Raw genomic sequence first — 57,671 nt, 5'->3', positions numbered from 1 at the left:
CATGAGGTGGCGAAATTTTTTAAATCAAACGGGTTTGATAAAGTTAGGAATTATGCTGGTGGGATGCTCGAATGGAAAAGTGAGATCAAAACTGGCGAAGAAAACATTGTTAAAGACTTAAGAGAACTTTATAAAAAGGGAGCGGATTGAAATGGGTATGACTCAAGAAGAACTTGAAGTATTGGAGCCGGATCATGTTATAGATGCGATCGGTGAAGTTTGTCCGCATACGTTAAATATGGCGCTTGCTGGTTTGAAAAAGGCAAAGATAGGTGAAGTCGTTATGGAGGTAACAGATCATTCGATTGCGACGAAAACAATCCCAGCTGCAATGAAAATGAACAAATACGGAGAAGTACTCGGTATTATCTCCAAAAAAGGTGAATATAAAATTTATTTGAAAAAAAATTAACTGAATTGAAGGTGACGAGATGGGCTTTACACCTGAATTCTTTCTTTATGCTGCCATCTTTGGCTTGACTTATGGAATATTACTGCAAAAAGCGGACTTTTGCTTTGTAGCATCAGTCCGTGACTTTATCAGTGTAAAGGATTCGCGTGTCGGTAAGGGTGTATTAATTCTTGTTGCAACCGTGCTATTAGGTTGGGGTACCGTTTTAACATTAGGGCTTGCTTCTATAGAGCAAGTGTGGACAACACCAATTGGCTGGTCCAATCTTATTGGTGGGATCCTATTCGGAGTTGGTATGACTATTGCAGGGAGCTGTGCATCGGGAACGTTATATAGAAGTGGAATGGGTTATATCCATTTTTGGATCGTGCTGGCAAGTATGATTGTTGGTAACCTTCTGTTTTCATTTATTTACAATCCTTGGGCGGAAGATTACTATTTCAAACCGCTATTAGTTACGGATCAAGGATATAGTCTGTTTCAATTGAATTTACCATATTTATTTTTACCGCTTTTAATTGTAGGACTCATGATATTTATCGCCATCCGTCAATTTGGCATAAAAGGGTTTTTTCAAGGTTTTAAGGAATCATTTGCTGATTTTAAAGGTAACCCATTTAAGAAGGAGCACTGGGATATCCGCCTTGTTGCTGCCTTGTTTGGCATAACGGCTACCGTACAATTTGTGATGATGTCATCGATTAGCTTGACAGGTCCAGAGACTCGGATCGGTGGTGTTGCGCTTTCATTAATTTTTGGTGATCAATTTGTTTACAACAATGTTTATTTAAATCAAATGTTTGCTGGATTTCCTGTAATTGGCTTGGGGCCTGAGGAAACACTTGTGATCTTCATTATCGTCGGGGCCTTTTTGTCCGCAATTTTAAGCGGGCAATTCAGAATCCGTAAACCAAAGGCAGCACGTATGCCTTATGCAATAGGTGGCGGTTTGATCATGGGTGTTTCATCCAGAATGGCACCTGGCTGCAACATTGCTAATATTGTTGGAGCTAGTGGACTTTCAGTAAGTAGCATTATTGTTATTATCGGGATGGTCATAGGTGTAGTTATTGTTACTGCTTTTGTCTTTAAAATGCCGCTTCTTCTGTTCCAAAAAATGGATATGGATATGGAATTCGAAATGGAAAGTTAAAGAGAACACCTGCGTGTTCTCTTTTTTAATGTTCAAAACTGTCTGTGATGAAACTTGTTATTATCTCTAGTATTAACCCAGTGGCACTTTAGTGCGTTTAAAAGCAATTTATGCTATCGTAGTAATAGTACATATAGCGTAAAAGGTCGTACAGGAGGGATTTAGTCGTGTTAAACGATTATCAAAATCAAAATGCAAAGCTAAAACTATTTACTCTAAATTCAAACCCTGCACTTGCAGAGGAAATTGCGTCTAATATGGGATTGGAACTTGGAGAGTGTACTGTTCAAACGTTTAGTGATGGAGAGATACAAATCAACATCGAAGAAAGCGTCAGAGGTTGTGAGGTTTTTGTTATTCAATCGACCAGCGAACCAGTTAATCAAAATATCATGGAGCTATTAATCATGATTGATGCACTTAAACGAGCGTCTGCAGGGACAATTAACGTCGTCATTCCTTATTATGGCTATGCTCGTCAAGATCGAAAAGCCCGTTCAAGAGAACCGATTACAGCTAAACTGATCGCTGGTTTGATTCAATCAGCTGGAGCATCTAGAGTGATTTCATTGGATTTACACGCAACTCAGATTCAAGGATTTTTCAATATACCAGTTGACCAGTTAGTTGGCATTCCAATTCTGTCCGATTACCTTAGTCAAAAGAATTTAGATGATGTCGTTGTTGTAGCTCCAGATCACGGTAGTGTTAAATGGGCTCGTCAATTGGCAGATCGACTAAAAGCACCTATTGCGATCATTGATAAACGCAATCCAACCAAGAATTTTGCTAGAGAAATAAATGTTGTTGGTCATATCAAAGGAAAGACTGCTATTCTAATCGATGATATTATCGATACTGGAACAAGGGTGACCACTGGAACACACGCATTAATTGAAAATGGCGCAAAAGAAGTGTATGCATGCTGTACACATCCTGTATTATCTGGAATGGCAATCGAAAAACTCCAAAGCTCACAGCTAAAAGAATTAATTGTTACAAATAGTATTCCTCTCACAGAGGAGAAAAGAATAGATAAGATCACCCAACTAACGGTTGCACCACTATTAAGTGATGCGATTAATCGCGTGTTCGAACAGAAATCTGTTAGTGTATTGTTTGATTAACTTGAACACCTCCTTCATCCTGGGAGGTGTTCTTTTTAAATAAAAATCATCCACAAACCTGTTAGCGCGTTAAGTAGTCACTAGTTCACGTTGTTTTTCTTATAAAAGCAACCTTAAGATAATCTCCTTGTTTAAACTGCTTCATGGTTTTGAAATCTTCAGGAAGTGTGAACTCCTCGATAATCTTGTAGTTCCCTTTTGATTCTTTAAAGGCTTTGTCGATGAATCCTTTAAACTTGTCCATACCAAACCCTCCGAAATTAGTAGAAGCGACTATTAAGCCTTCGTCGTCTGTAATAGCAATTGTATCTTTAAGCAAGCTTACATAATCCTTGGCAGCACTAAATGTATGCTTCTTCGATCTAGCGAAGCTTGGGGGGTCTAGGACAACTATATCAAAGGTAATCTTCTTTTTAACTGCATATTTGAAATAATGAAAGACATCCATTACTCGAATTTCCTGCTCTTTCTCATCTATACCGTTTACATGAAATTGCTCTACCGTTTTGGGAAAACTACGATTGGCGAGATCTACGCTTGTTGTTTTCTTTGCTCCTCCTAACGCGGCAAACACGGAAAAAGCGCCCGTATAAGAGAATGTGTTTAGCACTGTTTTTCCTTGTGCATACTTGTCTCTAATTGTTTTTCTTACCTCTCTTTGATCCAAAAATATACCAGTCATCGGACCCTCATTCAAATATACGGCAAAGTTCACACCATTTTCTTTAACAATAATCGGAAATTCTCCTCGTTCTCCTGCTACAAAATCATCTTCTTCCATATATTTACCACCAACATCAAACCGTTTTTTCTGATAAACACCTTTAAAATCAACTAGATTCTTTAACGATTGGATAATCAAGTCCTTAAATTTATAAATACCCTGACTATACCAGTTTAGCAAGTAAAAACCGTCATAATAATCAATTGTCAAACCACCGATGCCGTCTCCCTCACCATTAAAAACGCGAAAAGCAGTAGTATTGTAATCCTGGTAAAATGAACGCCGTTGATTAAGCGCAAAGCTCATTTTGCTATCAAAAAACTGTTGATCAATTGGTTGACTTTTTTTTTGCGTTAGCACCCAACCATAGCCTTTATTTTGTTTACCATAATAACCCCTACCAAGAAAGTTATCCTTTTCGTCAACTAAGTTAATTATCGTTCCTTCACTTTTTAAAACTTCGATATTTAAAATTGCTTCTTCAAATAAATGAGGGAAACCAGCTTTGAATTTGTTAGCAAACTTATCTTTTATTTTTAAACGAATCTCGTTCTTCATTTTTTTCATCCTATCTATCTTCTGCTATTTGACTAACTTTAACTTTGCTCCCTAATTTGTTTAATTATGCAGTTTGATTCTCTTATGTTTCCACATGATGTATCGATAACGAATCGTACAACCAATACAATAACCCATTAGTGCAACACCCGCTGCTACAATGACCATCATGCTAAACAAATATCCTAGAACAGAGAAATTGAAATAGAACAAGATGAGAGAGAGCCCCAAGCAAATCGTGGCGATCCATTGGTTAAACATTTGCTGGTCTTTATCCTCTTGGACATATTGATCCAATGGCTTGGATAAAAGCTTTTTTCCTAACTGGATAATCGGATTTATTCTTGTCATTAGCGTATAAGTTCCAATGAGAAATGGGAGCAAAAGAATGGACTTATCAATAAAAAGTGCTAATACTACTGTTATAACGATAAATGATTGATTCACCTGTACAAGTGGTTTTGGAATTGTCATGTTTATTCCCCTTCCTATATCCCTATTATACAGAGTAATTTACTCGGAATAAACAATTTTGTTTTGTAACTTTATCCTAATTTCAGTTTGTTTTTAAGATTCCTAGGGCTTGAGATGAAGAAACACAAGTTAAAAAAGGCTCTCTTCTAAGAACTCCATGTCTAACGATTAACATAATATTGCTTTTTCATTTAACAGTTTCAACTCTCTTTGGTTTCATGACCTTATGTTCAGTTCACTCGGCCAGTTTCCGTTTGAAATGTTCGCTTATTTGTTGACTTTAACATAAGAAGGATCATCCTTGAACAGGATAATCCTTCTTATTCTCATTCTATTCTAACTCTGGCGTTCGATGTATAACTTGTTCGGTACATGCAGGACAAACATCTAAAATATCGTAAGGATGCACTGCTTCTTCTACTTCTTCCACACGGCCACATACCTCACAAATTCTGGCCACTGTTTTGCCCTCCTTCTACTACTTCAGCTTCATATCCCATGTCAATGATGGCTTGCTGAAAGTCTTGTAAGGATCCAGCTTTTTCATCGTAAGAAATGATAGCCTCTTTTGTTTGTGCGTTCATTTTAACGTTACGCACACCCCAAACATCGAGTAAAGCTTCACTGATCTTTTGTTCGTCTTGCTTAGGCAGGTTTGGAATAGCAAGCTTGTGTATAATCATTGTTTCACCTTCCTCATTAGTGGGTTTTTTTATTATTTAAACCTTCCCCCATACCATTTAAAAAATGGGCCATCGTGTTTAAAGACGTTTTTACGTTGGGATCCCTCATTGACTTCAACATACCCCAAGCGCCCATCTGCTCATTTGTTTCTATGCTTTCCGAGGCTTTCTGTAATCCTTGGGTTAATCCGCCAAACACTGTTTTTAATTGATCTGGATCTAACGACGCAAGTAACTCGATACTGTTCATTCCATTTCTCATAATGTTATGCATCCCAGGCTGGTTTATTTGTTCCATTGCAAGAACACCAACCTTTTCCCTTGTTCTTAATAAGCCTTTTACCATATCAAGGACTCCTGATTGATGAAGCTCTTGAAGGATGATCAAACTATCTTGAATTGCTTCACGATTGTCTGCAATCTGTTTCATAATTGCAGCAATATCTTCAGCGCGTTCCTCTTCCACATTGCTTTCTTTTTTCTCAATTTGCGTAGTCGCTTTTGCCATTTATGAGCCCCTCACTTTCAAGTGTTTCAGGAACGGGAATGAAATCTGGTCTATTCCATTTCTTTTCAATTTCCACTCCAATATGTGGCTGCGGATTACCAAAGCGGAAATTATTGGACGGTAAAGGAGATTCACCAAATTGTTCGAGTAGCTCCATTTTTACTTGAGCCTCTTTATAATTAGGTGTATGTGTGTCTTTATCATAATAGCTGCTTGTCAATTTATTTACCGCTTTTTCATTATCCACAGTATTCATCGGCAAGTACAATTCCTTCCCTGTTACCCTTTCTGTTACGAGTACCCGAATCTTCACTTTTCCATAGGGAGAAGTTAACCGAACAAGCGCACCTGTTTCAATATTCCGCTCTTCAGCTAACTCTTTCGATACTTCTAACCATGGACCAGGAACGATACGATGAATCCCTTCTGATCGATCTGTCATGTTCCCTTCATGGAATTGTTCCAATAATCTCCCGTTGTTTAAGTGCAGATCAAACTCTTCACCGAACTCCTGTGGTGGTGTCCAATCAACTGGGAATAGTCGAGCTTTTCCATCCAAAAACTTAAACTTATCTGTATATAATAAAGGGGTACTCTCCCCGCTCGGTTTCACTGGCCAAATTTGACTGTCCCATCCTTCCAAGTGTTCATAGCTAACACCAGCAAAGATTGGCGCCAGTTTGGATACCTCTTCCATAATGTCAGATGGATGTGTGTAGTTCCAATTCGCACCCAGCTTATTTGCAAAGTCACGGAAAATTTCCCAGTCAGGCTTACAGTCTCCTAATGGCTCAAATACTTGATGGAATCGTTGAATTCTTCTTTCTGTGTTGGTAAACGTTCCTTCTTTTTCAAGACTTGGTGCTGCTGGTAAGACAACATCTGCATATTGTGCTGTTTTAGAAAAGAAAATGTCCTGAACGACAAAAAATTCTAGTTTTTCAAATGCTTCATGAACGTAATTAATATTCGAATCGACTAACCCCATTTCTTCACCGAATAAATACATGCCTTTCACACGTTCATCTGTAATTGCTTCGACTATTTGATGATTGTTTAGTCCTGGATGTTTGGGAATTTTCGTACCCCATGCTTGTTCATAACGAGAACGAACTTCATCGTTTTCTACTGGCTCGTATCCTGGCAACCAATTCGGCATTGTACCAAAGTCACTTGCCCCTTGGACATTGTTATGTCCCCGAAGTGGAAATCCTCCAGCACCAGGTTTTCCAAAGTTACCTGTGACTAAAAGGAGATTGCAAATTGCGGTACTCGTATCCGTACCTCCAAGGTGTTGGGTCACTCCCATTGCCCATAAAATGCAAGTTCCTTTTGACTCATGTATCATTTCGGCCACTTTGATTAATGTATCTTTAGACAACCCTGACATTTCCTCTGCATAATCAAGTGTGAATTTTTCTAGTGATTCTTTGAATTTCTCTACATTATTGACACGCTCCATTAAGAACGTTTTGTCCTCCCATCCTTTGTCGAGAATATATTTAGTGACGGCAGATAGCCAGACAAGATCGGAACCTGGCTTTGGATGGATGTGCAGATCCGCTCGATCAGCCAGTTCATTTTTTCTTAAATCGGCAACAAGTAGTTTTTGATCACGTAATTTTTGCGCGCGTTTTACTCTAGTAGCTAACACTGGATGCGATTCAGAAGGGTTTGCCCCAACCACAACTACTAGATCAGCACTTGCGATATCTTCAATCGTTCCAGAATCCCCGCCAATACCTACTGTCCGCATTAATCCAGCAGATGCTGGTGTTTGACAATATCGTGAGCAGTTGTCAATGTTATTCGTTTCAAAAATAGACCGAGCAAGCTTTTGAAACAAATAATTTTCCTCGTTTGAACATTTTGAAGAAGAAATAAACCCAAGAGCGTCTGCTCCTTCCTTTTCTTTAATAGCTTGAAATTTTTCAGCCATTAAGCTTAATGCTTCATCCCAGGTAGCTTCGTAAAATGTATCTCCTTTTCGGATAAGTGGTTTTGTCAAACGTTCTTCGCTATTCACAAAATCCCATCCGAATTTCCCTTTTATACAGGTGGAGATCCCATTAACAGGGGCGTTTTCTTGTGGTTGGACCTTAAGAATTTCTCTTCCCTTCGTCCACACTTCAAAGCTACATCCTACACCACAGTATGTACAAACGGTTTTCGTTTTTTGGATGCGATCTTCTCGCATCGTTGCTTCAACATTGGAAATGGTAAATATTTCGTTATAGCCTGGTTCCACCTCTTTTGTTAGGTCGATCATAGGTTCTAGAATATTTTTAGGCATACCTGTCATATAACCTGCTTCACCGAGCATTGATTTTTCCATTAATGCATTACAAGGACAGACCGACACACAGTGGCCACACGATACACAAGACGATTGATCAATCGGTACATCGTTATCCCAAATGACTCGTGGTTCCTCTCTGTCCCAATCAATGCTTAGTACTTCACTTACTTGGAGATCTTGACATGCCTCCACACAAAGTCCACACAAAATACATTGGTCTGGTTCATAACGATAAAAAGGGTGTGTATTATCTGGTGGATAGGGCTTTGGTTTAAATTCATATTTTTGATGGTCTAGTTCTAAGTATTCAGCTGTATTATGTACGACACAATTCCCATTGTTATTATCACATACAGTACAATAAAGCTCATGATTTTTTAAAATACGTGACATGCCTTCTAATTGAGCTTCTTTGGCTATGTCAGAAACAGAATTAACTACCATATTGGGCTCGACTTCAGTCGCACATGCTCGCTTTAATTGTCCATTTACTTCGACATAACACGTATCACACGTTTGTATGACACCAATACCCAAATCTGGTTGTGATGAACAAATGCCAGGGATATACACGTTACTCTCTAGCGCAGCTTCTAGGATGGATTGCCCTTTCCTTGCTTGAATCTCACTCTCATTCACTTTGAGGGTAAAACCATTTTCCTCCATATGCTAACACTCAACTCCTCTTTTTCTGCTTTTGTCTTAATATGGACCATTAGGAGTAGTTGTATTACAATTTTTGTCCAAAAAATTCAAAATCAGGAGAAAGAAGGTTGAAGTGGAGAAGTTATAACTTTAGTTCAGGAAACTTATTATCATTTAAAAAGCAAAAAGTACCTTCATCGGCTTTATGAACCACTTTTTTCGCTCAAATGCGGGGGATTTGTCCTTCATCGGCTCTATGAACCTCTTTTCTTTGCTCAAATGCGGGGGATTTGCCCTTCATCAGCTCTATGAACCTCTTTTTTCGCTCGAATGCGGGGGATTTGTCCTTCATCAGCTCTATGAACCACTTTTTTCGCTCAAATGCGCGGGATTTGTCCTTCATCGGCTCTATGAACCTCTTTTCTTTGCTCAAATGCGCGGGATTTGTCCTTCATCGGCTTTTAATCAATCTGACAAGTTTATGCAAGCCTTGTAGAGAGGAGTTCTTTACACGATAAAGACTGGCTAATACCTTGAGAAGATGAAGCTAGATAGCGAAACGCCAAAGCTGTATACTTTCTTATCTGTTAAAAAAGCGTATCCACTTGCATGGATACGCTTTTTTAAGTTCAATATGTTTGAGTTGGCTTAGGTCGCTTTTTTAATCTGTTTGCTCCTTAGTTGTCCACATGCTGCATCGATATCTGTGCCGTGTTCTGTACGGACACCACACTTTATCCCGTTTGTTAACAATACTTCATAGAAACCAAGGATTGCTTCTTTTTCACTTCGATCGTATTGATTGTGTTCATCAACAGGATTATAAGGAATTAAGTTCACGTAGGATAGATGACGTTTATCACTTAAAAGTTTGACTAATTGTCTTGCCTCTTCTTTATGGTCGTTTACGTCTTTTAATAAAATATATTCAAATGTGATTCTACGGTTCGTTTTTTCTAAATAGTAATCGATTGCTGGCATTAATTTTTCTAGCGGGAATGCTTTGTTAATTTTCATAATACGGGTACGAAGCTCGTTATTTGGTGCATGCAAAGATACCGCTAAATTCACCTGCAAATCAATGTCTGCAAACTCATATATTTTGTGTGCTAGGCCACTTGTCGATACAGTGATGTGTCTTGCACCAATGGAAAGCCCTTTTTGATCATTGACGACACGTAAGAAATCTACCATGTTATTGAAATTGTCAAATGGCTCACCAATTCCCATTACAACAATATGGCTCACTCGTTCACCCTGCCCCACTTCATCTAAATGGTGTTGGACGTTCATAATTTGTTCGACAATTTCACCACTGGACAAATCTCGGCTTTTCGTTAATAAACCACTAGCACAAAACGTACATCCAATGTTGCAGCCTACCTGTGTTGTCACACAAACAGATAATCCGTAATTAAACCGCATTAAGACAGTTTCAATTAAATTTCCATCCTGTAACTTGAACAAAAATTTAATCGTACCATCCTTAGACTCCTGCTTTATATCCTCTGTCAATGTTTGGATATAAAAGTTTTCCTCTAGCAAGTTCAAACATTCCTGATTAAGGTTTGTCATACTAGAGAATGCTGTTACCCGTTTCTTATACAACCAATCCCAAATCTGCTTTGCCCTAAATTTCTGTTGCCCGCGCTCGATAAGCCAGGCAGTTAGTTGTTCTAATGTAAATCCGTAAATGGATGTTTTATTCATGATAACCCTCTTTTCAAAGCAATACCTACTTGTTCACTTTTCTATACTACTGAAAGTATCCGAAAGTAGCAACCCATTAAATGATGGGAATGATTTTTAGTGTAACATATAGAATAATAATGAAGGATAACTTCCTTCGTGTTTAGAGGGTGTTTCATTTAAAGTGCGTGTTCAAAAAGTCGGCAAATTAGAAGCAAGCAGGTCGAGGCGGCGTAGTTTTGAGTAGCGCAGCGTATGCTTTTAATACGTGAGCAACGGAAAAACAAGCCAACGAAGAAATGCGCCGCTTATCATTTGGTGACTTTTTGAACAACCTCTTAAAATAAAAAAATGCATACTTAGCAATAAGGAGCTATAACATGTTAAATAAAAGGACGTTCACACTAGCTACAAATAGGTTTCTTTTCTTTTCCCTCATTTTTTTGTCCATATTTACGTACACTTTTGCAAAGTTCGCAGATGAACTACTAGAAAAAGAACTATTTAAGTTCGACGTTATGGTGATGGATTGGGTACAAGCATGGATCAATCCTCAATTAACATGGATCATGAAATTTTTCACTTTCATTGGGTCGGTCAACACAATTATTTTTTTGGTGATCCTTTCTAGTATTTTGATGGTATGGCAAAAGAAAAAGTGGGAAGCTTTGTTTTTATTTTTTGCTAGTGCAGGTGGAGGGCTTTTTAACCAATTACTCAAGTGGATTTTTCAGCGACAAAGACCTAACGTTTTAAGATTAATTGATGTATCAGGGTACAGCTTTCCGAGTGGCCATGCAATGGGATCTATTATCTTTTTCGGTATGATTGGCTATTTTCTAATCCTTTTTGTTGAAAAGAAAAATATAAAGATTGGAATTGGCATACTGGCAGCTTTGGTAATTTTTATGATCGGTCTAAGCAGAGTTTATCTCGGGGTACATTATCCGAGTGATGTATTAGCTGGATTTGCTGCTGGTGGGGCATGGCTACTCGTTAGTTTGATTGGGTTACGGATTATTGTGGATCTTCGGAATGAAAAAAACAAATAGCTTGGGGAGACAAAAAATAGGCTGGATCACTTGATGTACTGCAAACACCTCCTCATCAAGGGGATGAGAGCGCGAACGAGGCCGGTAATTGATAGAGCTCGTCCTTAATGGTTCATTACTTTTATCCATTACAGTCACATATTTCCCTTTTATTTGATATAACTCTTTAAGTTCTCCATCAGTGTATAATTCTTTGGGTGAACATGTGGCTGTTTTTTGACCTTTTATAATTTGCTGAATTAATTTTTCTCCAATACTCTAACAAACTTGTCTATTCGTTTACTCTCTATATCCAAAATGCCACTTAAAATGTCTGGTATAAAGCAGGCTATTGTTACTCCAGTCTTTCTAAGTTAAACTTTAAACCATGTCGATTGAGTGCTAGACCTGCTGTTAAACCCATTCCTCTCAGAACTGACGCATGAAATTTTCGAGTCATGAGTGGTAAGGGTTAGAGAAATAATTAAATAAATTTTTTCGCAAAACAAGTCTGGACTTCTTTTTCAAGATATGGGACAATTGAGTGGGATACTCTAAGGAGGGGAACATGATGTCCATAGATTCTGAAAAAGATACTAGATTGTTATGCGGACGTATATTTACTCAAGCCGAACTTGATGACGTTAAAGAAACAATTGAATTGTTTCCGCAGCTTAGTTTTAATGAATTGGCCTTGACTATATGTGAAGGACTCGATTGGTTTACACCAAAAGGTAAATACAAAATTGCTTCAAGTAAAAGTCTTTTGAAGAAACTAGAAGCTGAAGGACAAATTGACCTTCCTGAGATACAATTCCGCACGAAACGTCGTAAGGAAGTAGTTCAACTAGGGTGGCAGACGGAGCCTGGGAATGTCATACAGGGAAGTGTATCCGATGTTACCCCTGTTCACTTGGAAATCGCAGCAACAAAAGAAAGTAGAAAGTTATGGAATGAGTATGTTGAGCGGTATCACAAATTGGGCTACAGACGGCCATTTGGGGCTTATCAACGTTATTTTATCACTGGATCAACTTCAGAAGGCTCTCGCTATCTAGGTGCACTGTTATTTTCCGCATCTGCTTGGGCATTAGCTGATCGAGATCAGTGGATTGGGTGGAATGAGACTGATCGGGCTCAGCGTCTCCACTTGATCGTCAATAATACACGATTTCTTATTTTCCCATGGGTTCGAATCAAGAATTTAGCGAGTCATGCTTTGGCATTGGTAGCCAAACAGATTCCTACAGATTGGTGGGAGCGATATGGCTATGCCCCAGTGCTTCTTGAAACCTTTGTAGATATGGAACATTATAAAGGCACATGTTACCAAGCTGCCAATTGGACGGAAGTCGGACAAACGGCTGGGCGGGGAAGAATGGATCGAAATAAACAATATCCCTCTACCCCAAAGCGCATTTATATGTACCCACTACGCTCAGACTTCCGAGACATTCTGTCCGCAAAAGGCGGTGTCGACTAATGAGCATCAATAACTCAGACATCGCCCTTAACCGTGCGGCACGAAAAAGAAAACAGCAGGAACTACGTGAGCGGAAGAAGCAGCAAGGAAAGAACTATCCACCAACCCAGACACTACCCAACCGCAAGTGCTCCTCAAAAACACCAGAAGAAGAACAACAAATGATTCAGTTGACAATAGAAGAAAAAATCAAAGTATACGGGCGGCTACTGCCAGGCCTACTAAAAAAATTGGGGAAAATACCTGATCCAAGGAGTCCAAAGAAAGTCAGGCATAAAATAACGGTGCTGATGATTTATGGTATTTTTATGTTTGTGTTCCAAATGACATCACGCCGAAAAACAAACCAAGGCATGACGGGACCGCAGCTACTGGAAAACTTGCGGGGCATTTACCCAGAACTAGAAGACATGCCACACCAAGATACGTTATGTCGTCTCCTAGAAAAAATAGAAGTTGAACAAATAAAAAAGACCTACGTTGGGTTGCTTAAGAAGTTGATACGTAATAAGATGTTCCAAGATTTGTTATACAACAAGCGTTATCTTGTTGCGGTTGATGGAACGCAAAAGTATACGATGAAGGAACAATGGGATGAGAAATACCTTCGCCGAAAAATCAAAGGAAGTGGCGGGGAGTATCAGTATTATGCATATGTATTGGAGGCTGTTCTCGTATTTTCTAATGGAATGGTATTACCCCTTGCGAGTGAGTTTTTAGAAAACAGCAAGGAACTGGAAGCCATTGAGAAGTACGAGGATTGGAAACAGGATTGTGAAATAAAGGCGTTTCACCGACTGACGAAGCAACTAAAAAAGCACTTCCCAAAACTGCCAATGACACTTTTATTGGATGGGCTGTACGCTAACGGTCCTGTCTTAGAGGCGTGCCGCAGAAACAAATGGCAATTTATGATTGTGTTCAAAGATAAATCTCTCCCATCGGTATGGAAGGACGTGAACGGTCTATTATCTTTGGATGCGAGTCGGGACTTCACCCATGTACAAATATGGAAAGGTCGGGATCAACACTTCCGCTGGGTCAATGATATCGAATATAACTACGGATTAAATGATTCAAAAGTCCAGACCGTGCATGTTGTCATTTGTGAAGAACGTTGGGAGGAGGTCAATAAAGAAGGGCAAATCGAGATGCAAGCCTCACGCTATGCCTGGATTTCGAGTACGCCTATAAATCAGAAAAATGTCCACGAGCGTTGCAATTTGTATGCTCGAAATCGTTGGTTACATGAGAATAATATTTTAAAAGAAAAACATCAAGGATATCAGTATGAACACATTTTTTCTTATGATTGGGATGCCATGAAGGGATATCATTATTTAATGCATATTGCCCGCCTGGTAAACGAAATGGCACTTCATATGGAATCACTACATGATCATGTAAAAGAAGTTGGTATTCAAGGCTTCATTACTAAGATTTATCGTGTCATGAGCGAAAGATCATTGGACACAGATAGGATTCGCAATCTGATTAAATCGAAATATCAGTTGCGGTTGGTTTGTGGATGAAAAAAACACCCGCCGATATTACAAATAAGCATGGCTGTCCTTTCCGTGGTTTATTGAATCACGATAGGCTGGCTACTTGTGTGTAAAAAAGGGTAAAAAATATGGGAGGAATGTGATGGATAAACTAAACTCCTAGCAATTTTTTCTTAAAAATTTAATTTCGTGGTCACGAAATTTTTTAAAAGTAATATGAGCACTTCGCGAGATTTTTAATATTTTTTATGCGTCAGCTCTGCATTCCTCTGTGATGTCTTGCATTCACTATCTGTTACGTTTATAATGATTTTAGAAGAAGTTAGTTTCACTTCAGAGTATATTGTGAACTAAAATTGCATAAAACTAAAGAGAAGGAATCTTTGAGGACGGAACAGGCAGCCGTCACCCAAAGTTAGGAGATGCAGGATTGCCACCCTGCCTTAGATTCCTTCGAAGACGAAAGGTCATGGATAAATTCCATGGCCTTTTTTGCTGTTATAGTTTTATAGACTCCTATCTTCTATCATTGTGAAAAGTAGGATTCTGATGATAATTCTGACTCGACCTTGATTATCTCTTGCACCCAACCATCTTGAAATATTCCTAGATGTTTATCAGAAATGGAATAGATTTACTCACTTGCGAAATATCCTACTGGCTCACCATTAAACAGATAAATATGAGTTCCATCTTGAGAATATGCCACAGGGGTTCCCATACGACTATAAAAATGGCCATTGGTCCATTATTTTTCCTCCTCTATTCTATGAGTTTTATTTAAAGATTCATCCTCAACATCTCCACCATCTAAATCGTAATTGAATATTGTCTCCACTACATTTTGAAACGTTTTAACAATATTTCATCTCATGTAAAGGGACATTACTTACTGCCCACCCAAGTAGAATGGCAATTAACACCTCGATCACAGGTTTGACCACCTTTTTCCACTTCTCAATTGTTTCTATATCTATATTAGCTTTTTCTATTCTAGCATCAACGACATTAACGACAACCACTAATTTCGTTGCAGTGTGGAAGTATTGAGGACGGGTGATATGAACTTCATCGTCTTTCTCTTCAACTTCTTCCTCTTTAGTCTGTTTAGTTTGGGATGTACTGGCTTAAGGGTTCAAAATCAATACCTTCGATGATAGAGGCCATAAACTTCATGTTGTTGCAATTGTGGTAAGGCACGTGAGGATAAAGTCTCTTGTATTTGATTGATGCTTTTAATAGGTTCAAACGGATCATGCAATCATATCTCCTTCTTTTTTTGAAAATGATTAAAAGTTTAATATTCTTTTAGAGCACCTCTTTCTTTATATCGTTGAACTTTGTTTTCTGACATAACAAATAGTGTCCTAGCAAACACAGTTCCTTTCGTTGTTATACGGACGGCTACCATGACGTGGTCATCCCCCTCTTGATAAACTTTAATGTATTGGATAGATCCGTTTGAGGGGTGCTTGGCTACGTATGTAGGAGAATGCAAAATATCTTCAAGGTGACAACCATATTGTTCAAAGTCATTGGGATGGTGTTTTTTCATGTGTTCAACATTGGTTGTCCCAACTAAAATGGGGGTATTGGGACTTACGTTTGTAAGCCCTAGTAAGTCAATAACTCGTTGGTTAATCATTCCAGCCTGCCGTATTTCGTTGTCCATTGATTTCCCCCACTCATTTCTTTTTTACAACTTTTTGTGTTTCCTCAACGGTACCCACCACTTTTTAATGATTTTGTACGCCTTTATCTTTTCTGCAAAAACATATCTTCGAATGGTCACTTCACTTTTTTCTATTATTTCGCAGCCCATGGAAGACCACCAACTTTTTCAGACCAAACACCAGTATCTTCAAAATAAAGTTTTCGTACAATGTTCTTCTCAAACTGTTCTACAAAACGACGGAAAACTGAATACTCCTTTTCCATTGCAATATGAATTCTTCCTCCATGACAAGGCTTCTCATACGTGATAACTGTCCAGCCACCTTCTGAATAGTCTGATCAGGCTCTTCTCCATCCAATAGTGAATATTCCAACCGAAATTCATGAATGGTTGCCCAAGTATGCTGTATGACCGATTTCATCCGAACCTTTTGATTGATAACAGAGAAAAACATCCGATTCAACACATGTGATTGCTCTTTTACTTCAATTAACAAATCCTCAAGAGCACCAATGGAAGGCTTGTCCATTTTCGCTTCCCTCCATATGATATATAGTAGTAAAAGAACATTATTGTTTCAAATCAAACAATTACTTTTGCAGTTGATTTATAACCAGTTTCAATACATCGTTCTGTAACATATCATTAGTCAATATTGTTTCTCCATCCACGCCAAGATAATCGTTTGGATTCCACCAAGCACGTAAAGAATCTTCTCCAAATTCCATCTTTTTCGAACTAGAGTTGTGACGATTGACTGTTTCCTCAAAGGATAAATCAAAATAATAAGTATATGTCTTTTGGTTATAGAACTGGATTAAGTAATTCAGCATTTCACCATAACGACTTTTATACAAGATTCCCTCTACAATAACAAATTCACATTTATATTTACCATATTCTGCAATTTGACGAATCAAATCAATTGAAAGGTTCCCTTCTCTATCGTCAACTTTCAACATTTCACGTCGTACGACATCTTGAGAAACCAATAGCGTTCCATGCCCCAAATGATTTTGAAGACTTTTCGCAGTCGTTGTTTTCCCACTCCCAGAGTTTCCTCGTATGATAATTAGCTTAGATTCCATATTCTCCTCCTACGCATCCTAATTGCCTTCTATTTATAATCTTCCATTGGTTATAACAACCATTTCTTACTTGATTCGATATAGAAATTAATTATTCCTTCTTCAACTCCTGCCACACAGTTAAATAAAACAATACTTTTTAGAAAATAGTATGAAAGTACAATGTTTTTAATTCAATCTCAATTGTTTAAGGTGGTAAGATTATACTAAAGAAAAAGAGCGGAATTTATGAAAAATTATGTTCGAATGGCTCTATAAACAAATGATCATGCAACTAAAGCTGAAGCTCAGGTGTTGGCAGTGATACTCTTCGATATGTCCTACTGCACTTCAACCTTTCTCTTAGTCTGTGGGCGTGAAAGATTACATGCTCTAGAACAATTCCGCATACTCTAACTTCACGATAATAGATGCTCGCATATTACAAGAAAACTATTGACATCCTCGTGATAACTTGTGATAATTACTTAGAAAAGTTTATACGGTTACCTTTAATTCAGTCCTGTGAGACTGGCAAGGTGGAACAGACGTGGTCTGTTTACAATAAAAATCAGTAGATTGAATCTCTTAATCTAGATTTTTATGTGTGCATAAAGCACCTTGCCTATAGTGGGCAAGGTGCTTTTTCATCTTCCATAGAAGGATAACCAAGCTTATACGATCTTCAACTATATTACAAAGTGCGTGTTCAAAAAGCAGACAAGTTAGAACCAAGCCAATTATGAGTTGCCCCACTTATGATTTGATGACTTTTTGAACAACATCATAAAGGAGAGAAAAAAATGGAACAAAGAGAAATACAAGTCAATGAACGATTACCTTTTTCACAAAGCTTACCTTTAGGCCTGCAGCACTTATTTGCAATGTTTGGATCTACGGTTTTAGTGCCCGTTATATTTGGTGTTGACCCAGCAACAATCCTATTAATGAATGGTATCGGTACATTGCTCTATATTTTCATTACTAAAGGTAAAATTCCAGCCTATCTCGGTTCAAGTTTTGCATTCATTTCTCCCGTACTTGCCGTATTAGGCAAATATTCAGGTGGAGATGGATATAGTTACGTGTTAGGCGGTTTTCTAGCTGTTGGTATTATATTGTGTATTGTTGGTTATATCGTAAGAATTGCTGGAACAAAATGGATAGATGTTATTTTCCCACCCGCAGCAATGGGCGCAATTGTTGCCGTTATCGGTCTTGAGTTAGTGCCTACCGCAGCACAAATGGCTGGGTGGATTGCACCTAGTGACGCTGGAGCAGAATGGGCTATGGATCCAAAAGTAGCAGCGGTTTCATTATTAACGTTAGCCATCACCATTATTTGTTGGGTAACACTTCGCGGATTCTTTAAGATTATCCCTATTTTAATCGGCATCATCGCTGGTTATGTTATTGCATATATGTTTGGATTAGTTGATTTTACGAAAGTGCAAGAAGCTGCCTGGATTTCTTTGCCGCAATACTATCAAATTAAATTTAACATGTCTGATATTTTAATGATTATTCCAGCAGCACTCGTTCTGGTTCCAGAACACATCGGGCACCTTTTTGTAACGAGTAATATTGTTAAGAAAGATTTAGCAAAAGACCCAGGTCTCGACCGCTCATTAGCAGGAAACGGGATATCAACCATCCTGTCCAGTTTAGTAGGAGCAACCCCAAACACAACATATGGTGAAAATATTGGAGTGTTGGCAATCACAAAAGTTTATTCTACATGGATCATAGGTATGGCCGCTGCAATCGCCATTTTCCTTTCCTTTTTTGGTAAACTGGCTGCCTTGATTTCTTCCATTCCAACACCAGTTATGGGTGGTATTTCTTTACTACTCTTTGGCATTATTGCTGCTAGCGGGATTCGCATGCTAGTAGAATCAAAAGTTGATTATAGTAACTCGCAGAATCTGATTTTAACATGTGTCGTTTTAGTTATCGGAATTAGTGGAGCCGCAGTACAAATTGGTACGGTTGAATTAAAAGGAATGGGGCTTGCAACGATTATCGCCATTCTGCTCGCTTTATTTTTTAAATTGCTTGATGTATTGAAGTTGTCGAATGAATAAGTAAAGAAAAAAAGTTCGTCATACTTTCAAGTCCTGTGGTGAGAGCTCAAACCAAAGGCTCCAAATAAGTTTTCACCATAGGATTTAGAACTTTCAATATACCCTTGCTTGATTTCTTATCTTGAAAAAACGAAAGGCTTACATAAAGAAGCAACGGTCTTCTTCCCTTCTATTCCTCTATTCTTTTAATCCCATAAAACAGCCTAAAAAATAGTTTATAACTTATCAAATATTAAAATAATTGTTATCTGAATTTTGAATAGTGATAATTTACAGAATATATTGAATTAAATGAGTATATCTGTTTTAATATAATCATCTTAGGGCTCTTAAGTTGATTATATCAAATTTCTTTAAATCTTTATTTTGGCAGCGCTTCCAACAAACCTTGAAGGGAGATAAAAAATGGAAGAAAGGAATGAATTAAAAAAGACATTGAAACCACACTGGGTATGGGCAATTGCTTTTGGTTCTGCAGTGGGATGGGGAGCTTTTGTTTTACCTGTTGATTGGATGGCAACAGCTGGTCCACTTGGAGTTATTATAGGATTTAGCATTGGTGCTCTTTTGATGATCATAATTGGGGTTAGTTATGGATATCTAATTGAAAAAATACCTGTATCTGGTGGAGAATTTGCATATGCCTATTATGGATTTGGACGCTATCACGCATACCTTTGCGGATGGTTTTTAACATTAGGTTATATGAGTATTGTCGCTCTTAATGCCTCAGCACTTGCGTTATTAGCCAAATTTGTTCTACCTAGTTTTGCCATGCAAGGTCTTATGTATAATATTGCTGGATGGGATGTATATTTCGGGGAGGTTTTGATCGCTACCATTGCACTGATTGCCTTTGCGTACTTAAATATACGTGGCACCAAATTATCTGGTTTTTCGCAATTCGTCTTTTGTATTACACTAATCGTCGGTGTTGTGCTATTAACAATATCTATGATTCTTCATCCTAGTAGTTCATTTACAAATATTCAGCCTTTCTTTAACCCTGGAGTAAGTGCTTTTGCAGCTATTATTGCAATCGTTGCTATTTCTCCTTGGGCTTACGTTGGATTCGATAATATTCCCCAAGCAGCAGAAGAATTTAATTTTTCTCCAAAAAAAGCATTTAAACTGATCGTAATCGCATTAATTTGTGCTGCTATCACCTATTCGTTAACCATTATCGCTACTGCTGTTGCAATGCCTTGGCAAACTCTTGTCAATCAAGAAACAATATGGGGAACAGGTGATGTAGTTAATAATGCCTATGGTATTGTTGGAGTTTTATTACTTTCACTATCGTTATGTATGGGGATTTTCACTGGTTTAAACGGTTTCTATGTATCTACAAGTAGGTTGTTGTTTGCAATGGGGAGAGCCAATATACTGCCGCGCGCATTCGCTAAACTACACCCAAAGTACGCAACTCCTTATGTAGGAATTATATTCACATGTATCATCACTTTATTTGCACCATTCTTTGGTCGACAAGCATTGTTATGGGTTGTAGATATGTCAGCTATCGGCGTAACTATTGCCTATTTCTATTGTTGTGCAGTGGCATACAAGCTATTCAGATGGTCGGAATCAACAGGAGACAGCGCATTACTTGTTTCACCTACTAAAAAATTCATTACCCTTTTAGGGGTCATCAGTAGTATAGGCTTTTTCCTATTACTCGTTGTACCTGGCTCGCCTGGATTTCTAGGGACACCTTCGTGGATTGCTCTTCTAGTATGGGTTGCACTCGGACTTATCTTTTACGCAGTTAAACGAAAAGAACTGGCTAGTATCCCTAAGGAAACACTTGATTACAATGTTTTTGGAAAGACCCTTGATAATAGTGGGCACACGGAAGAGAAAAAGAATGACTTTGCTAAAATCGACGCTTAATATGGCACTCAATCAACCTCTAATTGAGCAACAGTACCCTCCTTCTTAGCAGGGTACTTTCTTTTTTTATATAAATAAACCATTTTTTTGACGATTTTTGATATGACAAGCTTTTTGCAACTATAAAAATATCACTTTTTCAACATGATAAAATAAGCTATTCATATTATTTCTATGCTCACTTTCTGATTTTTACTTTTAGGCTGGCACAATGATTACATGATATAATTGAAATATAATTAAGGAGGCATCTGCCGTGGAAAAATTAGATTCTATTTTAAGCAAATTAGATGGTTTAGAGAAATGACAAAATGGTGTACTTTCCCAGCTCAATCGCTTGCAGAAAGGACAAGAGGAATTTGATAATAAACTAGTGAATTTGCAGTTGGGACAAGAGGAATTTGATAATAAGCTAGTGAATTTGCAGTTGGGACAAGAGGAATTTGATAATAAGCTAGTGAATTTGCAGTTGGGACAAGAGGAATTTGATAATAAGCTAGTGAATTTGCGGATGGGACAAGAGGAATTTGATAATAAGCTAGTGAATTTGCAGAAAGGACAAGAGGAATTTGATAATAAGCTAGTGAATTTGCAGTTGGGACAAGAGGAATTTGATAATAAGCTAGTGAATTTGCAGATAGGACAAGACAAATTACAACACGGACAAGACAAACTACAGCAAGGTCAAGACAAATTACAACAAGGTCAAACAGCCTTAAAGGATAACCTTATTAATGGACTAGGACCCTATTTTGAGGAAATCACAAAGCATATTGATGTGAAAACAGACGAATTAAGGATTACCTTGGAAGACCATGAACAAAGAATCAACACGCTCTCTGTACGTTCCATTATGCAAGAAAGCAGAAATAATCATCTAAAAAAAAGGTAGAAGCCTGCATCGAACATTATACTTTTATATATGCTGTCCCACGTCTATAAATCTTTAAGAGGTTTAAAAGCATGAGCTATGGTCTTGGATTAAATTTCACAAAACTGTAGGACTGCCAGATGGAAACCGTTAGACAATTTCTCGTACAACGGTAGTTTTACTATTTCAATAGATAATACAACAAAAAAACACACACGAGATCTAATATGAGAAACCTCGTGTGTTTTTCGATGCTATTTAATTGTTTGCACCTCTGAAGTCAACCCGTTACTCTTCAAATCGCTTTTTCGCGATCTTCCTAGTTCACCTTTTTAAACGATCGTAATTCTATTCTTTGCCCCAGTTTTCAAAATCTAGATGTTTATATTTAGGCAAGTGACGTGTTGGCATTTTTAATGCGTCTTTTCTAAATGGTGGAGCCAATTGAGTTCCGTCTACCTGGATGTCGATAACAGTTGGCTTATTGGATTTGATTGCTTCCGCGATTACTGGACCAACATCCTCTGGTTTATCTACTCGGTATCCTTGTGCCCCCATTGATCTGGCTACTTCAGCAAAATCAGGTGAATCAATGTCTGCACCGACAAAACGATTATTATAGTAATCTACTTGGTTCTTCTTCTCTGCACACCATGCGTTATTATTGAACACACAAGCGACGACTGGAATATTTTGTTCAACAGCTGTACTTACTTCGTGCAAGCTCATTCCCCATGCACCATCGCCGATAATTGCAACGGCTGGACTATTCGGATCACCCAATTTCGCTCCCAATGCAGCAGGATAAGCAAATCCCGTGTTTCCAAATGTGAGTGCTGCAATATGCTTACGTCCCTGGTTGAATTTCAGATATGCATTGGCTGTAGAAGAGACATTTCCAATATCTGTTGATATCATTGTTCCCTCTGGCACTGCTTTCATCAACTCTAGTAATGCACGACGAGGATTTATTGGGTTTCCATCTACCATGGCTAATGAGACGAGTTCCTCTTCCCATTTTTCCTTTACACTCGTAACTTCTTGAAGGCGATCTGTCTTTTGCTCAGGATTTGGTACTTGTTCTTTTAAGCGTTTTAAAAGTTCGGCACTTGCTGCCTTTGCATCGGCGATCAAGCCAACTTCAATTGGATGTGTACGCGCAATATTCCGCGGATTAATATCGACTTGAATGATTTTTGCTTTTTTCGGAAAATAATCAATGTCATAACAAGGTAGCGTACCGAACACGGATAACCTTGTGCCGATAGCGAGCACAACATCCGCTTTTTTCAACGTGTTCATAGCTGCTTTTGATCCCATATATCCAATTGGGCCTACCGCTAATGGATGATTATCTGGAAACGCATCATTATGCATATAGGAAACTGCCACAGGAGCCGTAAGAAGTTCAGCAATTCCTTTTACTTCTTCAATCCCGTCAGAATCCACTGTTCCTCGACCGGAAATAATTACTGGATATTCTGCGCTTTTTAGTAGTTCAACTGCATGATCTAACTGTGTAGTGTCGCCACTTCCGCGAGAATCTGTACGGTACTGATAAGGTTCCAAAATTTTATCTTCTAGTTCTCCGTAAAAGTAATCACGGGGGATATCAAACAATACTGGGCCACGTTCCGCATACGCAATTCGGAATGCTGTACGCAAACAGTCTGCTACACGGCTAACATGTGTCACTCGAACCGTTTCTTTCGTAATGTCCTCAAATACAGATACTTGATTACATTCTTGGAAACCATCCCACCCAACGGTTGGCGTACCTGCTGACGGTGAAATGACCACCATAGGAGTATGTGCTTGATTGGCTGCTGCCACTGAAGTTACCATATTTGTAATCCCAGGGCCATTTTGACCAACGACTACACCAGCTATTCCTGTCACACGCGTATAGGCATCTGCCATATGGGCTGTTGTTTGTTCATGACGTACTGGCAAGAAACGAATTCCAGCCGTTGGAAGTAAATCGAGCATATCCATAAATGCAGACCCTAAGATTCCATAAACTTCTTTTACTCCTTCTGCAACTAGTGTTTCTACGATCGCTTCGCTTGGTGTCATTTTGACCTTTTGACCTTTTACTTGCTTCACTTCTGTTTCTGTTTTTGCCATTTTAAATACCTCCTATAATTTATTCTAGTAAATCACGTACTCATCGATGTTCATCACTATAAGGAAAGTTTTGATTTCCAATTGTTCTTATGGTGTAAGAGTTGGTTCTTTTGATATGCATCTAATTGCATGTAGGAACACGTCAACTGTAGACTTCAACACGGCTTCCCTATGGTATACAATATAAAAATTTCTTGTAAAAAATATATCCTGAATCTGATAGGTCTTTATCAAACCTAATTGCAACTCCTTCTTTATTGCGCTTTTAGAAATAATAGAAAGACCTAATTCTGATTCGACCGCCGATTTCACAGCTTCCGTACTCCCTAGTTCAAGTACAACATTTAGATTGGATGGATTTAATCCGCTATTTATTAAATGTTGATTCATTACAGTACGAGTACCAGACCCTTTTTCTCGTAATACGAGTGGAAGAACTTTTAATTCTTCCAACGTAACCATCGTTTTTTCCTTTTCAAAATAGTGTGGTGTGGCTACTAAAACGAGTTCATCTTCTAGAAAAGGTTCCAGATATAGTTCAGGATCTTCTATTGGTGCCTCAATTAGGCCAAGATCCAAGACATGGTCTTTCACCTTTTGCAAAATTTGGGTTGTATTTGTAATATCCACACTCATTTTTATCAGAGGATACGCTTCTCTAAACGCACCCAAAATTTGAGGAAGAACGTTTTCTCCAATTGTTAAACTACATGCGATTTCAAGGTCACCATAAACGTGATCCGACATGCTGATAATTTCCTTTTCAGCCATTTCGCTTAATCGGATAATTTCTTTGGCGTATCGGTACAAAACTTGAGCAGCCTGTGTTAGTTGAACCTGCTTTGTAGTTCTTTCAAACAAAGTTGTATTTAGGTGTTCCTCGAGTGCTTTTACCTGGGATGTGATTGTTGGTTGGGATAGATACAGTAATTTAGCAGCTTCAGAAAAACTTTTTTTATCTGCAACTGTGATAAACGTTTTTAGCTTCTCATAGTTCATATTCACTCCCCTTCCTATGATGCTTCCTCCTGTTTACGATTTTTAACAGATTATTTTATTTCACATCATAGAATGCGGATTTTAGAGTGTTTACTAGAAACTCTAAATCTTCTTCAGTTGAGGATAAAGGTGGTGCAATAATTAGCACGTTGTTATATCCAGGCACGGTATCACCGTTTCGTCCGATTATTAGTCCATTTTGTTTACATTTGGCAATGATTGATGATATCCGTTTATCTGAAATTGGTGTTTTTGTTTGCTTATCCTCTACCATTTCAATGCCATAAAGGAATCCAACATTCCTGATTTCCCCTACATTTTCGTGTTCAATCAGTTCTTTTAGTTGACCCAAAATTGATTCACCAAGTTCATGCACTCGATTTACGATATTTTCTTTTTCAATTATTTCAATATTTTTTAAAGCTACCGCACATGACGCTGGATGGCCACCATAAGTGGAAACGTGTCGGAAATGACTATTTTCGCCGATTTCTTTAAATTTCGTATAGATTTCAGATTTAACTGCAGTTGCTCCTAATGGTAAGTAGCCACTTGTTAGTCCCTTTGCCATCGTTACAATATCTGGTTCTACATCTTCTGAGTGCATAAAACCAAACATTTTCCCTGTACGTCCAAATCCAGAAACAACCTCATCCATGATTAATAGAACATCATGCTTTCTACAAATCTCTGCAACTCGTGTTAAATATGCTTTAGACGGGACAATGACACCACCACCAGAAATAAATGGTTCCATAATAACGCCCGCAACAGTTTCTGCACCTTCCCAAGTGATCATCTGATCAAGCATTTCTGCTGTGATGAGATCACTTTCCTCTTTATTTCCACCGACAAGGCTGCGATAGCTATATGGTGGTGGTGTATGAAGAAATCCTGGTACACCTGGGTCATATTTTGCCCTACGATTTGCTTGGGCTGTGGCACTTAATGCCCCTAATGTTGTCCCATGATAGGCTCGGTATCTTGAAATGAATTTGTATTTACCAGGGTTGCCATTTTGATTGTGATATTGACGTGCAATCTTAAACGCACTTTCATTTGCCTCAGAGCCACTGTTTGAAAAGAAAGTTTTATACGAACCACCCAAAAGTTCGCTGATTTTTGCCGATAATTCAATAGCTGGGGTATGACTCATCGTCAGCGGAAAATAGGTTAACTTTTTCATCTGTTCAGCAGCTGCGTCAACAATTTCTTGACGGCCATGTCCTAAATTTAAACACCATAATCCTGATACACCATCTAAATATCTGTTTCCATCAACATCTGTAAACCATGAACCTTCACCAGATTCTGCAATGGTCGGTGTTTGGTTTTCCACATGACGATGCATTGCATGCCAAAGGTGATCTGTATCCTTTTTAGCCAAACTTTCTCTTTCAAGTTCTAAACTCACCGTACTCATCCTCCCTTGTATAGAAATCTTAAACTATCTATGATGAAGCAACAGCAACGTCCTTTAGTAAGGACTCCACTGACTCACACCCTAATCCTAAGGCTTTAGCCACTGCTGCGTGGGTGACATAGCCTTTCATCGTATTAAAGCCTTTAGCCAACGCCTTATTCTCGATTGCTGCTTGCTTATACCCTTTGTTTGCTAGTAATACTCCATATTGGTTCGTTACATTTGTTAACGCATATGTGGAAGTACGTGATACAGCTCCAGGAATATTTGCAACTGCATAATGAATGACACCATGTTTGACATATGTTGGATTATCATGTGTAGAAATTTGATTTGCGGTCTCAATTGATCCACCTTGGTCAATAGCTACATCCACAATCACGGAACCTTCTTCCATCGTTTTTACCATGTCTTCTACAACGAGTTGTGGCGCTTTGGCCCCAGGAATTAAGACGGCCCCGATTAGCAAATCTGCTTTTTTTACAGCCTCTGCAATATTGAATTGATTCGACATTACCGTATTGATTTGACCGTTAAACTGATTATCCAATTCTCTTAAACGGGTAGGGTTAATGTCTAGTAATGTTACATTCGCCCCTAATCCGATCGCCATCTTAGCAGCATTGGTTCCTACGATACCGCCACCAATGATAACAACATTTCCAGGCATGACACCTGGCACACCGCCTAAGAGGGTTCCTTTTCCACCTTTCGCTTTTTCCAGAAATTGCGCACCAATTTGAACAGACATTCTGCCAGCTACCTCACTCATTGGCGTTAATAGCGGAAGCGCACCATTGTCTAACTGAATGGTCTCATATGCAATCGATATCACCTTACTCTCTAATAGCGCTTCTGCAAGTTCCGTTTCTGCAGCAAGGTGCAAGTAGGTAAAAAGAATTAATCCTTCACGAAAGTATTGATATTCCTCTAACTGAGGTTCTTTAACTTTCATGACCATGTCAGCAGACCACACATCTTTTGGTGACATCATGATTTCAGCACCAGCATCCCGAAACTCCTGATCAGAAATCCCACTTCCAACTCCAGCACTCTTTTCTAGCCAAACTTCGTGACCTGCATCTTTAAATGCGGTTATCCCAGCGGGTGTGATCGCAACTCTATTTTCATTATTTTTCATTTCCTTGGGTATTCCTATAATCATTTCTCCTCACTCCTTTTTTATTTTAATAAGTTTGAAAAATCACTATAATGAAATCGTGACGTCATGTTGTTCGGACCAGTTAAAACAAAAGCTGACTAGCTATTTTTTCTTGATAAATTGATGGAAAATGAATACATATCGGAGCGATAAAATCCTTCCTGGTATTCAACAATATTTCCATCGTTATCATAGATCATCCGATTAATAATTAATGCACACGAAGTTGGCGATATCCCTAAATAATTTGCGTCTTTTTCTTGGAAATGCCCACTCGTTATGATTTGTTCTGCATCCGCAAACTTGATCCCTAGCTCTTCTTCAAGCAGATCATAAAGGGTTGCTTTATCTATGTCATATTTCACAAGTTTTTCGCCAATATCAACTGGGTAGTATTGGTTTTCGATCGCGATTGGTATATCGTCTGCATAACGAATTCTTTTAATGAAATAAGTAGTGTTGAGTCCAGTTAAGGTAGCGATCGAATCGGATGACTCAATAATCCCATGATCAACTAATTTCGCCCCAGGCTTCATACCCATCCCTTGAATGGTTTCCGTAGTACTACTTAAGGAACCTAACCAATCTTGAATTGGTTTAAATGAAATAAAAGTACCTTTACCATGTTTCTTTTCCAAAATACCTTCACGAACTAACTGGTTAATAGCCTCTCGCACTGTGCTTCGGCTAACCGAATACTGTTCCATTATTTCCCTTTCACTCGGAATTTTATCTTTGTATTCCCCCTCCAGAATTTTTTTCTCTAAATCTTCCTTTAGTTGAAAGTGAAGTGGAACAGGATTTTTGTAATTAAGTGACATGAGTGAAGACCCCCACTTCTTTTTTTGTAAGCATATTTAAATGATGGATAGACGAAGTTAGATTACCACTATTGGAATAGGGTTACATTTATTTCTTTAACATTAGTATAACTATATAACCTCTTATTTTTCAATATTTTCTGAACAAATTGATTATTGGAATAACTGATAAGTGAAATAGTTAAAATAAATAACAAAGATTGTCTTTGTCCCATTCACTTTGACAAAAAAGCCTCGAAAAAAATTCAATTAACTATTTGACATTTTAACGTAATGTGTTAGAATAAAAATTAGCTATTTTGTTCGATAAACACTTCAAGTTAACGCAACGTAAAGTTTTCGTTTTGAGGCAAGAGCAAGAATAGTAATACATGTGTGTGGAGAATCCACACTAGGAGGAAAAGTTAGATGGCACAAGGTACAGTAAAATGGTTTAACGCAGACAAAGGTTTTGGATTTATTGAAGTAGAAGGACAAGACGATGTATTCGTTCATTTCTCTGCTATCCAAGGCGAAGGCTTTAAAACACTTGAAGAAGGTCAAAGTGTAACATTTGATATTGAAGAAGGCAACCGTGGACCACAAGCTGCAAACGTTGAAAAGAACTAATTTCAACTAACATTTAAAAGGCGAATTCCTGAATAGGAATTCGCCTTTGTTGTTCATGTTTGCAATTATTGAATAGTGAAACACTGCCTATGTTCAAATAGTTACACTTAACTAATACAAATTTCCCCTTACTTTTATATCTGCTCATCCGCTGCGTTATTGTCTATCCTCTACTTCCCCAACTAGCATTCTCATCCATATGGACAAACGGCAAATTAGTATCAACCGCTCCCATAATTTGATCGAAAATAATATCCTCACCAGTCAGCCATTGCATAAAATCAAATTCATTTGGCTCTTGATCACCGCCGAGTACCATCCATGTTTTCATTTGTTGTGGAAAGTATGCGGAAGTATGAATCGTTCCTGCCCAGCTTCTATATTGTTTCGAAAAAACACCTTTATCTGTATCATTTAAAAGCCGAAAAGCTTCATAAGCATCTATCATGTCCTCTTGCTTTTTTTCGATTAATTCTTTTCGTCGAATAGAATCCAATAAGTGATTTCGATTTTCATTCTGCATGATTTCAAAGTGATTGGTACATACAGTAGATTGACGAACTTCCACTCCTCTAGGTGATGCCTCAACGATATATGTTTTGCCGCTCTTATCATAGACAATATAGCTAAATGAATGCCGATGCGGTATTTCTTTTAACATCGTAACTGCTTCCTCAACATTTGCACAGCTCTCTAACACGAGCCTCCCGATCATGCAGCATATAAATCCATCGCCCGGATGTTTACGATGCATAAAATTGTATCCCATTACCAATCCCATTTCATTCATACCATCTGATCGCCCTGTCACACGCTGACTTGGTCCAACCATGGCATAGCCCTGATCGGTTGGTTGATAAAAGACATAACGTCCTTCATATGTTTTTGGATGATAATCATAGTTTCGCAAAAGATAGTCAGCCCCAGTCAAAATGGAGCAACCAGAACGGACATAGTCTAATCGATAACCACCAAATTCCATTAAGACCCGTTCGATCGGCCACTCAAGCCCATCCTGAATGCCAATAAGTTCCTCCCAAACACCAGGCGCAAACCTAGATATAGCGTCTTTCGCTTCTTGTTCTTCGACTAAAAAGCGAGGTTTTCTCACCTTCCATTGTTTCTCCCTGTTCAAAACGGTAAGTGAATTTTTTAGCTGTTTTCCTTGCATGTAGCCAAAATCGTAATGTGTTCCACGAAATTGTATGATATTACTATATATTTGCTTCATTCCTTGTCCACCTTCATTGTTAGATCAATATATTTGCCATTGCCCATATGAAAAGGAAACTGATGACGAGTGTTATATTAGAAACCATCCCTGCAAACTTTGGGTTGTAACCAAACTCGATCGAATACGGTAAAACCGATGTAGCAACTGGAAGTATAAGTCCAATTAATAGTGTGTTTTTGATCATATCCTCAACAGGTAGGAATACGTAAAAAATCAGGCCTACACTCAACCCAACCACATAACGAATGGTTAGAAATTTTCTGATTAATCGTGCGTATGTTTCGTCAAAGGTAAAATTCAAGTAAATACCGAGTAATAACAAGGACATCGGCATGTTTGCATTAGAAATGATGGATGATGTTTGCAATACCAATTTCGGAAGCGAAAAGCCAAAAATATTTAATAAAAAAACAACCATGTAGGTCATTAATGGAATCGACTTTGCCATCGTACCAACTACATACTTTACATTCATTTTGACGTTATCTGCCGAGTAAAAGCCACCGATGATATATATTAAACCAAACACTATAAACGCATTCCCAACATCTAACATCCCAAAGTATTTGATCCCTTCATCTCCCCAAATCCCCTCTACTAGCGGATATGCAAAAAGACCAATATTAAAACCTGGGAGCATCATGCTAAGCATACCTTTTGTTGTTCTATTCTCTTTTCTAAAAAAGTACAAGCTCAAAAATGCAGCAAATATTCCATAAAAGATTCCGATTATGACTAGTAGAAATAGGGATATGTCTATTTCGATGTCGTGAAATGCAGTAATAATTAAAGCTGGAAGCGTAATATTAAAAATAATTCTAGCTAAACCTTCCCCATCATGTTCTTTTAATATATTCGTTCTTTTTAAAATATAGCCTAGTGTGATAATTAAAATAGAGTATAAAAACTGTTGATTCAAATCTGCCAAAAGAAACTTCTCCTTCATGGAAAATAACACGATCAAATATACCATAGAGGAGAAGAATGTGCACCTATTCCTGTTCAAAGAATACGGGAAGATGCAAGTCGCTGATGCACACCCAGTTGGACGCATTCACGTTACAAAAGGGATAGCATCTTAATGCCTTCCTAATTTATATGCACAATTTTATCCAATTACCAGATGGGTCTTGCGTCAAAATTGTTTCATTTTCCTGTGAAATTGTTGCACCAATTTGTCTGAGCTGTTCGATCGTTCTTTTTCTTTCTTCTTCACTAGGAAGGACAATACTGAATGAACGTAATCCAACACTATTTTCTGGTTGTTGTGGTGCACCTACTCCATTCCATGTATTTAATCCAATGTGATGATGGTAATTTCCTGTGGATACAAACAGTACTTGATCTCCGTACATGCTGTTAGCAATGTCAAAGCCAAGTCCAGCGGTATAAAATTCTTTTATTTCATCTAGCTCGGCAACGTGTAGGTGGATGTGCCCCATCACCGTATCTTTTGGTAAACCTTCCCACATTTTGCCCTCACCCTCAGCCAGCAGTCCTTCTGCGTCTAGAGGATCTGTTGTCATGATAACTTCACCGTTTTCCCACGACCACGTGTTGGATGGACGATCTATATAAATTTCGATTCCGTTCCCGTCTGGATCTGCCAAATAAATAGCTTCACTAACAAGGTGATCAGATGCCCCTTGTAACGGATATCCGTTTTGAATGAAATGCCGAAGCACGCTTCCTAAGTCAGAACGATTTGGAAGAAGTAATGCGTAGTGATATAATCCTGTCGTCTGGCGTTGTTTATCTAAGACATTTTCTGGTCGCTCAATTATTAATAGAGGTGTAAACCCATCTGCTGTTAAGACTACTTTGTGCTCTGATTGTTCTAGTACCTGAAGACCAATGAGTTCCTTATAAAATGTAAGGGATCTATCTAAATCTGCCACAATCAGGTGTACTAATCCGACATATGTGTGGGGGTGACGATGAAATTCCATTGCTAATTCCTCCTGTTTATATACAACACAATTTGTTATGATAATGGTATATTTATTGTAGAAAAAGGTAAAGTCAGAAGATTGCTATTCTTATTGTTCACACTTAAACCTAACAAAAAGGAGAACTTATGAAAAATAATTACAGGATACTATTTCTAGACATAGATGGAACGCTTGTCACACCTGATGATACGATTCAGCAATCAACGAAATCCGCTATTCGCCAAGTGCAAGACAAGGGCATCAAAGTATTTTTAGCAACTGGACGACCTCTTCATGAAATAAGGGAAATTGGCAAGGAATTAAACATAGATTCTTATATCGGATATAATGGTGCTTTTGCCATACATAAGGAGAAAGAAATTCTGAATGAACCTATGGATACAAGCACGATTGAGCATTTCATCGACATTGCTAACCAACAAGATAACGACCTTGTCTTCTATACAAATGGCAAAAATGTATTCACATCATTAGACAAACCAATGGTTAAAAAATTTATGCAAAAATTTAACTTACGAAAGAACGAGCTGTACACACCAACAAACGATTACAATGTGTTAGGTGTTACATTGATTGATTTAAAAGATGGGGATATTGATCATTACACAGTGAATGATCATATGTATTTTTCAGAGGTTAATATAAAGGGATTCCGAAACAATTATGATGTCATTCGAGAAACAGCAAACAAAGGATTTGCTGTTAAGGCCATTTTGGATAATTTATCTATTTCCCCAGAACATGCGATAGCTTTTGGCGATGGGATGAATGACAAGGAAATGCTACGTGTAGTTGGAGAGGGATTTGCAATGGGAAATGCCAATCCAAATCTTTTTGAGTATGCTAATCACACTACGACAGCCGTAACCGAATCAGGAATTTACAATGGGCTAAAATCGCTAGGATTAGTGGAATGAGAAAGAGAAGTGTTTAGGGGTTAGCGGATCTTGGAAATGCGGCTTACTGATCTATGGAGGCGTTGACTTACTATTGGCTGAACACCCCTTTTTGGTTCAGCCCTTGATACTTGCTTACACCTTTATCCTAAGATTTGGCTGCAACTATTAACAATAGCATCTTTTGTTTCTTTGTTCATTTCAATGCCAGCTGATTTCAATGCTAAAACAAATGCCCCTATAGAAGGTGAAGTAGATGGGTGGATGATCGTAATCTCACCTATCCTTTCCCTGACTTTTGATTCAAATTGGCCCTTAAAAAATTGGTCTGAAAATAACCCTCCACTTATAACGAGTGGTAAGTTACTAGTCTCACTAACACGTAGAGTAGTTTCCACTAAATGGACTAACTCAAGTATGGCATTGTCGATGATACAGGTTGCTACAGGATCCCCAGATTGTGCAGCTTTAAAGACTATTTTTGATGTATCTGCAATTCCTTCTTTTCTATTTTTCCAGCTGTAAACATTGGAAAGCAATTCTTCAGGACTTGAAAGGTTACATTTTTCTAATAGCAATTCCGTTAAAACCGTTTCATTACCTCTTTTGTCATGCTGCTTGAAAACGGCTGCCAACCCCTGTCGTCCAATATCGAATCCACTTCCTTCATCCCCAAGTAGATACCCCCAACCACCAACGCGAGTGATCTTACCCATTGATGTATAGGCATAAGCAATGGAACCAGTACCGGCAATTAAAACAAGACCTGGCTCTCCCCACGTCCCTGCTGCTAACGCCCCCATCACGTCAACTTGAACATGGATTTCAATAGAATGATCGATATGGGGACGAAGTGATTCAAAAAGACGCTGTTGGTCACTAGTACGACCGCATCCTGCCATAGAAAAATAGATTGTATTTATTAGACTTGGAGTTGTATCTGTTTTTGTTGTCACATCATGAATTAATCTAAGTAATAATTCTTTCACTTCATCCAACGGCTTCGTTTGAATATTACTCGACAGCCCTTGTACCGACCCATGGATCGTCCCAAAATTATCCCCAATCACACAAGTTGTTTTCGTTCCACCACCATCAATTCCGATAAACCTGTTCTGCATAGCACCACTGCCCCCCTATTTACCCAATCCAGAATAGCTAAATTTTATCATTTTGTTTTACCAATTATAAAATCAACTGCATTTTTTGTTTTTTCTAAATTACGCATCGTTTCGTCGTATTGTTCCGTAACGACACACATAAACAGAATATCGATCATGTGTAGTTGTGCTAGTCGAGAGGATGTCGCTCCGCTTCGGAATGTCGCCTCCTGTGATGCAGATATATAGAGAGGGATATCCGCAATTTCCGATACAGATGTTGAACCATAGCTAGTCAAGCTTATGGTAGTGGCACCTTTTTGTTTAGCGAGTTCCAGAATTTTGACGACTTCCATTGTTTCACCTGAAAATGAAATACCCATTACCACATCATTTGGTGTTACATTCGCAATATATGTTGCTGCAACATGTATATCCATGAAAGCCGAGGCTGGCTTGTTAATCCGGATAAACTTTTGCTGTGCATCCTGTGCAATAACGCCAGATGCACCCACTCCAAAAAAATGAATTTTTTCCGTTTTTAAAATAACATCCACTGTGTGTTCTAATGTTTGATAATTAATAATGTTTGCCGTTTCTGTAATCGCTTGGAGACTGTTATTTGTCATTTTATTTACAATCGATTCTCTCGATTCATTTGGCACTATATCTTGGTATCTTCCATTAAAAGAATTCGGAATATCACCCGCAATTCGCAGCTTTAACTCTTGGAAACCTTTTAATCCCAATGATTTACACAAACGAATAACTGCTGCACTACTCGTTGAACTGAGTTCTCCTAATTCGCTTGCTGTGCATCCAACCGCCGCTTTTGGATTACTAATAATAAATTCAGCGATTTTCCTTTCAGAAGGTGGGATATTTTGTAAAATTTCTTTTAACATAACAATTCCGCCTGATAAAGAAACTGCTATATGATTTGTCTCTTTCAAAAGTATCACCTATTTGCTATTAAATTTTGTTTGTTCTTCTTACGTAGTTCAAACGCTAGAAAACTAGAACACAAACAACTTCCTTTTTTACCCTTTTACTGCGCCTTCAATCATACCCTTTACAATTTTCCTTTGGAAGATTGCGTAAACGAGAAGAACTGGAATAATGGCAATTGAAAGTCCAGCAAATAATGCCCCCCATGCATTTGTGTATTGGGCTTCCTTATTCATTAAATCCATTGCGACACCAAGCGTATAACTTTCATCTGTCTGCAAGAAAATGAGTGCCATGAAATATTCATTCCAAAATGTAACGGCATTCATTATCGAAACGGTAATAATACCTGTCATTACAAGTGGTGTAATGATCTTAAAAAGAATGCCATATGGTGACATCCCATCCATTGCAGCTGATTCTTCCATTTCCTTTGGTATACTTCCCATGAAGCTTGTCAAAATGAAAATACTAAAAGGAATTTGTGTAACAGCATAAATCAGAGAAAGAGCCCATAGGTTATCAATCATGTTAAATTTTAAGAGTAGAAAAAATAAAGGAATCCAGCCAAGAACCATCGGAATCATCATTGCTGACAAATATACATTAAACAAGATCTTGCTTCCTTTAAATTTAAGTCGTTCTATTGCATACGAAGTTGGTAATGCAAAAACAAGACATAAAAACGTGCCAAGTACTGTTACAAATATACTGTTCATAAAACTTGAGCCAATATTAAATTCAGTCCAAGCTAATATAAAATTATCGAAGCTAAAGGACTTAGGAAGCGCCCAGGGTGAAGCAAATATTTCTCCATTTGATTTAAAAGCCCCGAGAAACATCCAGATGATAGGATATATTACGATTAACGCCCATATAAGAAGCGGTATGCGGATACCAGCTTTAAACAATAATTTTCCTAATTTCATGATTATCCTCCTTCCTAATATTCCACTTTTTCTCTTTTTAAGAAATACTGTAAGATCAATACCGTCAACAGAGAAAGGATCAAAATCATGACGCCGATCGTAGCTCCATATCCAAAATTATATTGTTTAAATGCCTGCTGATATAAATACGATCCCATAACCTGCGTGGCATTATTTGGCCCACCGCCAGTCATCACCTGTACGATAATGAACGATCCATTTAATGTAGTAATAACGATATACAAAATAGAAGTTTTAATTTGGGGCCAAACAAGAGGAACTGTAACCTTCCAAAATTGCTGCCATTCATTAGCACCATCAATATCGGCTGCCTCATATAAATTTTTCGGAACGTTCATGATGCCACCCATTAGCATAAGCATGAATAAACCAATCCCCGCCCATACAGATGGTAGTACTAGACTAGGAAGAGCCCATGTAAGGCTACCTAACCATGGTCTTGCCCACTCCTCTAGACCGATTAATGTCAGTCCTGAATTAATAATACCTAGATTTGGATTATAAATAAATTGCCACAAAATACCTATTATTACAACAGACATAATATTAGGAAAGAAAAAAACAATACGATAGAATGGTGCTTCTTTAATTTTAAGTTGAGTAAGAGCAACCGCAAAGAAGGTCGCCAAAATCATAATGCCTATCACTTTCGTTATAACTAAAAAGTAATCATGCCAAATCGTTTTTGGAATGATGGAATCGCTAAACAGCTGCTTATAATTTTCCAATCCAATAAACTTCTGATTCCCACTCATTCCAGACCATTCAAAAAATGATAAGTACAAGCCATTTAGTAAAGGGTAAACGGTAAAAATAGCAAACACAATAAATGTCGGGAGTAAACAAAATAGTAAGAATAACTGTTTTTGCCTTTTGGATTGAACCATGAGATCACCCTTTTCCTTTCAATATATCAATTTCTTCATGACGCTCTTTCTATCACCTGAATCCAGGTACAAAACTTAATTTTCATTAAGCCCTCACATATTTTTGTAGCAATTATACTCCGCTACAACTTCTCATAGGTTGAATAAAGAGGAATGTAAAGACAAATTGTCTTTACATTCCTTCTTGTTTATTTATTGTTTCGGTATTCTTCTGCTGCAGCTTCCATTGTTTCGGTAAACTCTTCTGCATCCATTTCTCCCAACATCAGTGAGACCAAAGCATTACCGAGTGGTGTTTCTAAATCAGCGCTCATTGGATATGGTTTTTGATATATCTTTACCTGATCTGAATTTATCATTTTATTGGCGTCTTTCAAATAAACAGGTACATTTTCGTTACTATCTAAGTCGACACCTTTCATATTCATCATTGCACCTGTTAATTCAGCAAATTTAGATGCATATTTTTTCTGGAATGCAAATTCAATAAATGCTTTTGCTGCCTCTGGATTTTTAGCTTCCTTTGCGATTGCTAATGGGCGTAAATCTGGCACGATCGCCATAGGCTCCCCAGCGTCATTCATCGGAGAAGGCACAAATCCGAATTGGAAATCGTCAGGTACATCATTTGCCATTTCATTTGGTAGCCAGAAGCCGACTGGAATATAGGCATTTTTACCAAGAATAAAGTTCATCTGTGACTGTGTATGGTTCAGTGCACCAAATCCTGGATCAATCAAACCTTCCTCTTGCATTGTTTGAACTTTTGTCATTACATCCAATACTGCATCACTCGACCAAGCTCCTTCATCACCTTTAATAACGGATGAAAGTAGCTCTTCTCCCCCTGCTGCAGCAAATGCTGGATACAATACGCCCCTTGAGAAGTAGTAAGGATATTGCCCAGTTGTGACAAACGGAGTTACATCCGTATTATTCTTAATCTCCTTCATAGAAGACATCCAACTTTCGAAATCTTTAGGTGCTTCAAAGCCTTCAGATTCAAACCATGCCTTATCATACCAAGTTCCCCAAGTATCAAACACGAGTGGCAAACTATATAAATTACCGTCATCAAACTTACTTGGCGGAACGATGAAACTATCAGCAAGTGGTGTTCCATCTGGTAGCTCTACTGATTCTACCCAATCACTAAGATCCATCAATTGTCCATCTTCCACCATTTGTGTTTCGCTTGATCCAGCACCATCAATATACACAACATCTGGTGGATTTCCAGAAATCCATCGTGTTTTCATTTCTTCGTTAATGTTTGGACCTGCTTGCTCTTTAATCTGTACATCTGGATATTTGGATGTAAACCCATCAATGACTTCCTTCCACCAAGCATCTCCATATCCACCGACAAAGTATTGAATTTCTAGTTCCCCTGAAATGCTGCCTTCTGTGTCTTTTTCGGCATCCCCTGTGCCCTCATCCGTTTCCCCAGTGTTTTCTTCTGTTTCATTTCCTTGTCCTTCATCAGATGAATCTGATGAACAACCAACTAGCAAACTCATAATAAACAGAATTGCTAGAATGGACATGAACCATTTTCGGTTTACTTTTCCCAATTAAAACACCCCTTTGATATTTTTATATAAATCCTATGCTATACCAATGGATGACATAGCATAGATATTCATCCATTGTATTTACTTTTTCTTGCATAATTCAATTGCAAATCTGACATTTCCAACACTTTTCTGAATTGCCTGACTAGCTTCTTCAAAAGAAACATCTGCAAGAAGCATGATAATTGCAGGCTTTACTTTTTGATTCGATTTTTTTAATATCTCTTCCGCTTTTTGGTATGTAGCTCCAGTAATTTCCATTACGATTTGTTTGGATCGCTCACGCAGCTTATGATTACTAGCTTGCACATCAACCATCAGATTTTCGTAAACTTTCCCCATTTTTACCATAGTAGCAGTTGAAATCATATTTAGGATCATTTTTTGAGCAGTTGCAGCCTTCATTCTTGTGGAACCAGTCAAAACCTCTGAACCTGTTATCACTTCTATCTTGAAATCTGCGTATCTACTTATAATCGAATTTCTATTACAAGCGAGTGAAACAGTAGTAGCGCCAATTTCCTGGGCAAATTTAAGTGCGCCTACCACGTATGGCGTTCTGCCACTGGCAGCGATCCCAATCACAACATCATTTTTATTTATACTTTTGCTTTTTAAATCACGCCTCCCTTCTTCTTCATCGTCTTCTGATGCTTCTACTGACGCTACAAATGCTTTTTCTCCACCAGCAATTATTGCTTGAACCATGTCTGGAGATGTCATAAACGTCGGGATACATTCTGAGGCGTCAAGAACACCGATTCGTCCACTAGTACCGGCCCCAATGTAAAAAAGTCTACCACCTTGTAAAAATGCCTTATGAACAAGGTCTACCACCTTCACAATATCAGGCAGCACTTTTTCAACTGCTAAAGCCACTTTCTTGTCTTCCTCATTGATCATTGTCACCATTTCGATTGTGGACATTTGATCCAGAGTCATACTGTTTCTATTCCTTTTTTCCGTTGTTAAATCAGTCAAATCATATGATACTTCTTCTGTCATTTCACAGCTCCTTTCTCGTTTGATGCCAAGTAAAACTGCTATAATTTTCTAAATTAAAATAAATAGTCCCTCTGTCTAATTCTTTGCCATGAACAAAATAAAAAATATTAGTCTAACAAAATAAGAAACCGCTTTCAAAATCATTATATTACTTTGAAATATTTTGTCAATAACTTATTTCATTATTTAACATTTAATTTCAAAAAACGAACCTGTTTCCGTATCATTTCCTATTTATAATTTATATTTATCTAGATGCTTTACTATCTGATTCTATGCTTAAAGTACTAGGCAAAAATAATTAGTTATATATCCTTTTTTACAAAAACAATGCGTCTTTAGATGTATAGACAACTATATATTTTGCTGTTACTCTCAAGTAGAATCAAAATAAAATTTTAAATAGGAGGTTTTAAATGCAAAAAAATAATTTAATAGTAGCCATCGTATCTGCTTTAACTGTGTCTATTGCTTTTCCTGGGATAAGTAGAGCTACCGGTGATCTTTCAAAGAACCAATCGCAGTCTTCGATTCAAGGTGAAAACGAACTTAGGAATAGCAACCAAACATTCTCCTGGGAAAACCCTGGCCCCTCATCCTCTGTTTTACATCCTGGTTCTGCTATGGCCGCGGGGTTGATAGCCTCACCACTACGAAAAATCGATTCAGTCGTGGAACAATCTATCAACGAAAAAGTAATGCCTGGAGCAGTTGTATTAATTGCCAGGCGTGGAACGATTGCCAAACAAGAAGCATACGGATACGCCGCTCGTTATACGAATGACCAATTTTCTGAAATGACTTCACCGATGACCATGCAAACAGATACCATCTTTGATCTTGCCTCTGTCAGCAAGCTTTTCACAACAACAGCAGCAATGATTTTGTATGAGGATAACGCATTTGAGTTGGATGACCCTGTTGCTAAATACATCCCTGAATTCGAACAAAATGGAAAAGAAAATGTTACGATTCGTCAACTTATGACACATACATCTGGATTCAAGCCATGGATTCCGCTTTATACCATGGGAGAAAATCGTGAAGAACGGTTGCAAATTGTCTTGTCCCAGCCTCTAGATAATGAACCGGGTGAAACATATTCCTATAGTGACCTTAATATGATTACACTTGGCATACTAGTAGAACGATTGTCTGGAAAACGACTTGATGCATTTGTAAAAGATACAATTACAGAACCACTTGATATGTCGGATACAATGTATAATCCCCCAGAAAACTTAAAGGGGCGGATTGCGGCAACCGAATATCAACCATGGACAGATAGGGGACTTGTTTGGGGAGAAGTGCATGATGAAAATGCATGGTCACTTGATGGCGTTGCTGGGCATGCAGGTGTATTTTCTACCGCAAAAGATCTGGCTATCTTTGCACAAATGATGTTGCAAGAAGGTAAATACGGCGGCACTCGCGTATTAGAGCCTGATACGGTCAAGCTTCTTGCAGAAAATCAAATCCCTCAGTTTCCTGACGACACACATGGCCTTGGCTGGGAACTTGATCAAGGATGGTATATGGACGCATTATCAGGTAGTGGGGCAATGGGACATACTGGATATACTGGCACCTCGATTGTTGTGAATCCTAACAATGCAACAATAGCAATCCTACTTACGAATCGTGTCCACCCAACACGTAATACCGTTTCGAGCAACGAAATTAGAAGAGAAGTAGCACAGTTGACTGCTGATGCAATTCCTGTAGCTATCCCTGATAAAGGAGATGCATGGTTCTCTGGTTATGGAAATAACAGAGATGCTACCCTAATTACAAATGTCAATCTAAATGAGGAAGCAACACTTACGTTTAATACTTGGTTCCGAACAGAACTAATAAATGATTATGGAGTAATCGAAGTCTCAGAGGATGGTACGAATTGGGAACCTATCGGTGATAAAATGACAGGAAATAGTGAGAAGTGGCTCATTAAAACCGTAAATTTACCGAAAAACACCACTTATATTCGCTTTAACTATCGAACAGATAATTTAATAAACGGTAGAGGATGGTATGTGAACAACATAAAACTAACTACCAAGAACGGAAACGAAATTCCAATTAAATGGGGAAGTGATTTTTGGATAGAAAGAGACTATTAGAGGATGTTCAAAATATTAAATCAGCCAGTTTAATCCATAACATTTCACTTAAAGGAGGGAAAAACGCATGCGAAAAAGCCGATTGTTTACTATGTTAATTGTCGCAACCGTATTTTTGTTAAGCCTTCCAATGTATGCGCTTGCAGGATGGGATGATCCTACAAAACCAGGCTGGAAAGACGGGGAAGCAAAAAGAGGTTGGATTCAGAGTAAAATCGAAAACATGACACTCGAAGAAAAAATCGGACAATTATTCATTGTTCATGTGTATGGTAAAAACCCGACAGATGAAAACTATGAAAATGTGAATATTAGTCAAAATCGAGGTGGTAAAAACTTCAAAGATGTCATCGAAAAATACAAAATCGGAGGCGTGATTTATTTTAATTGGACACAAAATATTGGTACTCCTCTTGATGCAACACAAGTAAATGATCTATCTAACGGATTACAAGACATTGCCATGGATCAGCGGATGCCAATCCCTTTATTTGTTTCAACAGATCAAGAAGGCGGAATTGTCCAAAGGGTAACGACTCCAGGTACAGTTTTTCCTGGTAACATGGCTCTTGGCGCAACACGGTCAACAGAATACGCTAGTAAATCTGCTGGAGTTTTAGGAACCGAATTAAAGAGCCTTGGTATTAACATGAACTTTGCTCCTGTTGCCGACGTCAACATGAACCCTGCCAACCCCGTGATTGGAGTTCGTTCCTTTGGTGAAGATCCACAGTTAGTTTCAGACATGACTGTTGCACAAGTTAACGCATACCAAGATCAAAATGTCAGTGCAACTGCAAAGCACTTCCCAGGACATGGCGATACAGATGTTGATTCACATTATGGACTACCACAAATCAATCATGACCTTGAAACATTAAATAATATTGATTTAAAGCCATTTAAGGCTGCTATCGATGCAGGAATTGATTCCATCATGACTGCCCATATCGTTGTTCCTGCTTTCGATAATTCTGGATTACCAGCAACACTCTCAAAACCAATACTTACCGGCGTGCTACGTGAGCAGCTTGGTTTTGATGGGTTGATTATTACAGACAGTCTAGGCATGTCAGGGGCGAATGTTATGGAGCCCGAACGTGTTCCAGTTGAGGCATTCAAAGCTGGGGCAGATATTTTATTAAACCCACCTGATGTGGACCTTGCTTATAATGCAATGCTAGAAGCAGTGAAAAATGGTGAAGTAAGTGAAAAAAGGCTAGATGAATCTGTATACCGTATTTTAAAGGTAAAAATGAAAAGAGGGCTTTTCGAAGATCCATTTACAGATGCTAGTGCCACCCAATCGATAGGTACAGAGGAAAATCTTGCGTTAGCACAGGAAATTGCAAATAAAAGTATTACACTCGTAAAAAATGAAAACAACGTCCTTCCAATTAACGACGAATCACAAAATTTACTAGTAACTGGACCATCAAGTGCGAAACCTACATTGTTGTCCGATCTATTAAACAATGAAGGGTTAAAGTCAACCTCTTACAAGACAAATACATGGCCAACGGACGCGCAAATTAATGCAGCAGTTGAACAATCCCAAGGCGCAGATAAAATCATCGTGACAACCTATTCAGCAAATACAAATAACTCTCAGCAAAAACTAGTTAATGCGTTATTGGATACAGGAAAACCTGTCATTGTTTCTGCAATTAGGAATCCATATGATCTAATGGTATTCCCTGAAGTGGACAGTTATTTGGCTACGTACGGTTACCAAGATGTCTCGATTGAAGCGCTATCACGAGTTGTAACAGGTGAAGTGAATCCATCTGGAAAGCTTCCTGTAACCATACCAAATCTATATGATTTTGGATATGGAAAAAGCTATTAATCTATGAAAAAAGGTTGGCTTACTTTCATTGTGAGTCAGCCTTTCACTAAAGAAACAACCAAATATTTCCAATCCAAATTTTCAGGAGGAGATTTACATGAAAAAAAAGTGGTACGTTTTAATCATGACAGCTATTTTATTATTTTCATCGCTTTCCGTAGCCCTAGCTGATCACAACCCTAATGCAAGCGAAAAGGATCAAAAGTCTAAATTCAAACTTGGTGTCGAAGTATTACTAGAGGACCAAATTGATCTCATAAAAGGAAAAAATGTTGGTCTTATTACAAACCCTACTGGCGTTGATCAAGATTTAAACAGTATTGTTGATCTGCTTGCAAATAATTCAGATGTAAATCTTGTTTCTTTATACGGGCCTGAACACGGCGTTCGTGGCAGCGCCCAAGCAGGTGACGACATTGATTTTTATACAGATGAAGAAACAGGGCTCCCAGTCTACAGTTTATATGGAGATACAAGAAAACCAACACCAGAAATGCTAGAGGGAGTAGACGTACTTCTGTTTGATATCCAAGATGTTGGCACGCGATTCTACACTTACATCTATACAATGGCTTATGCAATGGAAGCTGCCGCCGAAAATGATATTAAATTTGTTGTCCTAGATCGGCCAAATCCGATTGGTGGGGATAAAGTAGCAGGCCCTGTTCTTGATCCTGACTATTCCTCCTTTGTTGGTATGTACCCAATTCCATTACAACATGGTATGACGGTTGGTGAGATAGCAAAGCTATTTAACACAGAATATGCCATTGGTGCAGATCTATCCGTTGTGAAAATGGATGGTTGGGATCGTTCCATGGATTATACGGATACTTCTCTTGACTGGGTTCTTCCTTCCCCTAATATGCCAACGTTGGACACTGCCTATGTGTACCCGGGGGCCGCATGGATTGAAGGAACAAACGTTTCAGAAGGTCGTGGAACAACAAAACCATTCGAACTAATCGGTGCACCATTCATTAATAGTACAGAGCTTGCTGATGAGCTAAACGCACTCGATCTTCCAGGTGTTACCTTTAGATCGTCTTCCTTTACACCATTATCTTCAAAGTATAATGGAACACTGTCAAATGGAATTCAAATTCACTTAACAAATACGGAAGCCTATCAGCCGGTTAAAACAGGGCTTTCGATTGTAAAAACGATTTATGACCTTTATCCTGAGGACTTCAAATTCAGAGCCGAAAACAGTAACGGCGTATCGTTCTTTGACCTGCTTGTCGGAAATGGCTGGATTCGTGATGAAATTAAACGAGGTACGTCAATTGATGAAATTGAGAGCAAATGGCAGCCAGAACTAGACGAATTCAAGGAAATTAGGGAAGATTACTTACTATATGGAAAGGCATTAAACAACCAATCTAAAAATGAATAATCGTTTTGATCAACTGCATTTCTAGAAAGCTGACCGTCAACCATGGTCAGCTTTCTCTCCAATTAGCCACCTATATCCCTGAAATTCTGCAAAAATTAGGTTCCTAAACTGTTCCTTCCTCCAATCTCACTATTGATACCTAACAAAAACTGATACAACCTCAACAAAAAATAAATGGATCAACCGATATTTTCTATACTTTCCGTTTCTTTTTTGGTAGTCTGTAAAGTGGAATGAAACAGTAAGTTTTGACTGTTGAAGACGGTTAACACATTATCCAATTGGCAGCTTTTGTCATACACAAACTGATTACTTAAAAAGGTAAGGTGTCTATTTTATGAAAAAATTAGTCATACTCGGTGGTGGTTATGGTGGATTTAAAATACTCCAAAAATTATTGGATTCCGATTTATCACTGGATACACGTATTACGTTGGTAGATCGAAATCCGTACCATTCCTTGAAAACAGAATTTTATTCGATAGCAGCTGGAACAACATCTGACAAAGATGTACGCACGCAATTTCCAACATACGAACAAGTGGATTACGCATTTGGCGAGATTATTCAAATTGATACGGAAAATGAACAAATTTGGCTAAAGGATTCAAATGAGCCGATAACGTATGATTATTTGGTGATCGGTCTAGGATGTGAAGATAACTATCATGGAATCGAAGGAGCAAAAGAATACACACATAGCGTTCAAAGCATTGCAAAAGCAAGACATGCAAGTTTAGCCATTGGTAATTTAAGGGCGTATGGAAAAGTCGCTGTAGTGGGAGCAGGATTAAGTGGTATTGAAGTAGCTTCTGAAATAAGAGAAAGCAGACAAGACTTGAACATAAGGTTATTGGATCGAGGGGATCGTGTACTTAGTGCCTTTGATTCCAAAATTCAAGAGTATGTGGAGGACTGGTTTGCTGCCAATGATGTTGAAGTTTTGCACAACGCGAACGTTGATTATGTTGAAAAAGATGCAGTGTGTAACAATGGCGCATGCTTTCCAAACGATGTAACGATTTGGACTGCTGGAGTACGCCCACACTACTTAGTCAGATCATTACCATTTGAAAAAGATGAGCAAGATAAAATCAAACTGAACGACTATTATCAAGTTCCTGAGCAACCAAACGTCTATGTTGTAGGTGACAGCGCCTCTTCAAAACACTCGCCGAGCGCTCAACTGGCCATACAGCAAGCTGAGCAAATTGCTGAGGTACTCAACTCTGTATTAAATAATAAGGAACCAGAAATACCAAAAGAACTAAAACTAAAAGGTGCACTTGGCTCACTAGGGAAATCAGATGGCTTTGGTAATATGTTTAAGTTACCATTCACCGGATTCCTTCCCCGCTTAGCAAAATCTGGGGTTCTGTGGTTAAATAAACGTCATTAACAAGCGAACTCGTTTCAGCAAGCTGAAACATCGGGGAATCCCACCTACGCTTCGCTTATAGCGGTCTAAAACCCTAAAACCATTTAAAGATCAAAAACAAGAATAGAAAGACGATAGCCTGTATCCAGTAGTACAAAATGGATAACAGGCATTTTTTTATTTTCCTCAAAAGCATATCATATCACTTTAGTCTATATTTACCATCCAAATTTTTAGATACATGTAAATAAACTCCTAATTAAGAGGGAAAATAGTTGTAGAGGTCAAGTTGTGAAGAAAGGTGAATGGATTGAAACAAAAACTTTCCACATTAAATGAACAAGTGCACCTACCTCAAAGAAGGTGGATTTTTAGTAGCAATAGTTACGCAGGTAATGTTTTACATCGTACTAATCCTTGGATCGTAGTTTGGTGGTCTATGGCCTTTCCTGGTTTTGGACACCTCATCATCAACCATTATTTTTGGGGATTTTTACTTATTGCTTTTGAATACTTAGTCAATAATCTCGGTCATGTTAATGAAGCCATATATTATTCCATGATTGGAGAAATAACGAAATCAAAATCGATCTTACATGTCAATTGGACGTTTCTATACGTGCTTGTCTATGCATTTTCAATGTGGGACTGTTATAGAAGGTCTATTGAAAATAATAAGGTTTATGAACTTGCTAATAAAGAAAAAGGATACATCTCCACTTTCCAATTTTCGCCATTAGAAATTAACATATTAGAAAAGAAGGAACCCATTCTTGCCTGTATTTGGTCCAGTTTTGGCCCAGGCTTAGGCGAATTTTATTTGCATAAATTACCATATTTTCTTGTCAGTCTATCTTGGTGGCTGGTCGTCATTTTTTGTTCAAATATCTATGAGGGCGTTTTTCATTCTATGGTTGGAGAAATATCCGTAACCAAAGACATCGTACCTCCGCAATGGATTTTATTTATCCCATCCATTTACTGTTTCTCCATGTATTATTCGTACACGTTGGCTATTGAAAATAATAAATTATTTGAGAAAGAAAAAGCAATGTTTCTTGTTCAACGATACCAAGAAGGCGATTTAAATGAACTCTACAAGTGATGAAAGTGAAATTCTACACATCGTTTCTTCTTTTGAATATTCAACTAAACTGGAATTATTACTTTTGAAACTAGAGGAGAATGGCATTCCAAAAAAACATATTGTTGCAATCCCGTTAGACAAAAAAAGGGAACAAAAGAAAGGACTATTTGATACGATCCATCATTCAGATGGTGTTAGCGTTGTTGACCTTGGTTTTATATTGGGGATGATTTTAATGCTATTAGGGGTTATTTATGGATACATCTTACCTATTGGTCCGATATTCTTAGCATTTATTGGTTTATTACTAGGGTTTGGGATCGGTACTTTTACTAAGTATCTCTATCTAAAAAGAAAAAAAACCAATATAACAGAGAGCAAAACAGAGGTAATTCTTACGATTAAGTGTAATCAAGCTAACGTAGAAAGTATTCAAGACATTCTTTGGAATCATAATGCTTTAGGAATCGGTGTTAAGTTTCCCGATAATTAATAAAACTCGTCATAGGTGGTAAATATAGTGATATTCCCGTCACAAAGCGAACTCGTTTCAGCAAGCTGAAACATCGGGGAATCAGATGGAGTCTCGACTCCACCTGATTGGAAATTCCCACCTACGCTTCGCTTAGAGGTGGGGGTCTAAAACCTTAAAACCATTTAAAGATAAATTTTAGTAAAAATCAATCCATAGGGAATACTGTTATCAGTGGGCTTAATGAAATCCCAATCTGATTGAAAATGGATTGCGGAAGTTTAGATACAAAAATCAAAAGTGGAGGTTCGCGACATGAATAATTGGGAAAGCAACCTTTTTATTACCGACGGAACAATTGCAACGTATCAACAACGAGAAAATTTGCGTCAATTTAAATTAATTGCAGAACCCATTGCGCACAATATCCTACCCGAGATCACCCTTGATGCACTTGGTTACAATGGTTCTACACCAGGTCCAATGATTGTAGTGAAACAAGGTGAATGGGTAGAATTGGAAGTGGAAAATCGGACACAAGAGCCAACAAGCTTACACGTTCACGGACTAGCCAAGCCTAACACGCAAGATGGGCGGCCACCGATTGAACCAACTCCTAAAATTAACCCTGGCGAATCATACACCTATAAATTCCAAGCATGGCAAGCTGGTACTTTCTTTTACCACTCCACACAGAACTTTCAGGAGAATTTAGGTTTGGTGGGTGCTTTTATTGTACTTCCCAACAACTTGTACACACATCCAGTACTGTTGCCAGATCGCGATTACACAATGATCGTACAACAATGGGAAATTGAACAACCTGAATTAGGAAAGGTTTTTCCAGGGACATACAAGCCGATTAAATACGGTACAAAACCTAATTACTTTACGATAAACGGGAAATGTTTTCCAGAAACATCCCCTTTACACACTGCATTTGGGGAGAGATTAAGACTTCGTTTTATTAACAAATCAAGTTCTAGCCATTCCATGCATACACACGGACACGATTTTAACGTAGTAGAAGTGGACGGTTTTACAAGAACGGGAATGATGGACGATACGATTAGTTTAGCATCAGGGAAACGTATAGATGTAGAAGTAATCGCAAACAATCCTGGTAAGTGGCCAATTAATGGTACCAAAACTTTTCACGAATCCAACAATGGGCACACACCTGGTGGTATGATCACACAACTGATTTATCAAGAATAGTTAACTGACTATACATTATAAATAACTAAAGGAGCGATTATAACATGTTAAAAACGGTAGATGTAGGGCTTATGGCAAATCATTTAGCCGCACACAAAGGGATTATTAAAAAATTAGAGTTTTATGCAGCTTCAACTCAAAACAAGCAACTTTCAATGCTAATAGAGCAGCAAGCAGGCTTAATGAAAAACCATGTTACGACTATGAACAATTTGTTAAACCCAAATCAGATGAGTCAAGCTACTCTTCCACCGATACCGAAAGCTCAAGGTCAAAATCATGCAAATATGTCCGGATCCACTTCTATTGGATTGAAAGATCCAGACATTGCAATGGATGCTCACTTTACAGCGACTGCTATGGCAAATGATAATTTCACTTCTGCAATGAATATGAAAGACCCACAAGTCAAAAAAATTCATATTGAAATGGCATTACAACAGTCACATATTGCAGAGCAGCTTGAAATGATGGGAAACCAAAACGGATGGATGAGTCATCCAAGTGCAACGAGTATGGAACAAACGAATGCTCAACAACCAATGGGAGATAGTACGCACAACATGAATACAAACAAAGGGCAAATACCCGTTTATAACAATCAACAAAACGATAAACAGCAGTCACAAAATTTTCCACATTAATCTTTTGACCTAGACTTTATACAAAAATAGCACCACCCTCTACGATTTGGAGAGTGGTGCTGTGTTTATTTTTAACCTTTAAACAATCGGGCGTTTATTGCAACGATAACGGTACTTAATGACATGAGCACCGCACCTATTGCCGGACTTAATACGATACCTATTGGGTATAGAATACCTGCAGCAAGTGGGATCGTTACGATGTTATAGCCTGCAGCCCACCAAAGATTCTGAATCATTTTTTTGTAAGTGGAAGTCGATAGTTCTAAGATGGAGACAACATCTTCTGGATTACTTTTTACCAAAATGACATCCGCAGTTTCCATTGCCACATCTGTACCAGCACCTATAGCGATCCCTAGATCAGCATTGGCTAAGGCAGGTGCATCATTGACACCATCACCAGTCATCGCTATTTTCAATCCCTTACCTTTAATTTCTTTTACTTTTTCTGCCTTTTCATGTGGCAACACTTCTGCAACCACTTCATCTAAATTCAATTGTTTTGCTACCCATTGTGCCACCTTTTCGTTATCTCCAGTTAACATCATTGATTGCACATTCATTTCTTTCAGGCGTGCAATTGCTCGTTCCGCACTCTCCCTAACTTTGTCTGCAAGTGCAATCATACCTGCCAATTGATTATCTATTAGCACGAATACAACTGTTTTTCCTTGTTCAGATAATTCGTTAAATGCTTCCGTTTGAAAATTAATGTTCTGTTCTTTGATATAACCAGGGCTAACAATTAATATTTCCTTTCCGTCAACATTACCTTTTAATCCTTTTCCAGTCATTGATTCAAATTGTTCTGGTTCATGAAAAGATACATTTTGCTGTTTCGCTTCTTCTACAATCCCCCTTGCAATAGGGTGCTCGGATTGTGCTTCAAGGGAAGCAGCAACTTGTAATAGTTCCGTTTTGTCATAGCCATCCTCTGTAACAATCTCAGTTATTCCAAATTCACCTTCCGTCAATGTACCTGTCTTATCAAATACAATTGACTGTACTTTCCTAGCTTCCTCAAAATTAGCACGATTTCGAATCAACAACCCTTGTTTTGCTGACAGAGCTGTCGAACGTGCTACAACTAATGGAGCTGCTAAACCTAATGCGTGCGGACAGGCTATTACCATGACGGTAACCATTCGCTCTAATGCATAGGATAAAGGGTAGCCTAATGCTAACCAAATAACCAACGTTGCCAAACCAGCTGTTAGTGCTACATAGAATAACCATTTAGCAGCTCGATTTGATAGGTCTTGTGTTTTAGACCTAGACTCCTGTGCTTCTTTTACCATCGTCACGACTTGTGAAAGGTAACTTTCTTCGCCTGTTTTTTCTACTTGAATCGTTATGGAACCTTCTCCATTAATCGAGCCACCGATTACTTCATCCTCCACCTCTTTATCCACTGGTACTGATTCACCTGTCAACATTGATTCATTGACAGATGACTGACCCTTCACGATGCTGCCATCAACTGGGACTTTTTCACCTGGCTTTACAAGTACTTTGTTCCCGTGTTGCAAACTAGATACTTTAACATCCTTCACTTCTCCGCTATTATCATCTATTAAGTGTGCCTCAGATGGCATCATTTTCACTAACTCTTCAAGAGCATTAGACGCACCCATAACTGAGCGCATTTCAATCCAATGACCTAGTAGCATAATGTCAATTAATGTTGCAAGCTCCCAGAAAAAATTATTTCCAGACAGCCCAAACACCGTTAAACTACTATACACATAGGCAACAACGATCGCTAGTGCAATTAGTGTCATCATACCTGGGTTCTTTTGTTTTAATTCAGCAACTGAACCTGTCAAGAATGGCTTTCCACCATAGAAAAAAATAAAGGTCGCCAAAACAAATAGTACGTACATAACCCCTGGAAAGCTTAACTCATAATTTAAAAATGATTGAATCATCGGTGAAAAAATGAGAATAGGTAATGTTACTAGTAAAGAGATGTAAAATCTCTTTTTAAAATCAGCAATCATATGACCGTGATCGTGTCCTCCATGACCGTGATCGTGATTTTCGTGGTTGTGATCATTTCCTTCATGACCGTGACTGTGTCCTCCATGACCATGTTTGTGGTCAACGAGGTCGTGATCATGTCCTTCGTGCTCGTGGTGTTCATGCTCGCGATCGTGTCCTTCGCGCTCGTGGTGTTCATGATTATGGTCATTCTTATGTTCACCACTATGATTATGGTCGTGAGTTTGCTGGTGATCGTGATGATGTTGTTTCCTATTATTATTTGTTACATTTTCTTTTCCATGGCCATCCTCATGGTGATTATGCTTATTATCCATGTCCAAACCTCCTTAGAACCAGCACATTGCCTCTATGCATTACGGTTCATTTGTTTTATGCGTAAAGATTATTTCTTCTTACATCATTACTATACCCCAACATAGTATTACTAAACATATATTGATGCTTTTGATCATTACAAATTAATATTCAACATGTAGCCTACATTCGGAAACATTATTTTGATTTTTAATTTCTAACATTTCCTTTGTCCCCTTCACTCTTGTATAATGTAATTCGAGTGTCGAAAGAAAGAAGGGTTTCCATGACAGAACTTGTGAAAGAAAAAATTTGGACCAAAGATTTTGTCCTAATTTGTTCCGCGAACTTTTTTATTTTCCTAGGGTTTCAAATGACATTACCGACAATCCCTTTATTTGTACAAGAACTAGGTGGTAGTGACCAACTAATCGGAGTTATAACAGGAATTTTCACTTTTTCTGCATTATTATTTCGCCCATTTGTCGGGCATTTGTTAGAATCAAAAGGTAGGCAATTTACATACATGTTCGGACTTAGCCTTTTCGTTCTTTCAGTAGGATCCTATGCCTTTGTTGTCAGTATTGCATTCTTATTTATCATGCGTATTGTTCAAGGGATTGGCTGGGGATTTTCCACAACTGCAACTGGTACGATAGCAACAGATTTGATCCCGCCAAACCGCCGTGGGGAAGGAATGGGCTATTTTGGTCTATCTGGTAACTTAGCAATGGCATTTGGACCTGCTTTAGGTCTTACATTGACGGGGTACATGTCATTCACTATATTCTTTATTATTTGTGCTGCTTTAGGCATGGTAGCATTTCTTTTATCTTCGAGAATTCATTACAAGAACGTAGAAAAGCCAGAAAACCAATCGGTGACAGCTAGATTTGACATTTTTGAAAAAAGTGCTATCCAGCCTTCCATACTGCTATTTTTTATTACGGTGACCTTTGGTGGAATTGCGTCTTTCCTCCCCCTATATACCGAACAGAAAGGAATTGAAGGGATAGAACTTTATTTCTTGTTTTTCGCCTTATTCTTAATGCTTTCTAGAACATTTGCGGGTAGAATATATGATTCGAAAGGGCACATTGCCGTATTTCTTCCAGGTTCATTCATGATTTTTGGTGCGATGATCCTGTTAACATGGCTCCCAAATTCTTTCATATTATTCACAGCAGCTGCGTTATATGGTCTAGGCTTTGGAAGTGTACAACCAGCACTACAGGCATGGGCTGTGGATAAAGCATCTTCTCGCCGAAAAGGAATGGCAAATGCAACATTTTTCTCATTTTTTGATCTTGGCGTAGGTATTGGGGCGATCACATTTGGCCAAGTTGCTTTTTTATTTGGGTACAGTTTTATTTATCTACTATCCGCTGTTTCTGTTTCCATTTCACTGATTCTGTATGTAGGTTTGTTGGTTAGGGGAAGAAGAAAGGCGATATAGCTTTTTGTTTTCAAATTTAGAAAAATGGCTAAAAAATATACTTTCGCTTTCGCTGACTTTTTCAAAAAAGTGCCCCCTGAACCGTATATAGCTCATGGGGGACGATCATTTTTCTTATTGAAGGGCTGTTCAAAATTAATCATAGTAGGAATAGCCACGAAGACATGCTGTTTTTTTTAAAAACGTATCAGTATTTATCACTCACTCATCTGTATAAACGAAGGGGTGTTATCGTTTACTCAAATACCCTTATTTAAACCATCCCTTCTCCTTAAATCGAGAAATCGCTTCAATTCGGTTGCTTACACCGAGTTTATCAAGAATAATAGAAACGTAATTTCGAACAGTCCCATTCGTAAGAAAAAGCTCGCTCGCAATTTCCTTTGTGTTTTTCCCATCGGCAATTAATTTGATCACCTGCTCCTCTCGCTCAGTCAGCGGGCTTTCATTCTCATTCTCATAAGCAATATCGACTAACTCTGGTGCATACACGTGTCGTCCGTCCATAATCGTGCGAATCGAGTTTGCTAAATCTTCGATGGGACTATCTTTCAATAAATACCCGCTTATCTCCGCTTTTCTTGCCCGCTCAAAGTACCCCGCCCGTGCAAATGTTGTTAAAATAATTACTTTGCAAGGATGATCCTTCAATTCTTCAGCTGCATCAAGTCCACTTTTCAATGGCATCTCAATGTCCATGATGCAGATGTCGGGCTGGTGCTGGTTCACTAGTTCCAATGCTTCCTCCCCGTTCCTTGCTTTCCCGACAACTTTCATGTCATCTTCTAAATCAAGTAACGAGCCTAAAGCACCAAGTAACATACGTTGATCTTCAGCAATGACAATTCTTATCACACTTTAGCCCCCTTATTTGTTTGTTGAATAACATTTGGCACTCGTATAGTCAATGTCGTTCCATTTCCAGACTCAATTTCTAAGCTGCCATTCACAAATTCCAATCTTTCTCTCATCCCTTCTATGCCATGTCCCTGTGTAGAGTTCATTTCTTCAGTGATCCCTTTGCCATTATCTTGAACCTTAATACACAATTCATTAGGTACTTGCTTAATCCAAACATTGCAGGAAGTAGCCTGACTATGCTTGACTATATTGGTTACCGCTTCTTTCAAACACATACTTAGCACATTTTCAACCAATAATGGCGTATCGGTAAATTCTGGATTTCCATCTATACGAAGCTCTATATTCGCAGCCTTTAACATTTGCCGAACATGAATCATTTCTTCTTTCAGTTTTATTCCCCTCATATCAGAAACCATTTCCCTAACTTCTTTCAAGGCCATTCTTGCCGTTTGATGAATATCATTTATTTCCGCCTTTGCCGCATCTGGCTTTTTATCCACTAATTTACCAGCTAAATCGCTTTTCAATCCAATAAGGGAAAGCTTTTGCCCTAACGTATCATGTAAATCGCGTGCAATCCGCTGACGTTCTTCCATAATGATCAACCGAGAAATCTTCTTATTTGCATGCTCTAACTGAACTTCTAATTCTTCTCGCTTGATTCGGTTATACATCGTGAATGGTAGCAATAATACACCAATGATACTAATGACTATAAATGGAAGTTGCGAGTAAATCAATGCATTTTCTTTCATAAATACGATTGTAATTGCCCCGATTGTACTGAGAAGATGAATCCCATATAATATAGAAAATCCGATTTTATTTTGAATTTTCCCAATGAAAAATGCTAAAAAAAGCGCAAAGTATACATAGCCAAAAAGTAATGTCATGACAATACTTATCGTCATTTCTATGATGACCCATACATATACAGACCACCCCTTAGAAATAAAGGATAGACGGTACGAACCAAAAAAAAGTAAAATCATTAAAATACCGAAAACGATTTCCAAGGATGATGATGATCTGATAATAAAGTAAAAAGGCAGAATACAAAAGATAATCCATACGTAAGCACTAAGCCCCGTATTTTTTGGGATAATGTGATACCAATTTTGCATAGTGATCCCCTTTGGTTTATATTTAATGTTAAGTATACCAAAATGCACAAGAGATTTGATAATAGAATCCTCTTGTGCATTGCTTTGTTATTTTCTTATTGGCGTTCCTATTTTTCTTGAAGACTTGGCCTTCTGTTATTCAATTGCACTTTAGATTTTAACTTTGTATTACTTAAAAGTTCTTTGACCTCTTTAAAGCTAACGAATGTTCTGTTTTTCTCATCATATAGGCGAAAACGGATTGATTTTAAGCTAGATGCAAGCGTAATCGTTGTTGCTTGTTGTAATGGTGGCGTTGATTCATGTGCTTTTTCTAAATTATAATTTGGAACCCTTGGACTTAAATGGTGTACATGGTGGAAACCAATACTACCAGTCATCCATTGCATAATCTTTGGAAGTTTGTAATACGAACTTCCATCAACCGCTGCTTTCACATAATCCCACTCATCCTCATTTTCAAAATAAGAATCCTCAAATTGATGTTGAACATAAAATAACCAAATTCCGAGTGCCCCTGACACGAAAAGAATCGGGAGTTGCACCATTAAAAATGCTTGCCAACCAATTCCCCATATCAACATCGCATAGATGGCAGCAATTGAGAAGTTGATCAAGTAGGTGTTCAAGCGTTCTTTACGTTTTGCACCTTTTCGATTAAAACGATTTTCGATGAAAAAAAGGTAAATCGGACCTAATCCGAACATAACAATTGGGTTACGATAAAGGCGATAAGCTACCCTTTCCCATGCTGAAGCCGATACATATTCCTCAACCGTCATCACCCATATATCTCCTGTTCCACGTTTATCTAAATTACCACTTGTCGCGTGGTGAATCGAATGGCTTCGCTTCCACTTTTCAAAGGCAAAATGGGTAATAATCCCTGTAACCGTTCCAAGATATCTATTCGCTTTTTTGTTCTTGAAATAGGATTGATGCGTACAGTCGTGAAATATAATAAAGATTCGAACGACAAAACCTGCTGCTACAACTGTCAATCCGAGGGTTAACCAAATTGAGACAGACAAACTTTGATATGCTAAGAACCAAAGTAGAAAGAACGTCGGGATTGTATTGACCAACTGCATGATGCCCGATTTCGTATTAGAGCTTTCATATGGCTTGACGTTTTTTCTTAATTCCGCTTGTTTTTTTCTACTCATATTATCCTCCTCAAGCACTCATCTTATGCTTTCAATATTCTATAAGTATCTTCTGTTATTTATAGATTAAAGAAAAACATAAAGCAAAAGAAGTCATATACGTCATTTGATTAAGATGACAAATGTCATATCATTTGGTTGAAGGCAGTTGTCGATGACAATTAAAGCAAGACAAGGTATTGAATTAGCTTTTAACGGGGAAACAAAGGTCGTCCGTCCAGACGTAATGGAGGTAGCTGTCATTTCCATTCCTGAAGAAAATGGGGAGAAGTTCCTAATGCAATCATCGTATTACACCCAAATGCAAAGGTAACAGAAGAAGAAATTATAGCATATTGCCGATCTAATCTGGAGTACTTTAAAGTACTTTAAAGCACCAAAGGCCATTGAATTTGTAGAGTCATTACCAAAAAAAGCTACAGGTAAACTCCAAATATACCGCCTGAGGGAAATGTACTGGAAAGGACCGAAAAAGATAAATTAATAGATTAAAAGCAAACCGCGTTACAAATGGAACGTTCACTTGATAGTAGCAAAAAAATTCTATTAAGGAATGGGAGCTGCACTTCTGGTATATGTCCACATATCGCCTCTGAGTCCGCTAAAAATCCTATGCGGACTGAGAGGCCGTTATTTTCGGAAAAAGGCTTGATTTCCTTGCGTTAGCGGACTCACAGACCCTTATTTGCTATAAAACGGCTGTTTTCGGCTGGATTTTCAGCAATTAACGGCCTCTCAGTCCGCGAAACCTCCCAATACCACGGATTTTGGCCAAATAAGAGCCTCTGAGTCCGCTAAAAATCCTATGCGGACTGAGAGGCCGTTATTTTCGGAAAAAGGCTTGTTTCTCATGGTTAAGCGGACTCACAGGCCGTTATTTGCTATAAATGGGCTGTTTTTGGCTGGATTTTCAGCAATTAACGGCCTCTCAGTCCGCGAAACCTCCCAATACCACGGATTTTGGCCAAATAAGAGCCTCTGAGTCCGCTAAAAATCCTATGCGGACTGAGAGGCCGTTATTTTCGGAA

51 protein-coding genes (1 of these 51 cut by a window edge) are annotated in these 57,671 nt (G+C 38.2%); 22 read left to right on the top strand and 29 right to left on the bottom strand.

Annotated elements, in window-relative coordinates; all coding sequences use genetic code 11:
* The 4 genes from NC797_RS06570 to NC797_RS06555 form a co-directional block, all read left to right on the top strand.
* Positions 1–150, top strand: the final stretch of a protein-coding gene (locus tag NC797_RS06570; protein WP_272435971.1) for a rhodanese-like domain-containing protein. Its footprint begins 231 nt before the window's first position; the window shows 150 of its 381 coding nt (coding positions 232–381); its start codon lies beyond the left edge, outside the window; its stop codon occupies positions 148–150.
* Between the two features lies 1 nt (position 151).
* Positions 152–412: a sulfurtransferase TusA family protein gene (locus NC797_RS06565; RefSeq protein WP_272435970.1), complete on the top strand. Its 261-nt coding sequence runs from the start codon at positions 152–154 to the stop codon at positions 410–412.
* A gap of 19 nt (positions 413–431) precedes the next feature.
* On the top strand, positions 432–1,565 hold the full coding sequence (locus tag NC797_RS06560) for a YeeE/YedE family protein (RefSeq protein ID WP_272435969.1): 1,134 nt from the start codon (positions 432–434) through the stop codon (positions 1,563–1,565).
* Positions 1,566–1,732: 167 nt separating this feature from the next.
* On the top strand, positions 1,733–2,692 hold the full coding sequence (locus NC797_RS06555; protein ID WP_272435968.1) for a ribose-phosphate diphosphokinase: 960 nt from the start codon (positions 1,733–1,735) through the stop codon (positions 2,690–2,692).
* Between the two features lie 85 nt (positions 2,693–2,777).
* Here the strand turns inward: NC797_RS06555 and NC797_RS06550 are convergent, their stop codons facing one another.
* The 7 genes from NC797_RS06550 to rlmN form a co-directional block, all read right to left on the bottom strand.
* Complete coding sequence (locus NC797_RS06550; RefSeq protein ID WP_272435967.1) at positions 2,778–3,974, bottom strand: class I SAM-dependent rRNA methyltransferase; 1,197 nt, start codon at positions 3,972–3,974, stop codon at positions 2,778–2,780.
* 60 nt (positions 3,975–4,034) lie between these two features.
* The gene (locus tag NC797_RS06545; RefSeq protein WP_272435966.1) at positions 4,035–4,448 is read right to left on the bottom strand and encodes a DUF4395 domain-containing protein; all 414 of its coding nucleotides are present in this window, start codon (positions 4,446–4,448) and stop codon (positions 4,035–4,037) included.
* 331 nt (positions 4,449–4,779) lie between these two features.
* Positions 4,780–4,908, bottom strand: a complete 129-nt coding sequence (locus tag NC797_RS06540; protein WP_272435965.1) for a hypothetical protein — start codon at positions 4,906–4,908, stop codon at positions 4,780–4,782.
* The gene (locus NC797_RS06535) at positions 4,892–5,131 is read right to left on the bottom strand and encodes a heavy-metal-associated domain-containing protein (RefSeq protein ID WP_272435964.1); all 240 of its coding nucleotides are present in this window, start codon (positions 5,129–5,131) and stop codon (positions 4,892–4,894) included. The genes NC797_RS06540 and NC797_RS06535 overlap by 17 nt, the downstream gene beginning before the upstream one ends.
* 16 nt (positions 5,132–5,147) lie before the next feature.
* A complete protein-coding gene (locus NC797_RS06530; RefSeq protein WP_272435963.1) occupies positions 5,148–5,639 on the bottom strand; it encodes a helical membrane plugin domain-containing protein in 492 nt (163 codons plus the stop codon).
* Entirely contained in the window at positions 5,614–8,604 is a 2,991-nt protein-coding gene (gene fdhF, locus NC797_RS06525) for a formate dehydrogenase subunit alpha (protein ID WP_272435962.1), read from the bottom strand. Before fdhF ends, NC797_RS06530 begins: the two co-directional genes overlap by 26 nt.
* A 627-nt stretch (positions 8,605–9,231) precedes the next feature.
* Positions 9,232–10,293 carry a dual-specificity RNA methyltransferase RlmN gene (gene rlmN, locus NC797_RS06520; RefSeq protein WP_272435961.1) on the bottom strand — a complete coding sequence of 354 codons (1,062 nt, stop codon included), beginning with the start codon at positions 10,291–10,293 and terminating at the stop codon, positions 9,232–9,234.
* Between the two features lie 359 nt (positions 10,294–10,652).
* Here rlmN and NC797_RS06515 point away from each other — a divergent pair, with 359 nt between their 5' ends.
* From NC797_RS06515 to NC797_RS06505, 3 genes are all read left to right on the top strand, one after another.
* A complete protein-coding gene (locus NC797_RS06515) occupies positions 10,653–11,324 on the top strand; it encodes a phosphatase PAP2 family protein (protein WP_272435960.1) in 672 nt (223 codons plus the stop codon).
* Positions 11,325–11,874: 550 nt separating this feature from the next.
* Complete coding sequence (locus NC797_RS06510; protein ID WP_272435959.1) at positions 11,875–12,786, top strand: DUF4338 domain-containing protein; 912 nt, start codon at positions 11,875–11,877, stop codon at positions 12,784–12,786.
* On the top strand, positions 12,786–14,318 hold the full coding sequence (locus NC797_RS06505; RefSeq protein ID WP_272435958.1) for a transposase family protein: 1,533 nt from the start codon (positions 12,786–12,788) through the stop codon (positions 14,316–14,318). Before NC797_RS06510 ends, NC797_RS06505 begins: the two co-directional genes overlap by 1 nt.
* Positions 14,319–14,925: 607 nt before the next feature.
* On the opposite strand, the gene NC797_RS18415 is transcribed toward NC797_RS06505, so the two are convergent.
* The 4 genes from NC797_RS18415 to NC797_RS06490 form a co-directional block, all read right to left on the bottom strand.
* Entirely contained in the window at positions 14,926–15,012 is an 87-nt protein-coding gene (locus NC797_RS18415; protein WP_417168691.1) for a hypothetical protein, read from the bottom strand.
* 576 nt (positions 15,013–15,588) lie between these two features.
* A complete protein-coding gene (locus NC797_RS06500) occupies positions 15,589–15,963 on the bottom strand; it encodes a PBECR3 domain-containing polyvalent protein (RefSeq protein WP_272435957.1) in 375 nt (124 codons plus the stop codon).
* Between the two features lie 229 nt (positions 15,964–16,192).
* Complete coding sequence (locus tag NC797_RS06495) at positions 16,193–16,495, bottom strand: hypothetical protein (protein WP_272435956.1); 303 nt, start codon at positions 16,493–16,495, stop codon at positions 16,193–16,195.
* Between the two features lie 61 nt (positions 16,496–16,556).
* Positions 16,557–17,054 carry a kinase gene (locus NC797_RS06490; protein WP_272435955.1) on the bottom strand — a complete coding sequence of 166 codons (498 nt, stop codon included), beginning with the start codon at positions 17,052–17,054 and terminating at the stop codon, positions 16,557–16,559.
* A 782-nt stretch (positions 17,055–17,836) separates the two neighbouring features.
* On the opposite strand from NC797_RS06490, the gene uraA reads away from it, so the two are divergent.
* The 3 genes from uraA (at position 17,837) to NC797_RS06475 (ending at position 21,902) form a co-directional block, all read left to right on the top strand.
* Complete coding sequence (gene uraA / locus NC797_RS06485) at positions 17,837–19,117, top strand: uracil permease (RefSeq protein ID WP_272435954.1); 1,281 nt, start codon at positions 17,837–17,839, stop codon at positions 19,115–19,117.
* Between the two features lie 405 nt (positions 19,118–19,522).
* The gene (locus NC797_RS06480) at positions 19,523–21,010 is read left to right on the top strand and encodes an APC family permease (protein ID WP_272435953.1); all 1,488 of its coding nucleotides are present in this window, start codon (positions 19,523–19,525) and stop codon (positions 21,008–21,010) included.
* A 373-nt stretch (positions 21,011–21,383) separates the two neighbouring features.
* The gene (locus tag NC797_RS06475; RefSeq protein WP_272435952.1) at positions 21,384–21,902 is read left to right on the top strand and encodes a hypothetical protein; all 519 of its coding nucleotides are present in this window, start codon (positions 21,384–21,386) and stop codon (positions 21,900–21,902) included.
* Between the two features lie 327 nt (positions 21,903–22,229).
* On the opposite strand, the gene xsc is transcribed toward NC797_RS06475, so the two are convergent.
* The 5 genes from xsc to NC797_RS06450 all read right to left on the bottom strand — a co-directional run bounded on the left by xsc (position 22,230) and on the right by NC797_RS06450 (position 28,413).
* Positions 22,230–24,008 carry a sulfoacetaldehyde acetyltransferase gene (gene xsc / locus NC797_RS06470; protein WP_272435951.1) on the bottom strand — a complete coding sequence of 593 codons (1,779 nt, stop codon included), beginning with the start codon at positions 24,006–24,008 and terminating at the stop codon, positions 22,230–22,232.
* 87 nt (positions 24,009–24,095) lie between these two features.
* On the bottom strand, positions 24,096–25,007 hold the full coding sequence (locus tag NC797_RS06465) for a selenium metabolism-associated LysR family transcriptional regulator (RefSeq protein ID WP_272435950.1): 912 nt from the start codon (positions 25,005–25,007) through the stop codon (positions 24,096–24,098).
* A gap of 55 nt (positions 25,008–25,062) precedes the next feature.
* Positions 25,063–26,430, bottom strand: coding sequence for an aminotransferase (locus NC797_RS06460; RefSeq protein WP_272435949.1), 1,368 nt, complete (start codon positions 26,428–26,430; stop codon positions 25,063–25,065).
* Between the two features lie 28 nt (positions 26,431–26,458).
* Complete coding sequence (ald, locus tag NC797_RS06455; protein WP_272435948.1) at positions 26,459–27,595, bottom strand: alanine dehydrogenase; 1,137 nt, start codon at positions 27,593–27,595, stop codon at positions 26,459–26,461.
* Between the two features lie 95 nt (positions 27,596–27,690).
* Positions 27,691–28,413 (bottom strand): GntR family transcriptional regulator, encoded by a 723-nt coding sequence (locus NC797_RS06450; RefSeq protein WP_272435947.1) that lies wholly within the window; start codon positions 28,411–28,413, stop codon positions 27,691–27,693.
* Positions 28,414–28,821: 408 nt separating this feature from the next.
* On the opposite strand from NC797_RS06450, the gene NC797_RS06445 reads away from it, so the two are divergent.
* On the top strand, positions 28,822–29,022 hold the full coding sequence (locus tag NC797_RS06445; RefSeq protein WP_017471671.1) for a cold-shock protein: 201 nt from the start codon (positions 28,822–28,824) through the stop codon (positions 29,020–29,022).
* A gap of 163 nt (positions 29,023–29,185) precedes the next feature.
* On the opposite strand, the gene NC797_RS06440 is transcribed toward NC797_RS06445, so the two are convergent.
* The 3 genes from NC797_RS06440 to NC797_RS06430 form a co-directional block, all read right to left on the bottom strand.
* Positions 29,186–30,253, bottom strand: a complete 1,068-nt coding sequence (locus NC797_RS06440; RefSeq protein ID WP_272435946.1) for a C45 family autoproteolytic acyltransferase/hydolase — start codon at positions 30,251–30,253, stop codon at positions 29,186–29,188.
* A gap of 19 nt (positions 30,254–30,272) precedes the next feature.
* Positions 30,273–31,184, bottom strand: a complete 912-nt coding sequence (locus NC797_RS06435; protein ID WP_272435945.1) for an AEC family transporter — start codon at positions 31,182–31,184, stop codon at positions 30,273–30,275.
* Between the two features lie 166 nt (positions 31,185–31,350).
* Positions 31,351–32,205, bottom strand: coding sequence for a VOC family protein (locus tag NC797_RS06430; protein WP_272435944.1), 855 nt, complete (start codon positions 32,203–32,205; stop codon positions 31,351–31,353).
* Between the two features lie 128 nt (positions 32,206–32,333).
* On the opposite strand from NC797_RS06430, the gene NC797_RS06425 reads away from it, so the two are divergent.
* A complete protein-coding gene (locus tag NC797_RS06425; protein ID WP_272435943.1) occupies positions 32,334–33,125 on the top strand; it encodes an HAD family hydrolase in 792 nt (263 codons plus the stop codon).
* Between the two features lie 122 nt (positions 33,126–33,247).
* Here the strand turns inward: NC797_RS06425 and NC797_RS06420 are convergent, their stop codons facing one another.
* The 6 genes from NC797_RS06420 to murQ form a co-directional block, all read right to left on the bottom strand.
* On the bottom strand, positions 33,248–34,225 hold the full coding sequence (locus tag NC797_RS06420) for an N-acetylglucosamine kinase (protein ID WP_272435942.1): 978 nt from the start codon (positions 34,223–34,225) through the stop codon (positions 33,248–33,250).
* 47 nt (positions 34,226–34,272) lie between these two features.
* On the bottom strand, positions 34,273–35,157 hold the full coding sequence (locus NC797_RS06415) for a MurR/RpiR family transcriptional regulator (protein ID WP_417168688.1): 885 nt from the start codon (positions 35,155–35,157) through the stop codon (positions 34,273–34,275).
* Positions 35,158–35,244: 87 nt separating this feature from the next.
* Positions 35,245–36,081, bottom strand: a complete 837-nt coding sequence (locus tag NC797_RS06410; protein WP_272435941.1) for a carbohydrate ABC transporter permease — start codon at positions 36,079–36,081, stop codon at positions 35,245–35,247.
* Positions 36,082–36,095: 14 nt separating this feature from the next.
* Positions 36,096–36,989, bottom strand: a complete 894-nt coding sequence (locus tag NC797_RS06405) for a carbohydrate ABC transporter permease (protein ID WP_272435940.1) — start codon at positions 36,987–36,989, stop codon at positions 36,096–36,098.
* A 188-nt stretch (positions 36,990–37,177) separates the two neighbouring features.
* The gene (locus tag NC797_RS06400) at positions 37,178–38,536 is read right to left on the bottom strand and encodes an ABC transporter substrate-binding protein (RefSeq protein WP_272436012.1); all 1,359 of its coding nucleotides are present in this window, start codon (positions 38,534–38,536) and stop codon (positions 37,178–37,180) included.
* Between the two features lie 108 nt (positions 38,537–38,644).
* On the bottom strand, positions 38,645–39,568 hold the full coding sequence (murQ, locus tag NC797_RS06395; protein WP_272435939.1) for an N-acetylmuramic acid 6-phosphate etherase: 924 nt from the start codon (positions 39,566–39,568) through the stop codon (positions 38,645–38,647).
* 416 nt (positions 39,569–39,984) lie between these two features.
* Here murQ and NC797_RS06390 point away from each other — a divergent pair, with 416 nt between their 5' ends.
* From NC797_RS06390 to NC797_RS06355, 8 genes are all read left to right on the top strand, one after another.
* Positions 39,985–41,688, top strand: a complete 1,704-nt coding sequence (locus NC797_RS06390) for a serine hydrolase (RefSeq protein WP_272435938.1) — start codon at positions 39,985–39,987, stop codon at positions 41,686–41,688.
* A 67-nt stretch (positions 41,689–41,755) separates the two neighbouring features.
* Complete coding sequence (locus NC797_RS06385; RefSeq protein WP_272435937.1) at positions 41,756–43,537, top strand: glycoside hydrolase family 3 protein; 1,782 nt, start codon at positions 41,756–41,758, stop codon at positions 43,535–43,537.
* A gap of 97 nt (positions 43,538–43,634) precedes the next feature.
* Positions 43,635–44,933, top strand: coding sequence for an exo-beta-N-acetylmuramidase NamZ family protein (locus NC797_RS06380; RefSeq protein WP_272435936.1), 1,299 nt, complete (start codon positions 43,635–43,637; stop codon positions 44,931–44,933).
* 337 nt (positions 44,934–45,270) lie between these two features.
* Positions 45,271–46,332, top strand: coding sequence for an NAD(P)/FAD-dependent oxidoreductase (locus NC797_RS06375; RefSeq protein ID WP_272435935.1), 1,062 nt, complete (start codon positions 45,271–45,273; stop codon positions 46,330–46,332).
* Between the two features lie 289 nt (positions 46,333–46,621).
* A complete protein-coding gene (locus NC797_RS06370) occupies positions 46,622–47,416 on the top strand; it encodes a hypothetical protein (RefSeq protein ID WP_272435934.1) in 795 nt (264 codons plus the stop codon).
* Positions 47,400–47,891 carry a hypothetical protein gene (locus NC797_RS06365; protein WP_272435933.1) on the top strand — a complete coding sequence of 164 codons (492 nt, stop codon included), beginning with the start codon at positions 47,400–47,402 and terminating at the stop codon, positions 47,889–47,891. The genes NC797_RS06370 and NC797_RS06365 overlap by 17 nt, the downstream gene beginning before the upstream one ends.
* Before the next feature lie 294 nt (positions 47,892–48,185).
* On the top strand, positions 48,186–49,088 hold the full coding sequence (locus tag NC797_RS06360; protein ID WP_272435932.1) for a multicopper oxidase family protein: 903 nt from the start codon (positions 48,186–48,188) through the stop codon (positions 49,086–49,088).
* Between the two features lie 44 nt (positions 49,089–49,132).
* Entirely contained in the window at positions 49,133–49,732 is a 600-nt protein-coding gene (locus tag NC797_RS06355; protein ID WP_272435931.1) for a spore coat protein, read from the top strand.
* A 71-nt stretch (positions 49,733–49,803) separates the two neighbouring features.
* On the opposite strand, the gene NC797_RS06350 is transcribed toward NC797_RS06355, so the two are convergent.
* Complete coding sequence (locus NC797_RS06350; RefSeq protein WP_272435930.1) at positions 49,804–52,053, bottom strand: heavy metal translocating P-type ATPase; 2,250 nt, start codon at positions 52,051–52,053, stop codon at positions 49,804–49,806.
* A 266-nt stretch (positions 52,054–52,319) separates the two neighbouring features.
* On the opposite strand from NC797_RS06350, the gene NC797_RS06345 reads away from it, so the two are divergent.
* Positions 52,320–53,489, top strand: a complete 1,170-nt coding sequence (locus tag NC797_RS06345; RefSeq protein ID WP_272435929.1) for an MFS transporter — start codon at positions 52,320–52,322, stop codon at positions 53,487–53,489.
* Positions 53,490–53,738: 249 nt separating this feature from the next.
* Here the strand turns inward: NC797_RS06345 and NC797_RS06340 are convergent, their stop codons facing one another.
* The 3 genes from NC797_RS06340 to desA form a co-directional block, all read right to left on the bottom strand.
* Positions 53,739–54,344, bottom strand: a complete 606-nt coding sequence (locus NC797_RS06340) for a response regulator transcription factor (RefSeq protein ID WP_272435928.1) — start codon at positions 54,342–54,344, stop codon at positions 53,739–53,741.
* Positions 54,341–55,477, bottom strand: coding sequence for a sensor histidine kinase (locus NC797_RS06335; protein ID WP_272435927.1), 1,137 nt, complete (start codon positions 55,475–55,477; stop codon positions 54,341–54,343). The genes NC797_RS06340 and NC797_RS06335 overlap by 4 nt, the downstream gene beginning before the upstream one ends.
* 107 nt (positions 55,478–55,584) lie before the next feature.
* On the bottom strand, positions 55,585–56,643 hold the full coding sequence (desA, locus tag NC797_RS06330) for a Delta(5) desaturase DesA (RefSeq protein ID WP_272435926.1): 1,059 nt from the start codon (positions 56,641–56,643) through the stop codon (positions 55,585–55,587).
* A gap of 154 nt (positions 56,644–56,797) precedes the next feature.
* On the opposite strand from desA, the gene NC797_RS06325 reads away from it, so the two are divergent.
* Entirely contained in the window at positions 56,798–56,956 is a 159-nt protein-coding gene (locus NC797_RS06325; RefSeq protein WP_272435925.1) for a hypothetical protein, read from the top strand.
* Positions 56,957–57,671: the final 715 nt, after the last annotated feature.

Source organism: Terrihalobacillus insolitus, assembly GCF_028416575.1.
GTDB lineage: Bacteria > Bacillota > Bacilli > Bacillales > Amphibacillaceae > Terrihalobacillus > Terrihalobacillus insolitus.
This window is presented reverse-complemented; position numbering and strand designations above follow the sequence as displayed.

What these genes read in the sequence shown, in the direction of transcription:
- NC797_RS06535 (WP_272435964.1), bottom strand. Translation starts at nt 5,131, where the DNA reads ATGATTATACACAAGCTTGCTATTCCAAACCTGCCTAAGCAAGACGAA.
- murQ (WP_272435939.1), bottom strand. Translation starts at nt 39,568, where the DNA reads ATGACAGAAGAAGTATCATATGATTTGACTGATTTAACAACGGAAAAA.
- NC797_RS06530 (WP_272435963.1), bottom strand. Translation starts at nt 5,639, where the DNA reads ATGGCAAAAGCGACTACGCAAATTGAGAAAAAAGAAAGCAATGTGGAA.
- NC797_RS06550 (WP_272435967.1), bottom strand. Translation starts at nt 3,974, where the DNA reads ATGAAGAACGAGATTCGTTTAAAAATAAAAGATAAGTTTGCTAACAAA.
- NC797_RS06375 (WP_272435935.1), top strand. Translation starts at nt 45,271, where the DNA reads ATGAAAAAATTAGTCATACTCGGTGGTGGTTATGGTGGATTTAAAATA.
- NC797_RS06515 (WP_272435960.1), top strand. Translation starts at nt 10,653, where the DNA reads ATGTTAAATAAAAGGACGTTCACACTAGCTACAAATAGGTTTCTTTTC.
- NC797_RS06460 (WP_272435949.1), bottom strand. Translation starts at nt 26,430, where the DNA reads ATGAGTACGGTGAGTTTAGAACTTGAAAGAGAAAGTTTGGCTAAAAAG.
- NC797_RS06405 (WP_272435940.1), bottom strand. Translation starts at nt 36,989, where the DNA reads ATGGTTCAATCCAAAAGGCAAAAACAGTTATTCTTACTATTTTGTTTA.
- NC797_RS18415 (WP_417168691.1), bottom strand. Translation starts at nt 15,012, where the DNA reads ATGGGAACCCCTGTGGCATATTCTCAAGATGGAACTCATATTTATCTG.
- NC797_RS06385 (WP_272435937.1), top strand. Translation starts at nt 41,756, where the DNA reads ATGCGAAAAAGCCGATTGTTTACTATGTTAATTGTCGCAACCGTATTT.
- NC797_RS06425 (WP_272435943.1), top strand. Translation starts at nt 32,334, where the DNA reads ATGAAAAATAATTACAGGATACTATTTCTAGACATAGATGGAACGCTT.
- ald (WP_272435948.1), bottom strand. Translation starts at nt 27,595, where the DNA reads ATGATTATAGGAATACCCAAGGAAATGAAAAATAATGAAAATAGAGTT.
- NC797_RS06410 (WP_272435941.1), bottom strand. Translation starts at nt 36,081, where the DNA reads ATGAAATTAGGAAAATTATTGTTTAAAGCTGGTATCCGCATACCGCTT.
- rlmN (WP_272435961.1), bottom strand. Translation starts at nt 10,293, where the DNA reads ATGAATAAAACATCCATTTACGGATTTACATTAGAACAACTAACTGCC.
- NC797_RS06500 (WP_272435957.1), bottom strand. Translation starts at nt 15,963, where the DNA reads ATGGACAACGAAATACGGCAGGCTGGAATGATTAACCAACGAGTTATT.
- NC797_RS06360 (WP_272435932.1), top strand. Translation starts at nt 48,186, where the DNA reads ATGAATAATTGGGAAAGCAACCTTTTTATTACCGACGGAACAATTGCA.
- NC797_RS06400 (WP_272436012.1), bottom strand. Translation starts at nt 38,536, where the DNA reads ATGTCCATTCTAGCAATTCTGTTTATTATGAGTTTGCTAGTTGGTTGT.
- NC797_RS06365 (WP_272435933.1), top strand. Translation starts at nt 47,400, where the DNA reads ATGAACTCTACAAGTGATGAAAGTGAAATTCTACACATCGTTTCTTCT.
- desA (WP_272435926.1), bottom strand. Translation starts at nt 56,643, where the DNA reads ATGAGTAGAAAAAAACAAGCGGAATTAAGAAAAAACGTCAAGCCATAT.
- NC797_RS06325 (WP_272435925.1), top strand. Translation starts at nt 56,798, where the DNA reads ATGACAATTAAAGCAAGACAAGGTATTGAATTAGCTTTTAACGGGGAA.
- NC797_RS06465 (WP_272435950.1), bottom strand. Translation starts at nt 25,007, where the DNA reads ATGAACTATGAGAAGCTAAAAACGTTTATCACAGTTGCAGATAAAAAA.
- NC797_RS06560 (WP_272435969.1), top strand. Translation starts at nt 432, where the DNA reads ATGGGCTTTACACCTGAATTCTTTCTTTATGCTGCCATCTTTGGCTTG.
- NC797_RS06380 (WP_272435936.1), top strand. Translation starts at nt 43,635, where the DNA reads ATGAAAAAAAAGTGGTACGTTTTAATCATGACAGCTATTTTATTATTT.
- NC797_RS06505 (WP_272435958.1), top strand. Translation starts at nt 12,786, where the DNA reads ATGAGCATCAATAACTCAGACATCGCCCTTAACCGTGCGGCACGAAAA.
- NC797_RS06480 (WP_272435953.1), top strand. Translation starts at nt 19,523, where the DNA reads ATGGAAGAAAGGAATGAATTAAAAAAGACATTGAAACCACACTGGGTA.
- xsc (WP_272435951.1), bottom strand. Translation starts at nt 24,008, where the DNA reads ATGGCAAAAACAGAAACAGAAGTGAAGCAAGTAAAAGGTCAAAAGGTC.
- NC797_RS06450 (WP_272435947.1), bottom strand. Translation starts at nt 28,413, where the DNA reads ATGTCACTTAATTACAAAAATCCTGTTCCACTTCACTTTCAACTAAAG.
- NC797_RS06490 (WP_272435955.1), bottom strand. Translation starts at nt 17,054, where the DNA reads ATGGAATCTAAGCTAATTATCATACGAGGAAACTCTGGGAGTGGGAAA.
- NC797_RS06510 (WP_272435959.1), top strand. Translation starts at nt 11,875, where the DNA reads ATGTCCATAGATTCTGAAAAAGATACTAGATTGTTATGCGGACGTATA.
- NC797_RS06420 (WP_272435942.1), bottom strand. Translation starts at nt 34,225, where the DNA reads ATGCAGAACAGGTTTATCGGAATTGATGGTGGTGGAACGAAAACAACT.
- NC797_RS06430 (WP_272435944.1), bottom strand. Translation starts at nt 32,205, where the DNA reads ATGGAATTTCATCGTCACCCCCACACATATGTCGGATTAGTACACCTG.
- NC797_RS06390 (WP_272435938.1), top strand. Translation starts at nt 39,985, where the DNA reads ATGCAAAAAAATAATTTAATAGTAGCCATCGTATCTGCTTTAACTGTG.
- NC797_RS06355 (WP_272435931.1), top strand. Translation starts at nt 49,133, where the DNA reads ATGTTAAAAACGGTAGATGTAGGGCTTATGGCAAATCATTTAGCCGCA.
- NC797_RS06335 (WP_272435927.1), bottom strand. Translation starts at nt 55,477, where the DNA reads ATGCAAAATTGGTATCACATTATCCCAAAAAATACGGGGCTTAGTGCT.
- NC797_RS06440 (WP_272435946.1), bottom strand. Translation starts at nt 30,253, where the DNA reads ATGAAGCAAATATATAGTAATATCATACAATTTCGTGGAACACATTAC.
- NC797_RS06345 (WP_272435929.1), top strand. Translation starts at nt 52,320, where the DNA reads ATGACAGAACTTGTGAAAGAAAAAATTTGGACCAAAGATTTTGTCCTA.
- NC797_RS06495 (WP_272435956.1), bottom strand. Translation starts at nt 16,495, where the DNA reads ATGGACAAGCCTTCCATTGGTGCTCTTGAGGATTTGTTAATTGAAGTA.
- fdhF (WP_272435962.1), bottom strand. Translation starts at nt 8,604, where the DNA reads ATGGAGGAAAATGGTTTTACCCTCAAAGTGAATGAGAGTGAGATTCAA.
- uraA (WP_272435954.1), top strand. Translation starts at nt 17,837, where the DNA reads ATGGAACAAAGAGAAATACAAGTCAATGAACGATTACCTTTTTCACAA.
- NC797_RS06350 (WP_272435930.1), bottom strand. Translation starts at nt 52,053, where the DNA reads ATGGATAATAAGCATAATCACCATGAGGATGGCCATGGAAAAGAAAAT.
- NC797_RS06445 (WP_017471671.1), top strand. Translation starts at nt 28,822, where the DNA reads ATGGCACAAGGTACAGTAAAATGGTTTAACGCAGACAAAGGTTTTGGA.
- NC797_RS06565 (WP_272435970.1), top strand. Translation starts at nt 152, where the DNA reads ATGGGTATGACTCAAGAAGAACTTGAAGTATTGGAGCCGGATCATGTT.
- NC797_RS06545 (WP_272435966.1), bottom strand. Translation starts at nt 4,448, where the DNA reads ATGACAATTCCAAAACCACTTGTACAGGTGAATCAATCATTTATCGTT.